This window comes from Nesterenkonia sedimenti (genome assembly GCF_012641515.1).
GTDB classification, from domain to species: domain Bacteria; phylum Actinomycetota; class Actinomycetes; order Actinomycetales; family Micrococcaceae; genus Nesterenkonia; species Nesterenkonia sedimenti.
In genome coordinates this window covers 1-55,491 of the sequence record NZ_JABAHY010000012.1, presented here as the reverse complement: position 1 = coordinate 55,491, position 55,491 = coordinate 1, and the positions used below count along the sequence as shown (strand labels likewise).

General features: G+C 63.3%; 60 protein-coding genes and 2 tRNA genes (1 of these 62 only partly in view). 45 read left to right on the top strand and 17 right to left on the bottom strand.

The window, feature by feature from the left end:
• The 5 genes from typA to HGQ17_RS11770 all read left to right on the top strand — a co-directional run.
• Positions 1-733 carry the end of a translational GTPase TypA gene (gene typA / locus HGQ17_RS11790; protein WP_168888137.1) on the top strand. It extends 1,190 nt beyond the left edge of the window, so the window shows 733 of its 1,923 coding nt (coding positions 1,191-1,923); its start codon lies beyond the left edge, outside the window; it ends in the stop codon at positions 731-733.
• A gap of 12 nt (positions 734-745) precedes the next feature.
• The gene (locus HGQ17_RS11785) at positions 746-1,210 is read left to right on the top strand and encodes a hypothetical protein (protein ID WP_168888136.1); all 465 of its coding nucleotides are present in this window, start codon (positions 746-748) and stop codon (positions 1,208-1,210) included.
• On the top strand, positions 1,207-1,536 hold the full coding sequence (gene fdxA, locus HGQ17_RS11780; protein WP_168888135.1) for a ferredoxin: 330 nt from the start codon (positions 1,207-1,209) through the stop codon (positions 1,534-1,536). Before HGQ17_RS11785 ends, fdxA begins: the two co-directional genes overlap by 4 nt.
• 31 nt (positions 1,537-1,567) lie before the next feature.
• On the top strand, positions 1,568-2,671 hold the full coding sequence (gene dapC, locus HGQ17_RS11775) for a succinyldiaminopimelate transaminase (protein ID WP_168888134.1): 1,104 nt from the start codon (positions 1,568-1,570) through the stop codon (positions 2,669-2,671).
• A gap of 104 nt (positions 2,672-2,775) precedes the next feature.
• The gene (locus HGQ17_RS11770) at positions 2,776-4,056 is read left to right on the top strand and encodes a citrate synthase (protein WP_168888133.1); all 1,281 of its coding nucleotides are present in this window, start codon (positions 2,776-2,778) and stop codon (positions 4,054-4,056) included.
• Between the two features lie 82 nt (positions 4,057-4,138).
• On the opposite strand, the gene HGQ17_RS11765 is transcribed toward HGQ17_RS11770, so the two are convergent.
• Positions 4,139-5,233 (bottom strand): hypothetical protein, encoded by a 1,095-nt coding sequence (locus HGQ17_RS11765; protein WP_168888132.1) that lies wholly within the window; start codon positions 5,231-5,233, stop codon positions 4,139-4,141.
• Positions 5,234-5,259: 26 nt separating this feature from the next.
• On the bottom strand, positions 5,260-6,210 hold the full coding sequence (gene dapD / locus HGQ17_RS11760; protein WP_168888131.1) for a 2,3,4,5-tetrahydropyridine-2,6-dicarboxylate N-succinyltransferase: 951 nt from the start codon (positions 6,208-6,210) through the stop codon (positions 5,260-5,262).
• A gap of 164 nt (positions 6,211-6,374) precedes the next feature.
• On the opposite strand from dapD, the gene HGQ17_RS11755 reads away from it, so the two are divergent.
• The gene (locus tag HGQ17_RS11755) at positions 6,375-7,418 is read left to right on the top strand and encodes a TAXI family TRAP transporter solute-binding subunit (protein WP_168888130.1); all 1,044 of its coding nucleotides are present in this window, start codon (positions 6,375-6,377) and stop codon (positions 7,416-7,418) included.
• Complete coding sequence (locus tag HGQ17_RS11750) at positions 7,415-9,520, top strand: TRAP transporter permease (protein WP_324615274.1); 2,106 nt, start codon at positions 7,415-7,417, stop codon at positions 9,518-9,520. Before HGQ17_RS11755 ends, HGQ17_RS11750 begins: the two co-directional genes overlap by 4 nt.
• On the opposite strand, the gene HGQ17_RS11745 is transcribed toward HGQ17_RS11750, so the two are convergent.
• The 3 genes from HGQ17_RS11745 to HGQ17_RS11735 all read right to left on the bottom strand — a co-directional run bounded on the left by HGQ17_RS11745 (position 9,521) and on the right by HGQ17_RS11735 (position 12,857).
• Complete coding sequence (locus HGQ17_RS11745; RefSeq protein ID WP_229503517.1) at positions 9,521-10,903, bottom strand: short-chain fatty acid transporter; 1,383 nt, start codon at positions 10,901-10,903, stop codon at positions 9,521-9,523. It lies immediately after the preceding gene.
• Positions 10,904-10,973: 70 nt separating this feature from the next.
• Positions 10,974-12,089, bottom strand: a complete 1,116-nt coding sequence (gene menC, locus HGQ17_RS11740) for an o-succinylbenzoate synthase (protein WP_168888129.1) — start codon at positions 12,087-12,089, stop codon at positions 10,974-10,976.
• Positions 12,090-12,098: 9 nt separating this feature from the next.
• Entirely contained in the window at positions 12,099-12,857 is a 759-nt protein-coding gene (locus HGQ17_RS11735; protein WP_168888128.1) for a hypothetical protein, read from the bottom strand.
• Positions 12,858-12,991: 134 nt separating this feature from the next.
• On the opposite strand from HGQ17_RS11735, the gene HGQ17_RS11730 reads away from it, so the two are divergent.
• Together HGQ17_RS11730 and HGQ17_RS11725 are read left to right on the top strand one after the other, a co-directional pair.
• A complete protein-coding gene (locus tag HGQ17_RS11730) occupies positions 12,992-13,681 on the top strand; it encodes an SDR family oxidoreductase (RefSeq protein ID WP_229503516.1) in 690 nt (229 codons plus the stop codon).
• Positions 13,678-14,118, top strand: coding sequence for a GNAT family acetyltransferase (locus HGQ17_RS11725; RefSeq protein WP_324615273.1), 441 nt, complete (start codon positions 13,678-13,680; stop codon positions 14,116-14,118). Before HGQ17_RS11730 ends, HGQ17_RS11725 begins: the two co-directional genes overlap by 4 nt.
• Positions 14,119-14,130: 12 nt before the next feature.
• On the opposite strand, the gene purU is transcribed toward HGQ17_RS11725, so the two are convergent.
• Positions 14,131-15,000: a formyltetrahydrofolate deformylase gene (gene purU, locus HGQ17_RS11720; RefSeq protein ID WP_168888127.1), complete on the bottom strand. Its 870-nt coding sequence runs from the start codon at positions 14,998-15,000 to the stop codon at positions 14,131-14,133.
• Positions 15,001-15,088: 88 nt separating this feature from the next.
• Positions 15,089-15,160 (bottom strand) — tRNA-Asn (locus HGQ17_RS11715).
• 79 nt (positions 15,161-15,239) lie between these two features.
• On the opposite strand from HGQ17_RS11715, the gene HGQ17_RS11710 reads away from it, so the two are divergent.
• Both HGQ17_RS11710 and HGQ17_RS11705 read left to right on the top strand, forming a co-directional pair.
• Positions 15,240-15,812, top strand: a complete 573-nt coding sequence (locus HGQ17_RS11710) for an LOG family protein (protein WP_324615272.1) — start codon at positions 15,240-15,242, stop codon at positions 15,810-15,812.
• Between the two features lie 44 nt (positions 15,813-15,856).
• Complete coding sequence (locus HGQ17_RS11705) at positions 15,857-16,711, top strand: siderophore-interacting protein (RefSeq protein WP_168888126.1); 855 nt, start codon at positions 15,857-15,859, stop codon at positions 16,709-16,711.
• Position 16,712: 1 nt separating this feature from the next.
• Here HGQ17_RS11705 and HGQ17_RS11700 read toward each other — a convergent pair whose 3' ends face one another.
• Entirely contained in the window at positions 16,713-17,171 is a 459-nt protein-coding gene (locus tag HGQ17_RS11700; protein ID WP_168888125.1) for an NINE protein, read from the bottom strand.
• Between the two features lie 149 nt (positions 17,172-17,320).
• Between HGQ17_RS11700 and HGQ17_RS11695 the strand changes: the two genes are divergently transcribed.
• The 4 genes from HGQ17_RS11695 to HGQ17_RS11680 all read left to right on the top strand — a co-directional run bounded on the left by HGQ17_RS11695 (position 17,321) and on the right by HGQ17_RS11680 (position 21,435).
• A complete protein-coding gene (locus HGQ17_RS11695) occupies positions 17,321-18,619 on the top strand; it encodes a YeeE/YedE family protein (protein ID WP_168888124.1) in 1,299 nt (432 codons plus the stop codon).
• Between the two features lie 75 nt (positions 18,620-18,694).
• Positions 18,695-19,522: a phage holin family protein gene (locus HGQ17_RS11690; protein WP_168888123.1), complete on the top strand. Its 828-nt coding sequence runs from the start codon at positions 18,695-18,697 to the stop codon at positions 19,520-19,522.
• A 10-nt stretch (positions 19,523-19,532) separates the two neighbouring features.
• Entirely contained in the window at positions 19,533-20,246 is a 714-nt protein-coding gene (locus HGQ17_RS11685; RefSeq protein WP_168888122.1) for a CDP-alcohol phosphatidyltransferase family protein, read from the top strand.
• A complete protein-coding gene (locus tag HGQ17_RS11680; RefSeq protein WP_168888121.1) occupies positions 20,239-21,435 on the top strand; it encodes a glycosyltransferase in 1,197 nt (398 codons plus the stop codon). The genes HGQ17_RS11685 and HGQ17_RS11680 overlap by 8 nt, the downstream gene beginning before the upstream one ends.
• Here HGQ17_RS11680 and HGQ17_RS11675 read toward each other — a convergent pair.
• Positions 21,417-22,496 (bottom strand): glycosyltransferase family 4 protein, encoded by a 1,080-nt coding sequence (locus tag HGQ17_RS11675; protein ID WP_168888120.1) that lies wholly within the window; start codon positions 22,494-22,496, stop codon positions 21,417-21,419. The two genes, HGQ17_RS11680 and HGQ17_RS11675, sit on opposite strands and share 19 nt — an antisense overlap.
• A gap of 58 nt (positions 22,497-22,554) precedes the next feature.
• On the opposite strand from HGQ17_RS11675, the gene HGQ17_RS11670 reads away from it, so the two are divergent.
• The 8 genes from HGQ17_RS11670 (at position 22,555) to HGQ17_RS11635 (ending at position 30,814) form a co-directional block, all read left to right on the top strand.
• Positions 22,555-23,538 carry a zinc-dependent alcohol dehydrogenase gene (locus tag HGQ17_RS11670; RefSeq protein ID WP_168888119.1) on the top strand — a complete coding sequence of 328 codons (984 nt, stop codon included), beginning with the start codon at positions 22,555-22,557 and terminating at the stop codon, positions 23,536-23,538.
• A gap of 23 nt (positions 23,539-23,561) precedes the next feature.
• Entirely contained in the window at positions 23,562-23,972 is a 411-nt protein-coding gene (locus tag HGQ17_RS11665) for a 6-pyruvoyl trahydropterin synthase family protein (protein ID WP_211090626.1), read from the top strand.
• Between the two features lie 14 nt (positions 23,973-23,986).
• Positions 23,987-25,027, top strand: coding sequence for a glycosyltransferase family 4 protein (locus tag HGQ17_RS11660; protein WP_168888118.1), 1,041 nt, complete (start codon positions 23,987-23,989; stop codon positions 25,025-25,027).
• Positions 25,028-25,057: 30 nt separating this feature from the next.
• Positions 25,058-25,131, top strand: a tRNA-Ile gene (locus HGQ17_RS11655).
• A 28-nt stretch (positions 25,132-25,159) separates the two neighbouring features.
• Positions 25,160-25,546, top strand: a complete 387-nt coding sequence (locus HGQ17_RS11650) for a hypothetical protein (protein ID WP_211090625.1) — start codon at positions 25,160-25,162, stop codon at positions 25,544-25,546.
• Complete coding sequence (locus tag HGQ17_RS11645; protein WP_168888117.1) at positions 25,543-26,010, top strand: cytochrome b5 domain-containing protein; 468 nt, start codon at positions 25,543-25,545, stop codon at positions 26,008-26,010. Before HGQ17_RS11650 ends, HGQ17_RS11645 begins: the two co-directional genes overlap by 4 nt.
• Complete coding sequence (locus HGQ17_RS11640) at positions 26,007-27,257, top strand: MFS transporter (protein WP_168888116.1); 1,251 nt, start codon at positions 26,007-26,009, stop codon at positions 27,255-27,257. Before HGQ17_RS11645 ends, HGQ17_RS11640 begins: the two co-directional genes overlap by 4 nt.
• 164 nt (positions 27,258-27,421) lie before the next feature.
• A complete protein-coding gene (locus tag HGQ17_RS11635; RefSeq protein WP_168888115.1) occupies positions 27,422-30,814 on the top strand; it encodes a glycerophosphodiester phosphodiesterase in 3,393 nt (1,130 codons plus the stop codon).
• Between the two features lie 68 nt (positions 30,815-30,882).
• Here the strand turns inward: HGQ17_RS11635 and HGQ17_RS11630 are convergent, their stop codons facing one another.
• Positions 30,883-32,088: an NAD(P)-binding domain-containing protein gene (locus HGQ17_RS11630; protein ID WP_168888114.1), complete on the bottom strand. Its 1,206-nt coding sequence runs from the start codon at positions 32,086-32,088 to the stop codon at positions 30,883-30,885.
• Between the two features lie 8 nt (positions 32,089-32,096).
• Positions 32,097-33,179 carry an ACR3 family arsenite efflux transporter gene (arsB, locus tag HGQ17_RS11625; protein WP_168888113.1) on the bottom strand — a complete coding sequence of 361 codons (1,083 nt, stop codon included), beginning with the start codon at positions 33,177-33,179 and terminating at the stop codon, positions 32,097-32,099.
• An 81-nt stretch (positions 33,180-33,260) separates the two neighbouring features.
• Here arsB and HGQ17_RS11620 point away from each other — a divergent pair, with 81 nt between their 5' ends.
• Genes HGQ17_RS11620 through HGQ17_RS11610 form a run of 3 tightly spaced genes read left to right on the top strand, consistent with a single transcriptional unit; the run spans position 33,261 to position 34,577 of the window.
• Positions 33,261-33,614: an ArsR/SmtB family transcription factor gene (locus tag HGQ17_RS11620; protein ID WP_324615271.1), complete on the top strand. Its 354-nt coding sequence runs from the start codon at positions 33,261-33,263 to the stop codon at positions 33,612-33,614.
• A complete protein-coding gene (locus HGQ17_RS11615) occupies positions 33,614-34,039 on the top strand; it encodes an arsenate-mycothiol transferase ArsC (RefSeq protein ID WP_168888111.1) in 426 nt (141 codons plus the stop codon). Before HGQ17_RS11620 ends, HGQ17_RS11615 begins: the two co-directional genes overlap by 1 nt.
• A gap of 34 nt (positions 34,040-34,073) precedes the next feature.
• Complete coding sequence (locus HGQ17_RS11610) at positions 34,074-34,577, top strand: preprotein translocase subunit SecD family protein (protein ID WP_168888110.1); 504 nt, start codon at positions 34,074-34,076, stop codon at positions 34,575-34,577.
• Here the strand turns inward: HGQ17_RS11610 and HGQ17_RS11605 are convergent.
• Both HGQ17_RS11605 and HGQ17_RS11600 read right to left on the bottom strand, forming a co-directional pair.
• Positions 34,567-34,743, bottom strand: coding sequence for a hypothetical protein (locus HGQ17_RS11605; RefSeq protein ID WP_168888109.1), 177 nt, complete (start codon positions 34,741-34,743; stop codon positions 34,567-34,569). The genes HGQ17_RS11610 and HGQ17_RS11605 overlap by 11 nt on opposite strands.
• A 16-nt stretch (positions 34,744-34,759) precedes the next feature.
• Positions 34,760-35,026 (bottom strand): hypothetical protein, encoded by a 267-nt coding sequence (locus HGQ17_RS11600; protein WP_168888108.1) that lies wholly within the window; start codon positions 35,024-35,026, stop codon positions 34,760-34,762.
• Here HGQ17_RS11600 and HGQ17_RS11595 point away from each other — a divergent pair.
• A complete protein-coding gene (locus HGQ17_RS11595; RefSeq protein WP_168888107.1) occupies positions 35,025-35,294 on the top strand; it encodes a hypothetical protein in 270 nt (89 codons plus the stop codon). The two genes, HGQ17_RS11600 and HGQ17_RS11595, sit on opposite strands and share 2 nt — an antisense overlap.
• Before the next feature lie 32 nt (positions 35,295-35,326).
• On the opposite strand, the gene HGQ17_RS11590 is transcribed toward HGQ17_RS11595, so the two are convergent.
• The gene (locus HGQ17_RS11590; RefSeq protein WP_168888106.1) at positions 35,327-35,854 is read right to left on the bottom strand and encodes a M23 family metallopeptidase; all 528 of its coding nucleotides are present in this window, start codon (positions 35,852-35,854) and stop codon (positions 35,327-35,329) included.
• A 452-nt stretch (positions 35,855-36,306) separates the two neighbouring features.
• Here HGQ17_RS11590 and rpsB point away from each other — a divergent pair, with 452 nt between their 5' ends.
• The 7 genes from rpsB (at position 36,307) to HGQ17_RS11555 (ending at position 41,279) form a co-directional block, all read left to right on the top strand.
• Positions 36,307-37,197, top strand: a complete 891-nt coding sequence (gene rpsB, locus HGQ17_RS11585) for a 30S ribosomal protein S2 (RefSeq protein ID WP_168888105.1) — start codon at positions 36,307-36,309, stop codon at positions 37,195-37,197.
• 34 nt (positions 37,198-37,231) lie between these two features.
• Complete coding sequence (gene tsf / locus HGQ17_RS11580; protein WP_168888104.1) at positions 37,232-38,074, top strand: translation elongation factor Ts; 843 nt, start codon at positions 37,232-37,234, stop codon at positions 38,072-38,074.
• Between the two features lie 108 nt (positions 38,075-38,182).
• On the top strand, positions 38,183-38,917 hold the full coding sequence (gene pyrH / locus HGQ17_RS11575) for a UMP kinase (protein ID WP_168888150.1): 735 nt from the start codon (positions 38,183-38,185) through the stop codon (positions 38,915-38,917).
• Positions 38,918-38,980: 63 nt separating this feature from the next.
• A complete protein-coding gene (gene frr / locus HGQ17_RS11570) occupies positions 38,981-39,538 on the top strand; it encodes a ribosome recycling factor (RefSeq protein WP_168888103.1) in 558 nt (185 codons plus the stop codon).
• 25 nt (positions 39,539-39,563) lie between these two features.
• On the top strand, positions 39,564-40,436 hold the full coding sequence (locus tag HGQ17_RS11565; protein ID WP_324615270.1) for a phosphatidate cytidylyltransferase: 873 nt from the start codon (positions 39,564-39,566) through the stop codon (positions 40,434-40,436).
• A 2-nt stretch (positions 40,437-40,438) separates the two neighbouring features.
• Positions 40,439-40,999 (top strand): DivIVA domain-containing protein, encoded by a 561-nt coding sequence (locus HGQ17_RS11560; protein ID WP_168888101.1) that lies wholly within the window; start codon positions 40,439-40,441, stop codon positions 40,997-40,999.
• Between the two features lie 7 nt (positions 41,000-41,006).
• Positions 41,007-41,279, top strand: a complete 273-nt coding sequence (locus HGQ17_RS11555; protein WP_168888100.1) for a hypothetical protein — start codon at positions 41,007-41,009, stop codon at positions 41,277-41,279.
• Positions 41,280-41,523: 244 nt separating this feature from the next.
• Here the strand turns inward: HGQ17_RS11555 and HGQ17_RS11550 are convergent, their stop codons facing one another.
• The gene (locus tag HGQ17_RS11550; protein ID WP_168888099.1) at positions 41,524-42,801 is read right to left on the bottom strand and encodes an MFS transporter; all 1,278 of its coding nucleotides are present in this window, start codon (positions 42,799-42,801) and stop codon (positions 41,524-41,526) included.
• A gap of 98 nt (positions 42,802-42,899) precedes the next feature.
• On the opposite strand from HGQ17_RS11550, the gene HGQ17_RS11545 reads away from it, so the two are divergent.
• The gene (locus HGQ17_RS11545; RefSeq protein ID WP_168888098.1) at positions 42,900-43,523 is read left to right on the top strand and encodes a winged helix-turn-helix domain-containing protein; all 624 of its coding nucleotides are present in this window, start codon (positions 42,900-42,902) and stop codon (positions 43,521-43,523) included.
• A 45-nt stretch (positions 43,524-43,568) separates the two neighbouring features.
• Positions 43,569-43,859: a hypothetical protein gene (locus HGQ17_RS11540; RefSeq protein WP_168888097.1), complete on the top strand. Its 291-nt coding sequence runs from the start codon at positions 43,569-43,571 to the stop codon at positions 43,857-43,859.
• Here the strand turns inward: HGQ17_RS11540 and HGQ17_RS11535 are convergent.
• Positions 43,831-44,316, bottom strand: coding sequence for a GNAT family N-acetyltransferase (locus tag HGQ17_RS11535; RefSeq protein ID WP_168888096.1), 486 nt, complete (start codon positions 44,314-44,316; stop codon positions 43,831-43,833). The genes HGQ17_RS11540 and HGQ17_RS11535 overlap by 29 nt on opposite strands.
• A 71-nt stretch (positions 44,317-44,387) precedes the next feature.
• Between HGQ17_RS11535 and dxr the strand changes: the two genes are divergently transcribed.
• From dxr to HGQ17_RS11510, 6 genes are all read left to right on the top strand, one after another.
• Complete coding sequence (gene dxr / locus HGQ17_RS11530; protein WP_168888095.1) at positions 44,388-45,626, top strand: 1-deoxy-D-xylulose-5-phosphate reductoisomerase; 1,239 nt, start codon at positions 44,388-44,390, stop codon at positions 45,624-45,626.
• An 8-nt stretch (positions 45,627-45,634) separates the two neighbouring features.
• A complete protein-coding gene (locus HGQ17_RS11525) occupies positions 45,635-47,116 on the top strand; it encodes a M50 family metallopeptidase (protein ID WP_168888149.1) in 1,482 nt (493 codons plus the stop codon).
• A 47-nt stretch (positions 47,117-47,163) separates the two neighbouring features.
• A complete protein-coding gene (gene ispG, locus HGQ17_RS11520) occupies positions 47,164-48,339 on the top strand; it encodes a flavodoxin-dependent (E)-4-hydroxy-3-methylbut-2-enyl-diphosphate synthase (RefSeq protein WP_168888094.1) in 1,176 nt (391 codons plus the stop codon).
• Positions 48,314-49,219 (top strand): GNAT family N-acetyltransferase, encoded by a 906-nt coding sequence (locus HGQ17_RS11515; protein ID WP_168888093.1) that lies wholly within the window; start codon positions 48,314-48,316, stop codon positions 49,217-49,219. The genes ispG and HGQ17_RS11515 overlap by 26 nt, the downstream gene beginning before the upstream one ends.
• A 564-nt stretch (positions 49,220-49,783) precedes the next feature.
• On the top strand, positions 49,784-49,906 hold the full coding sequence (locus HGQ17_RS15580; RefSeq protein WP_267873198.1) for a hypothetical protein: 123 nt from the start codon (positions 49,784-49,786) through the stop codon (positions 49,904-49,906).
• A gap of 73 nt (positions 49,907-49,979) precedes the next feature.
• A complete protein-coding gene (locus tag HGQ17_RS11510; protein ID WP_168888092.1) occupies positions 49,980-50,321 on the top strand; it encodes a hypothetical protein in 342 nt (113 codons plus the stop codon).
• A gap of 159 nt (positions 50,322-50,480) precedes the next feature.
• Here HGQ17_RS11510 and HGQ17_RS11505 read toward each other — a convergent pair whose 3' ends face one another.
• Positions 50,481-51,866, bottom strand: a complete 1,386-nt coding sequence (locus HGQ17_RS11505) for an HNH endonuclease (RefSeq protein ID WP_168888091.1) — start codon at positions 51,864-51,866, stop codon at positions 50,481-50,483.
• 295 nt (positions 51,867-52,161) lie between these two features.
• Between HGQ17_RS11505 and HGQ17_RS11500 the strand changes: the two genes are divergently transcribed.
• The 3 genes from HGQ17_RS11500 to HGQ17_RS11490 all read left to right on the top strand — a co-directional run bounded on the left by HGQ17_RS11500 (position 52,162) and on the right by HGQ17_RS11490 (position 55,398).
• Positions 52,162-52,788, top strand: a complete 627-nt coding sequence (locus HGQ17_RS11500; protein ID WP_168888090.1) for an RNA polymerase sigma factor — start codon at positions 52,162-52,164, stop codon at positions 52,786-52,788.
• Positions 52,788-54,014: a serine/threonine-protein kinase gene (locus HGQ17_RS11495; RefSeq protein WP_168888089.1), complete on the top strand. Its 1,227-nt coding sequence runs from the start codon at positions 52,788-52,790 to the stop codon at positions 54,012-54,014. The genes HGQ17_RS11500 and HGQ17_RS11495 overlap by 1 nt, the downstream gene beginning before the upstream one ends.
• 85 nt (positions 54,015-54,099) lie before the next feature.
• Entirely contained in the window at positions 54,100-55,398 is a 1,299-nt protein-coding gene (locus HGQ17_RS11490; protein ID WP_168888088.1) for a hypothetical protein, read from the top strand.
• Positions 55,399-55,491 lie beyond the last annotated feature (93 nt).

Sequence of the window (55,491 nt, the reverse complement as noted above, 5' to 3'; positions counted from 1 at the left end):
GGCCATCCTGGTCGAGCAGATGCGCCGCGAGGGCTTCGAGCTCACCGTGGGCAAACCCCAGGTGGTCACCCAGGAGATCGACGGTGCGATCCATGAGCCCATGGAAGCCATGACCATCGACGCACCCGAGGAGTACATGGGTGCCATCACCCAGCTGATGGCTGCCCGCAAGGGCACCATGAACACCATGTCCAACTCCGGCTCCGGCTGGATCCGGATGGAGTTCAATGTCCCCGCCCGCGGACTCATCGCCTTCCGCACCACCTTCCTGACCATCACCCGCGGTGCCGGTATCGCCTCCAGCTACGCGGCCGGCTTCGAGCCCTGGAAGGGCGCGATCGAATACCGCACCTCCGGCTCCCTGGTCGCCGACCGGGCCGGCAGTGCTACCCCCTTCGCGATGATCAACCTCCAGGAGCGCGGCACCTTCTTCGTCGAGCCCCAGTCCGAGGTGTACGAGGGCCAGGTTGTCGGCGAGAACTCCCGCGCCGACGATATGGAAGTCAACATCACCAAGGAGAAGAAGCTCACCAATATGCGAGCCGCCTCCGCCGACAGCTTCGAGGGGCTGACCCCGCCCACCAAGCTGACCCTGGAGGAGTCCCTGGAGTTCGCCAACGACGACGAATGCGTGGAGGTCACCCCGGAGGCCATCCGCATCCGCAAGGTCATCCTGGACGCCTCCGAGCGGCTGAAGGCCTCCCGCAAGAAGAAGCAGGGCGCTGCGGTCTAGAGGTCTGCGCTGATGCCTCGCTCGGTCCTGCTGGGAATCTGTTTTGCCTCCGGGGCGATGCTGGGAATCCTCGGCACCGCCCTGCACGGCAGCATCTGGATGCTGGGCAGCGATCCCACCTCCGCTGCCATGCTGCCCTGGGGAGCCGCCCTAGCCCTGCTGATCCAACTGCTGGCCCTGCTCTGGGCCGGTACCACCGGACGCAGTCTCGTGGAGCCCATGCTGCTGGGCAGCACCACTTTCACTGTGGCCACTATCGCCTACCTCTGGCCGGGCCCCGACCAGCTGGTGGTGCCCTTTGCCTCCCAGACCTGGGAGGCATTGCCTGGTTCCGTGCTGGCCTCGCTGATCTGGTGGCTCGGTACGGCAGTGATCACCCTGATCGGCATGTTGGTGGTCAAATGGGTGCTGGTGGCCGACGTCGCCGAGGAGGCAACTGAGCAGCCGCTGAGACAGGTAGACTGGGAGGCACTATGACCTATGTGATCGCCCTGCCCTGCGTAGACCTCAAGGACAAGGCCTGCATTGATGAATGCCCGGTCGACTGCATCTACGAAGGCGAACGCTCCCTCTACATCCACCCTGACGAATGCGTGGACTGCGGCGCCTGTGAGCCGGTCTGCCCAGTGGAGGCCATCTATTACGAAGATGACCTCCCCGAGGAGTGGAATGAGTACTACCGAGCCAATGTCGAGTTCTTCGACGACATCGGGTCCCCCGGTGGTGCCGCCAAGATGGGCATGATCGAAAAGGACCACGAGGTCATCGAGGCCCTGCCGCCCCAGGAACACGACGAGCACTGACCACTAAGCACTAGGGCAGGAGGCCGCACCCGTGCTGAACCTTCCGGAATACCCCTGGGAGGCCATGGCCCCCTACCGGCAGCTGGCCGCAGAACACCCTGATGGGACCGTGGACCTCTCCATCGGTACTCCGGTGGACCCCACCCCCCAGGTGATCCAGCAGGCCCTGGCTGCCGCCGCCGACGCCCCCGGGTACCCCACCACCTACGGCACTCTCGCGCTGCGCGAGGCAATCAGTGACTGGTTCGCCCGGCGCAGGGGAGTGCAGGGCCTGGATCCCGCCGCCGTGCTGCCGACGATCGGCTCCAAGGAGTTCGTCGCCTGGCTGCCGACCCTGCTGGGGCTGGGCAGCGATGATGTGGTGCTGCGCCCCGAGATCGCCTATCCGACCTATGACATGGGCGCAATCATCGCAGGGGCGAAACCGGTGGCCACAGCCGACCCCCTGGCACTCGATGAGGAAACCCTCAGCCGGGTGAAACTGATCTGGCTGAACTCACCGGGCAACCCCACCGGAAGTGTGGACTCCGCCGAATGGATGGCGCAGGTTGTTGCCCTGGCACGCCGGATCGGGGCCGTGGTGGCCTCTGATGAGTGCTATGCGGAACTGCCCTGGGAGATCGACCGGGTGCCCTCCATCCTGGACCCCGAGGTCTGCGCCGGCAGCCACGAGAACCTGCTTGCCGTCTACTCAGTGTCCAAACAGTCCAATCTGGCCGGCTACCGGGCCGCCTTCGCCGCCGGTGACCCCGAGCTGGTGAAGAACCTCGTCAACGCGCGCAAGCATGCCGGAATGATCATGCCCGCACCGATCCAGGCCGCCCTGCAGGCAGCAGTCAGCGATGACGCCCATGTCGATGAGCAGCGGGAACTGTACCGGCATCGTCGTCGTACCCTGATCACCGCTGTGGAGGCCGCAGGCTTCCGGATCGAGCACTCCAAGGCGGGCCTCTATCTTTGGGTCACCGATGGGTCCTCGGACACCTGGTCACAGGTTCAGCGGATGGCGGAAAAAGGCATCGTCGTCGGGCCTGGAATTTTCTACGGAGAAGCCGGCGAAGGCTATATCCGCCTGGGCCTGACTGCAGCCCAGGAGCGCATCGAAGCCGCAGCCCAGCGGCTGCAAAAGGGCTGACCACAGCCGCCATCAGGCGCAGCATATTTCCGTGTGTGCGCGCCGACACGGTAGGTTACATGGTGTTGTCACCTTCGTGTGTCTAAAAGAGCTAAGGAGAGCCAGTGAGCGAGCAGACCCCAGCGCGCCTGGAATACCAGGGCCAGGAACTTGAGCTACCGGTGGAGGCCGCCGTCGAAGGAAACGACGGGCTGAGCATCGCTCCGCTGCTGAAGAATACCGGCGCAGTCACCTACGACCCCGGTTTCATGAACACCGCCAACACCAAATCGGCGATCACCTACATCGATGGCGCCGAGGGGATCCTGCGTTACCGCGGCTACCCCATTGAGCAGCTGGCGGAGAAGTCCAACTTCCTGGAAGTCAGCTACCTGCTGATCTACGGCGAGCTGCCCACTGCCGAGCAGCTCTCCGACTTCGATAATCTGACCCGGCGGCACACCCTGCTGCATGAGGAGCTGAAGAACTTCTTCTCCGGCTTCCCCCGGGATGCCCACCCGATGCCTGTGCTGTCCTCGGCAGTATCGGCCCTGTCCACCTACTACCCGGACTCCCTGGATCCCTTCGATCCGGCCCAGGTGGAGCGTTCGACCTACCGGCTGCTGGCCAAGCTGCCGACAATCGCCGCCTACGCCTTTAAGAAGTCCGTTGGCCAGCCGATGCTCTACCCGGACAACAGCCTGAACCTGGTGGAGAACTTCCTGCGTGGCTGCTTCGGCGTTCCCGCCGAGCCCTATGAGGTTGACCCCGATGTGGCCAAGGCCCTGGACGTCCTGCTGATCCTGCACGCAGATCACGAGCAGAACTGCTCCACCTCCACCGTGCGGCTGGTCGGCTCCTCGCAGGCCAATATGTTCGCCTCGGTCTCCGCCGGCGTCAACGCTCTCTACGGTCCCGCCCACGGCGGCGCCAACGAGGCCGTGCTGAAGATGCTCAATGAGCTCAAGGAATCGGATATGAGCCCCGAAGAGTTCATGACCAAGGTCAAGAACAAGGAAGCCGGCATCCGCCTGATGGGCTTCGGTCACCGCGTGTACAAGAACTACGACCCGCGTGCCCGGATCGTCAAGGGCCTGGCCGACGACCTGCTGGCCAAGCTCGGCGGCGACGACGAACTCTTCGACATCGCCCAGCGCCTGGAGGCTGTGGCCCTGGAAGACGACTACTTCGTCGAGCGCAAGCTCTACCCGAATGTGGACTTCTACACCGGGCTGATCTACAAGGCCATGGGCTTCCCGGAGAAGATGTTCACCGTCCTCTTCGCTCTGGGCCGCCTGCCCGGCTGGATCGCCCAGTGGCGGGAGATGATGGAGGACCGCGGCACCAAGATCGGCCGTCCCCGTCAGATCTACACCGGCTACGGCGAGCGGAACTACCCCGCCTGATCGTCGGTCAGCTTAACGGACTGTGCCCCCGGACCATCCGGACCGGGGGCACAGCTGTATCCGCCTGGATCGGCGGTGGGGTCTAATCCTGCTCGAAGCCGATGGTGACTGTACCGGACTCGGCGGTGATCTCATCATCCACCGTTTCCCAGTCTCCTGAGCTGCGGTCCCACTGATAGGGATCTGAGGTCACGGTCTGGATGCCGTAGGTATCGGCCACCGCTACTGCCCAGTGGGCCACCATCCACTGATAATCGGTGGCATCCTCGCCCTCGGGCACACTGATCAGGATCTCTGATTCCTCACCGGAGCCGGAGAGCTCCACGATCCCGTCGAGAATCGGTTCTGGCTCCGACTCAGCTTCCTCGGAGTCGGCATCCTCCGCCTCGGCGTCCTCCTCCGCTTCAGGGAAGGGGATCTCCAATGCATTGGGCATAACCGCGGCCAGCTCCTCGACAACCCCTTCGGGGTCAGGGCCAGGGGCCTCCAACTGGGAGAGGTGACAGGTGAGATCCGCCGGCTGCTGACCGGTCAGCGCCTCAGCATATGCTTCAGCCATCGTCCCGTGCTGCGGGTAGAACTGAGGGTTATGCGGCCGCTCCAGGATCTCAGCGACCTCATCGAGCTCCAGACCAGGCTCCCAGTTGCGCTGCTCGTCCTCCTCAGAGTCCTCCCCGTCGCCCTCGGCCTCGCCGTCATCGTCCTCTTGGCCGGCCTCCAGGCTGTCCTCCAACACTGAGTAGAAGCCCTCAATGGAGGTCTCCACGGGTTCACCATCAGAGCCTTCGGACCAGTCCGGCACCCCGCGGGCGAAGAGCACCCGGGAGTCCCGGTCATCCTCCGTCTCGCGGATCTGCAGCTCGGACTCCTGCATGGAGATGGCCAGGGCGTCCACGGCAGCTCCCGCTGGCAGCCCGCGGTCGATAGCGGTGACCGCCAGGGTTGCAGCATTATGGGTCTGCTCCGGGGAGAGCTCCACCGTCTGATCATCGACGCCCACTTCGCAGCGAACCTCGAGGAGATACTCGTTCTCTTCGATATACCGCCAGGTGCCATAAGCAGTCCCGGCGATCAGTGCGCTGGTGACACCGAGGGCAACAATTGCCCGACGGCGGCGCTTCCGCCGAGCCATCGGTCGGGTGGTCACCGTGCTACGAGGTGTGCGGAGAGGACTCATCAGTTTTCCCTGGGCTCCTGCCGGGGTCAGTTCTTATGCAGTGCGGCGTTGAGCTCGGTCTTCTGGCCCTTCCTTGGGCGGGCCTGGACCTGGCCTGTCACCGAGTCCCGAAGCAGCAGCAGACCGGTGGAGCCGGAGAGCTCGCTGCCCTTGGCGGTGCCAGCAATATTGCCCTCATCATCCAGAACGGTCACCTTGGTCCCGGCGGTGACATAGAGGCCGGCCTCGACCACGCAGTCATCACCGAGGCTGATACCCACACCGGAGTTCGCACCCAGCAGCACGCGCTCACCCAGGGTGATCTTCTCCTTACCTCCGCCGGAGAGAGTGCCCATGATGGAGGCGCCACCGCCGACATCGGTGCCGTCGCCGACGACGACCCCGGCCGAGATCCGGCCCTCAACCATGGAGGTGCCCAGGGTGCCGGCGTTGAAGTTCACGAAGCCCTCGTGCATCACAGTGGTGCCCTCGGCCAGATGCGCACCCAGGCGGACCCGGTCGGCGTCGCCGACCCGAACACCCTTCGGGGTCACATAGTCCACCAGGCGGGGGAACTTATCGATGGAGTGGACGGTGACATGGCCGCGGGCGCGCAGCTTCAGCCGGGTGGTCTCGAAGTCCTCGACCGCACAGGGGCCGAAATTGGTCCACACCACATTGGTGAGGTGACCGAAGATGCCGTCGAGATTGATGGTGTTGGGCTGGACCAGCCGGTGGGAGAGCAGATGCAGGCGCAGCCACACATCGGCGGTGCTGGCGGCCTCCTGGTCCAGGTTCGCCTCCACGGAGGTGACCTTGACGGTGACGCCACGTTCGGCGTCCTCGAGCTCCCCGGCCTTGAGGTCCCCGGCGCTGGGGCCGGTGTACTGGTCGAGGGGGCCCAGCTGAGGGGCGGGGAACCATGCATCCAGCACGGTTCCGTCATGGGTAACAGTGGTCAGTGCATAACCGGAAGCGATGCGATCGGTAGAAGTCATGAACTCCATCCTACGTACCCCACTGCAGTGCTGGTGAGCATCAGTTTCAGGCCGCGACACGAAGATTACGGTTGTGTTTCAGGCCACGGTTAAGCTGGTCGCGGGGCGCTGAGCTCAATTAGGGTAAGCACCACGCACCTGAATCATTCCACTGAGGAGGAATTATGAATATCCGCCGAACAGCTGCTGCCGTCACGGCAGTAGCAGCGATGACTGCCCTGGCCGCCTGCGGCAATGGCGACGACAACGGTGGCGAAGACGCCGACGACGATGCCAATGGCGAAGCCGGCGGTCCCGTCGAGCTGCGGATTGGCGAGGAGGGGGACTTCACTGAGGAACTCGAAATGGCCACCGGTGGTACCGGCGGTGTCTACTACCCCCTGGGTGGCGGTATCGCTGACATCATCGAGAACAACACCGACGCCTTGGTGAATTACCAGGAGTCCGGCGGTTCAGTGGATAACCTCGGCCAGCTCTTCGGCGGCGATGCCCAGCTGGGTCTGACCCAGAACGACACCGCCAATGACGCGGTCCACGGTCAGCTTGAGGGCCTGGAGGACATTCCGCTGGACAATATCGGCTGGATCGCCCACCTCTACCCGGAGGCCATGCATATCGTGGTCCGGGCTGACTCCGGTATTGAGTCCATCGAAGATCTCGAGGGCCAGACCATCGCTGTCGGTGACACCGGATCCGGAACCCGTGCGATCTCCGATGCCATCCTGGAGGCCCACGGTCTGGAGGAAGGCGATTACGACGCGGAGATCGCAGAGTTCGCCGACACCACCGACATGCTCTCCGACGGCACGATCGATGCCTCCATGTTCGTGGTCGGCGTCCCGGTGGCCTCCCTGACTCAGCTGGCTGCCAGCACTGATGTCACCCTGCTGTCCATTGAGGACGACGTCGCCGCCGAGATCGCCGAGGGCGGTTACTACGAGGCCTATGACATCGACGCCGACTCCTATGACTTCCTGGATGAGGATGTCACCACGATCTCGGTCTTCGCTGCCCTGGCAGCCTCCAGCACCGAGGTCAGCGAGGATCTGGCCTATGACATCACCGCAGCCTTCTGGGAGAACAAGGACTCCATCACCGTGGATGTGGATCTCGTCGACATCGACGAGGCTCTGCTGGGCATCGGTGACATCCCGATCCACCCGGGTGCCGAGCGGTACTACGAAGAAGAAGGCATTGACATTCCGTGACCCACAGGAGTGACAACGGCCAGTCCCCGGCTGCTGAAGACCTTCAGCAGCCGGGGACTGTTGCTGAGGACAAGGCCGAGGAGATCCTCCGCGAACACGACACCTCCAGTCGGTTCCGCACCGACCTCGGGTGGTGGGCCTGGATCGTCGGGGGCATCTCGGTGGTCTTCACCCTCTACCACCTCTGGTACGCCCTGGGTCGCCCGGCCAGTGAGACCATCCTCTTCGCCTATGAGGGGCCCTGGACTGTCTGGATGCACCTGGCCCTGCACCTCGGCGGGGCCACTACCCTGGTCTTCCTGCTGTATCCGGCCAGCCGTCGCCTGCTGCAGACACCGGCCACCTCCAATCGCGTACTGGACCTCGCCCTGGGACGGGGCAGGGGAGTGGCCTGGTACGACGTCGTGCTGGCGGGTCTTGCGCTGTACTGCAACCTCTATGTCTTCTACCAGTACGAATGGCTGACCTCGAACCAGTTCCGTGTGCTCAGCGGACACCCCGACTTCGGTCTGGAGGGACAGGACCAGTTCGTTGCCCTGGTCGGTGTCTTCCTGGTCCTGGAGGCCACCCGCCGATGTGTGGGACTGCCGATTGTGGTCATCGCCGGATTGGCGATCTGCTACGGCATCTGGGGCAATCACCTCCCGGCCTTCTCGCATTCCGGAAACACTGTCGACGGTTTTGCCGCCGATATCTACCTCAGCCGCGAGGGCATCTTCGGCACCCCGATCTTCGTCTCGGGAACCTTCATCTTCCTGTTCCTGTTCTTCGCCGTGGTTCTGCTGCGGACGAATATCGGACAGTTCTTCAACGATCTCGCCTTCCGGGCAGCCGGGCGCTACAGCGGCGGTCCCGCCAAGGCAGCGGTGGCCGCCTCGGGTCTGCAGGGTATGGTCTCCGGTTCCTCTGTGGCCAATACTGTGGCCTCGGGTTCCTTCACCATCCCGATTATGAAGAAGGCCGGCTTCAAACCGCATACTGCTGCGGCCACCGAAGCCACCGCCTCCACCGGTGGTCAGCTGATGCCGCCAATTATGGGCGCGGCCGCTTTCATCATGGCCCAGAACGTCGAGGGCCTGGAGTACAACGAGCTGATCGTCATCGCTGTCATCCCAGCACTGCTGTACTTCCTGGGGGCTTTCCTCTCCATTCACTTCGAGGCCAAACGGCGTGAGATCCGGGGCCTGCCCCCGGAGGAGCTGCCCAGCTGGAAATCGCTGTTGACCCGGGCTGACCTCCTGCTGCCCCTGGTGGTCATCATCGGCACACTGCTCTCCGGGATGACCCCGCACCGAGCAGCCCTGATGGGTATTGCCACGGCCTTCCTGCTGAGCTTCCTGCGCGCCTCGACCCGCTTGGGATTCCGGGGAATCATTGAGCTCTTCGTCGCTGGTGCCCGGACTGCACTGCCGGTGATCATGGCCTGTGCCTCCGCCGGAATCGTGGCCGGCACTGTGACCACCACCGGTCTGGGCGGCCAGCTCGGCCGGCGTCTGGTCGACGTCGCCGGCGGCAGCTTCCTGCTGGTGCTGGTGATGGTGATGATTGCCTGCATCATCCTCGGAATGGGGCTGCCCACCACAGCGAACTACGTGGTCACCGCGACAGTGGCGGCACCGATTCTCTACGAGAACTTCGATGTTCCGCTGATCGCAGCCCACCTGTTCGTGTTCTTCTTCGGCATCCTGGCCGATATCACGCCACCAGTGTGTCTGGCTGCCTATGCCGGTGCCGGTATCGCCAATGCGAACCCCATGCGGGCCGGTGCCACAGCGCTGAAGATTGCCTTCGCAGGCTTCCTCATACCCTATGCCTTCATCCTGGAGCCAGCACTGCTGCTGCAGGGCACGGCGGGAGAGCTGCTGTTGGCGCTGAGCACGGTGATCCTCGGTCTGGTGGCGGTGGCTGCCGGCTTCGCCGGCTACCTCATCGCCCGCGGCCAGATTCCTGACCGGATCGCGCTGGTGGCCGGCGGTGCACTGCTGATCTACCCGGATCTGATGGTCTCGGGTATCGGTCTGGCCATTGTGGCCGCCGGAGTGGCCCGTCAGGCGATGCTGCGGGCCTCCGGCCGGAAGACGGCCGCCGAGGCGACCGCCTGATCACATCGAGACGATCAGCAGGGTGCCGGCGAAGACCAGCCCGGAGGCGATCAGCACGATCGTGGTGTAGCTGAGGATGTCCCGCATCTTCAGCCCGGCGATCGCCAACAGTGGCAGGGCCCAGAACGGCTGGATCATATTGGTCCACTGGTCACCATAGGCCACTGCCATCACGGCGATCGCCGGATCGGTGCCCAGGGCTTCGGCAGCATCGAGCAGGATCGGGGCCTGGACCGCGATCTGGCCACCACCGGAGGGCACGAAGAAGTTCACCAGGCCCGCCGAGAGGAAGGCGAAGAGCGCGAAGGTCTCGGTGGTGGAGATGGCCACGAAGGCCTCGGAGATCACTGTCATCAGCCCGGTGCCGGCCATCATGCCCAGGATCCCTGCGTAGAGCGGGAACTGCAGCAGGATCTCACCGACATTCGAGGCCGCCTGCTTGGTCAGAGCGATCAGCTCGAAGGGGCTGCGCACCAGCAGCATGATCAGCGCCAGGAAGCTCCAGTTGACAATATCCAGGGTCAGGCTCCCGCCGCCGGCGAAGTGGATGACCAGATAGGTCACCAGCATCAGCCCGATCAGCAGGGTCGGAATACGGGAGGCATCTACCCGGTCGGCGGGGGTGACGACCTCGTCGTCGACCTCCACATCGGACTCCCGGGCATCGACGGTCAGCGGGATCAGGGCATCCTCATTCCGCGGGGCGATCAGATACAGCGCACCCAGGACCACCACGACGGTCACCACCGCGGCGATGATGTTCCAGGTGGAGAAGATGGTCTCCGAGATCGGAATGGTCTCACCCAGCTGGGCGTCGATGAAGGAATCCGGGGTGGCAGCGGTCAGCGGACCAGAGGCGGAGTAGCCCATATGCCAGACCACGAAGCCGGAGAACCCGGCGGCCACCAGCATCGGGAAGTGCACCACGATTCCGCGTTCCCGCAAGACATGGGCCACCTCCCGGGCCAGCAGGCCACCGACCACCAGACCCAGACCCCAGGTGATCAGTGAGGCGCAGGCCGCCACGAAGAACACAAAGAGATAGGCCTGCATGGCGGTCTTGGGCACTTTCGCCAGGAACCGCAGCAGCCGGCGTACCGGCCGGGTATTGGCCAGAATGTAGCCCAGGAACAGGATCAGGGCCATCTGGGTGATGAACTCCAAGAGGCCGGCCAGCCCGATGCCCCACTCCTCAACCACCTCGAGAGGACCGGCGTCAGTGAAGATCAGGGCTAGACCGGCGACGATGAAGGTCAGCACAATGGCGAAGACCAGGGCCGAGGGAATGAGCTTCTCGACCAGGGTGTTCAGCGGGCGCATCACTGCCCCCAGCAGAGCCCCGGAGGACTTATTGGGCGCGGCAGGCTCACCAGAGGTGGACATGGAAACTCCTTGGGTTCACAAAATGACCTGTGTTTTGACTCACAGGAACATTACCCCACCTGAAGGAGGTTTAGGCGGTGAACTCCTGAGTCTGGGTGGCGTGCTGGGCGATCAGCCCGGTGCGCACCTCTGCGCCCAGCCCAGGGGAGGAGGGCACGACGACGACTCCGGCATCGGCGGTCACCGCAGGTTCGATGATGTCCTCGGCGTAGTACTTCTGGCTGGCCGAGACATCTGAGGGCAGGGTGAACCCGGGCAGGGAGCTGATCGCCACATTGGCCAGCCGTCCGATGCCGAACTCATGCATTCCGCCGCACCAGACCGGCCAGCCGGCCTCCTGGGCGAGGTCATGGGCCTTCCTGGCCGCAGTCAGCCCACCCATCCGGGAGACCTTGATATTAAGCACCCCGCCGGCCTTCAGCTCAAGGGCGGTGGCCAGATCATCGAGGGTCTCCACCGACTCATCGAGGCAGACCGGGGTCTGAAGCTGCTGCTGCAGCCGCGCGGAGTCCAGGAAGTTCCGTGGTGCGAAGGGCTGCTCGATCATCGTCAGCCCGTAGGGGTCCAGGGCCCGTAAGATCTCGAAGGCCTCGGCATCCCCGGGGTAGGCGCCATTGGCGTCCACATGCACATCCAGCTCGGGATAGGCCTCACGGACAGCCTTCACCGGCTCCACATCCCAGCCCGGGGCGATCTTCAACTTCACCCGGGGGTAGCCGGAGGACACATGCTTCTCCACCTGGGTCAGCAGTTCATCAATACTGGGTTCGATGCCTAGGGAGACACCGGCGATCACACTCTGCCGGGTACCGCCCAGGGCCTTACCCAGAGCCTGGGCGGTGCTGGCGGCATAGAGCGTCCAGGCAGCCATCTCCACACCCGCCTTGGCGAACCAGTGGCCGCGGATCTTGCCGAAGAGGTCCGAGACCTCATCGGGGTGCTCCCATTCGGCGCCCAGCACCGCGGGGATGAGGTATTCAGAGGCGCTGTGCCAGGCGATGGTGGTGGTCTCAGATGCGTAATAGGGCCCGGCCGGAGAAGCGATCTCACCCCAGCCGGTGGTCCCGTCCTCACCGGTGACCTCCACCAGCAGATGCCGCAGGCTGGACTTGCGGTGGCTGGAGGTCTCGAAGGAATGAACCAGGGGCAGTTCAACATCATGGAGAGTGGCTCGGACAATACGCATCGTGGAGAATCAGCCCTTCAGATAGGTGTAGACAGCGGTATGGGGGTCAGTGCGAAGGCAGGAGGTGGCCACATAGCCGGCCTCGAAAAGTTCACGGATCTGCTGGCGTAGAGAGGCAGCCAGATCGGGGTCCACAGGTTTGGCCGCCGGCAGACCGAGATAGGCGATCTCACCCTCCTGCTGCAGCTGGGAGACCGCAAGCTGCGGGGATTGCTGCACCGGTTCGGCCTGCGGATCAGCGAAGTTCCAGTCCACAGTGATCCGGTCGGTGCCGGGCAGCCCCTGGGCATCGGGGGTGTACCACCGGCCGGTGGCACCGAGAACATCGAGGTTGAAATGCCCATTGCGGGCCAGCAGGGGGTCATAGGTCCAGCGCATGCGCTGACTGCCTGCCCGGGCGGCAACTGCGGCCTGGACCTGCTTCAGTGACCGGCCCACCCCCTGGCCCTGCAGTGTCGAGGAGACCACTGCCGCCTGCGAGAAGTGGTAGATATGGGCGTCATCGGGCTCTGTGCTCACCGCAGTCCAGCCATAGGCGAAGGCCAGGACGGTCCCCGAGGTGTCCACCGCGCCCACCACGGAACCGGAGTGGGTCAGCAGAGAGGAGAGCAGCCGGGGGTTCAGCGACTCGTCCTCACCGGTGTAGCCGAAGACCCCGCGGTAGAGCTGGCAGGCCTGTTTCAGCTCCCCGTAATTGGTCAGCTCACGGACGGTCAGGCCGCTGCTGAGGGTCAGCTTCTCCACAGGGGCGTTGGGTGCATCAGGCATATATCAACCCTATCGGCTCGTTCCCAGCAGCCTGGGTCCGGCCCGTGGAAGGGCGTTGCTTCATGCAATATGACACGGAACTCTTGGTGTGGGTGCCGGGGGAGATGGCTCAGCGGTATGGAATATTAGAACTCATGGAGAAAACTGCACTGATCACAGGCGCCTCCCGGGGTATCGGGCGGGCGATCGCTGAGGAGCTCGGCCGCGACCACCATGTGCTGGTCGGCGGCACCAATCCGGACCGGGTGCAGGAGGTGGTCTCCGCGCTGCCGAGTGCCGAACCGTTCCTGGCGGATCTGGGAGATGCCGATGCGGTGGCCGCAGCCTGGGAGAACACCGGGCTGAAGACTCTTGAAGTGCTGGTGCACTCTGCGGGACTTGCCTGGATGCGCCCAGTTGCCGAGGCGCCGCTGCAGGAATGGCGCGAAATGTTCGAGATCAATGTCTTTGCGGTGGCGGAACTGACCCGACTGACCCTGCCGGCCCTGCGTGCCGGTAGTGGTCATGTGCTGGCGATCAACTCCGGTTCCGGCTACCGGTCCCGCGGCGGCAGCGCCCTGTACTCAGGCACCAAATTCGCCCTGCGTGCTTTCACCGATGCGCTGCGTGAGGAGGAGCGCGGCACAGTCCGGGTGACCTCTCTGCATCCGGGTCAGGTGGATACGGATATGCAGGTGGCCCTGCAGGCCTCCTATGGCAATACCGACTACCAGGGCTCGCGATACATCTCACCGGAGGCAGTGGCCAAAACCGCGCGGCTGGCGGTGGACAATGAGGCCGCCTCCAGTCTTGATGAGCTGAGTATCCGGCCTGTGAACCCGTGAGCTTCAGCGAACCCCGTGTGCTGAGTGCCTCCGCTGCGAATGAGGCTGTCGCCCTCTGGGAGCAGGCGGGCCTGACCAGGCCCTGGAATGACCCCCATGCAGACTTCCGGCGGGCTTTGGAGTCACCGGCTGCTGAGGTTCTGGGAATCCACGACGACGCCGGGGCACTGGCTGCCACTGTCATGGTCGGCGTCGATGGTCACCGCGGCTGGATCTATTACCTTGCCGCCGCTGAAGAGCACCGTGGCCAGGGTCTGGGCCAGCGGCTGATCAGCGCGGCTGAGGACTGGGTGAGGTCTCAGGGGATCGCGAAACTGATGCTGATGGTGCGGACAGAGAATTCCGGGCTGGCTGAATACTATGAGCAGCTTGGCTATCAGCGGCAGGAGACCACGGTCTACGGCCGCCGGCTGATCCAGGACAGCCCGAGCACATAGTCGCTGCGGGGCTCAGAAGACGATAGTGGTGTTCCCGTGCCGGATGACCCGGTCCTCGCAGTGCCATTTGACCGCCCGGGAGAGTACGGCGCGTTCAACATCTGCGCCATAGCGGGTCAGCTGGGCGACGTCATCGGCATGGGAGACCCGGATGACGTCCTGTTCGATAATCGGGCCCTCATCGAGGTCTTCGGTGACATAGTGCGCGGTGGCACCGATGAGCTTGACCCCACGGTCCTTGGCCTTCTGGTAAGGGCCGGCGCCGATGAATGCCGGCAGGAAGCTGTGGTGGATATTGATGATCGGTACCCCAGCTGAGGTCAGGAACTCGGGGGAGAGGATCTGCATGTAGCGGGCCAGGACCACGAGGTCCACCTTGCCCTCCAGCAGTCGGAGGTGCTCAGCCTCAGCGGCTGTCTTATCGGTTTTGTCCACCGGCACATGGTGGAACTCGATGCCGAAACGTTCGACATCCGCGGCCAGATCCGGGTGATTGGAAATCACCATCGGAATCTCCACCGGCAGTTCCCCGCGGCGGTGGCGCCAGAGCAGATCCAACAGGCAGTGATCGGTTTTCGATGCGAAGATCGCCACCCGTTTGGGCACCGAAGCGTCGGTGAGCTGGAAATCCATGGAGAAGGGCCCAGCCAGCCGGTGGGCCACAGCTTCCTCGATCTCGGTGCGGCGATGAGCGAAACCGGGCAGGTGGAAGACCGTGCGCTGGAAGAACTGTCCGTCCTCGACTCCGGTGGAGTACTGATCCAGGGCGATGATATTGCCGCCGAGCTCGGCGATGAGATCAGAGACCGCAGCCACAATCCCGTGCTGATCGGGACAGGAGATGATCAAGCGGGCGATATCGGGGCGCTGCTCAGTGTTCAATGTGGATCCTTGGATTCATGCCCACTCGGTATGTTTCTGCGAGAAAGACTAAGGCCCCTGCCAGGGGCAGGGGCCGCCGTCTTTCGAGCTCCCCCGGCTGGACTCGAACCAGCAACCACTCGATTAACAGTCGAGTGCTCTGCCATTGAGCTACGGAGGAATGGACCTAGAAATTCTAGCAGGCGGATGGCTCAGGTCAAAAATCGTGCCCAGTGCCCCCTCATTCTAGGATATTCAGCGTGACTGAACTGACTCGCCTGACCATCTACACGGGCTCGGCAACCGGCCATGATCTGACCTACCAGCAGGAGGTTCGCAGCCTCGGGGTGACCCTGGCAGAGGAAGGGATCGGAGTGGTCTTCGGTGGCGGAAAAGTGGGGCTCATGGGCCAACTCGCCGATGCCACCCTCGAAGCTGGTGGGGAGGTCACCGGCATCATTCCCGAGGTCCTCGTGGAGCGGGAGGCCGCTCACCTGGGGTTGACCTCTTTGGAGGTGGTGGCCGATATGCACCAGCGCAAAGCTCGCATGGGTGAGCTCGGTGACGCCTTCCTGGCCCTGCCCGGAGGTATGGGGACCCTCGAGGAACTCTTCGAGGTCTGGACCTGGCAGTACCTGGGGATCCACAGCAAGCCTGTGGCGCTCTACAACACCAAGGGATTCTGGGACCCCCTGCTGGCGATGATCGACCACCAGGTGGCTGAAGGATTCATCGCTGGCTGGCGCCGTGATGCCCTCGTAGTCGCTGACACGCCTGACTCCCTGGTCGTTCAGCTGCGTGACTGGCAGCTTGACCACTACGAGAAGGCCTGACTCAGGAAATGAACTTAGGTCCACCTTTCTAGTACGGTGAAGCTATGTCATCAGAGACCCCCGCTCCGGCGCAGAAGCCCGCAAAACCCCGCCAGCCCCGAGTGCAGCGGATGCTCACCGTGGTCGAAACTCACCGCATCACCCCACATATGGTCCGGGTGATCCTGGGCGGGGAACAGTTCGATGACATCGAATTCAAAACGGATACCGACCAGTACATCAAGCTGCTCTTCGCGGATCCGGACCTTGGACTTCAGCGCCCCTATGACCTCGAGGCCCTCCGCGAGCAGCTCCCAGCTGAGCAGATGCCGGTGACCAGGACCTACACCATCCGTTATATCGACTGGAAGAAGAAGCAGATCTGGGTGGACTTTGTCGTCCACGGGGACGAAGGAATCGCCGGCCCTTGGGCCGCCAATGCCCAGCCGGGAGACCTCCTGAGCTTCTTCGGCCCCGGATCCGGCTACTCACCGCGGGAAGAGGCGGACTTCCATCTCATCGCCGGAGACGAGTCCGCGCTTCCTGCCATCGCCGCAGGGCTGGAAGGAATGTCCCCGACAGCCAAGGGCATCGCCCTGGTGGAGGTCAGGGATGCCGACGAGGAGCAGCAGTTCGATGTGCCTGCCGGTATTGAACTGCGCTGGCTGCACCGCGGTGCTGATTTCAGCCCCGACACCACGCAGCTGGCCGAAGAGCTGAAATCCGTGGACCTGCCCAAAGGAGATGTGCAGGTCTTCATCCACGGAGAGCGTGAACAGATGAAGGCAATCCGCCGTGACCTGGTCCAGGAGCGTGGACTCGAGCGCCGCGGAATGTCCCTATCGGCCTACTGGGCCCACGGCCGGCGCGAAGACGCATTCCAGGCAGAGAAGAAACTCCCCATCGGGAAAATAGATTGAGTTAGCCCAGGGAGACGCCGGTGCTGGTGCCGATGACCAGGGCGGCCACCATCATGCCCACCAGTACCAGGACAGTGAGCCCCGCGCAGATCCCAGCGAAACGGGTGAAACCTGAGAGTCGGTGATCATGCTTATCCTGCATCGTGCCCGAGAGCAGCAGGAAGAGGTCAATGATTGTCCAGGCGCCCACCACACCAATCAGCGCCAGACCCAGATTCGCGAGGTCAAAGACCACCAGTAGGACCACACCAGCGATGAACAGGCAGGTCTTCAGGAGAGCAGTGGGGTAATAGCCCAGGTAATACCGCTGGGCGCCGATCGGCCCCAGGAACAGCGCCAGGGCCCAGGCTAAGAGAAACTTCTTCTGCGAGATCGGCTGCGTCTCGAAGGCCTCACGGTCTTCCTCGGTGAAGGTATTGGCGTAGAAGTCGTCGTCGACGTCGAAGCTGTGGGTGGACACCTCACTATGCTACGCCTGATCACCCAGGGCCTGTGACGTTATGTGACAACCTGGGCATTGGCGCCCAGACTGCGGCCGTACCATGCTGGGGTCCAAATTTTCTCCCCTGCTTTTCCTTGCGGAACCTGCTCCGAAGGAGCCGCTGAACTATGGCGACACACCGTACAAAAATCGACTCATCAGTCTTCGCGCCAGCACCGACCTGTGTAGCCCCGCCGGTACCCGATGCGGCCGGGCCGGTGCAGCGCAATAAGATCAGCATCTTCCTGCTGCTGGCAGCAGGGCTGCTGACCCTGATTTTCTTCTTCAACTCCCTCAGCGCAGGTGCGGAGCAGGGACTCTACTTCGGCCTGCTCTTCGTCATCGGCTTGGGCCTGGGCCTGGCCCTGTTCCACTCCCGGTTCGGATTTACCTCCGCCTGGCGCCAACTGGTGGCTGTGGGCAACGGCAAAGGCCTGCGTAACCACGCCCTGCTGCTGGGTACTACCGCCACTATCTTCATGCTGCTCTTCACCACCGGGTGGGGCGGCTTCGGCAATGAGCCCACTCCCTCCTCCGGGACGATCGGAGTCGGGCTTTTCCTCGGTGCCTTCATCTTCGGCATCGGCATGCAGTTGGGCGGCGGCTGCGCCTCCGGGACCCTCTTCGCCGTCGGCTCCGGACAGTCCACGGTGATCCCCACCCTGATCGGTTTCATCGCCGGTTCGGTCATCTACACCTCCCCACTGTTCTTCCCCCTGGTCTCAGACCTCCCCGGCATCGAACCGGTGCTGCTCTCCGATCACTTCGGTTATGTGGGCGGCTGGGGTGTGACCATCACCGCACTTCTTGTCATCGTGGCCATCTCCCGGGTGATCCAGGCCCGCCGCAACCCGCCACCAACCGGTGTTCCACCGACAGCTCGCGGTCTGGCACGGGCCTTCCGCGGATCCTGGCCGATGTGGGCCGGGGCGCTGGTGCTGGCCCTGCTCGGCGGGGCCGTGATGTGGGTTTCCGGTGGCATCTGGGGTGTGACCAATGCCTTCGCACTCTGGGGGGTGAAGTTCCTGGAGCTCTTCGGCTTCCAGCCTGAGACCTGGGAGTTCTGGCAGCAGGAGAACTGGGCCCAGATGCTGGAAGGCTCGGTGCTCTCCCACCAGAACTCGCTGACGAACTTCGGCATCATCATCGGCGCGGCCATCGCCGCTGCGGCCGGTGGAACCTGGGCCTTCGCCCGCAATATCAACTGGAAACAGGCCGGTATCGCCGTCTTCGGCGGCATCCTCATGGGTATCGGTGCCCGCCTTGCCGAGGGCTGCAATATTGGTGCCTACCTCGGCGGCATCGCCTCAGGCTCCGTCTCCGGCTGGCTGTGGGCCGTGGCCGCATTGGCCGGCACCTGGGCCGGTCTGAAAGCCAGGGCACTGTTCGGGATGGCCAACCCCAAGCCCACCGACTCCGTCTGCTGAGCAGTGGCTACAGCGGCGGGGGTGATAGTTTGGACATGATAGTCCGCTTCACAACCTAAGGATGGAGGCGCTGTCTTGGCGCAGCAGCACACCAAGAGCACGGCACCGAAGCCTTCCCTCTTCAAGATCCTGAAGGTCTTGATCCGCTTGGGGCCCAAACAGATCAATGATGAGATCGCCCTGGCCATCGGCCAGCTGAAGGCCAAAGGGATCGCCGCCGCCGTCGCGGCTGCCCTGATGGTGGTCGGACTGGTGTTCATCAGCTTCCTGGTGGTCGCCCTGATCGTGGCCGCCGTCGCCGCCTTCTACGCCATGGGCTTTCAGCTGTGGGCCGCAGCCCTGATTGTGGCTGGCATTTTCCTGCTGATCGCCCTGATCTTTGCGCTGATCGGACTCTCCAAACTCAAGAAGGCCATGCCGCTGAGTCCCGAGGACGCCATCCGCGGACTGCGCCTGGACCTCGGGGTGGCCAAGGAAGGCTCCAGCTTCGATCCGAAGTCCCTGGACCGCGCCGATGAAGCTAAACGCAAGGCCAAGGCCGAGGCCAAGCGTCAGGCCGCCGAGGAGAAGAAGCGTGCGGCCAAGACCCCCGGCGAGGGCCAGCCGAAGAAACCCACCTATTCGGAACTGCTCCGCCGCACCGCCCTGCGCCGCGATCACATCGCCGGCCTGCAGGACCAGGTCAGCTCCAAGTTCAAGAAGAAGAAAAAGGCCGACGACGAACTCGCCAGCTCACCCATCGCACAGGAGGCGCCGGCCACTCAGCCCGCCCCTGAGACTGCTGATGGTGAGCAGGCCGCGGGCGCCAAGGGCTTCATGGCCAAGCGCTGGAAGCCGCTGAGCGTTGCTGCCGGATCCACCGCTGCGGCTGGAGTGTTCCTGCGCGAACTCATCAAGAAATAGACTGGCACCTGTGAAGATCATTGGTGCCGGGGCCCGTCCAGGTTTCGAGTACACCGTCCATGAAACGTTCTGGACTGTGCCGAACGTCATCACGACCCTGCGTTTTCTACTCGTTCCGGTATTCCTGCTGTTCCTCCACCAGGAGGAATTCCTCCGCGCCTTCTGGGTCCTGGCGGTCCTGGGTGCCACCGACTGGGTCGATGGATTCATCGCCCGCTATTTCAACCAGCTCTCCACGGTGGGCCGCTGGCTGGATCCGCTGGCCGACCGCTTGGCCATGCTCATCGTCACCGTGGCGCTGGTCTACTACGAGATCGCACCGGGCTGGCTGGTATGGCTGATTTTGGTTCCCGACGTCGTACTGTTCGTCAACTCCGCAGTACTGTTCCTGGGCACCCCGCATCTGCCGGTCTCCGGGATGGGCAAGGTGCGCACCGCATGTCTGATGATCAGCCTGCCGATGCTGCTGCTGGCCCAGCTGGAGCAGTTCGCCGATATGTGGGGCGGGCTCTTCCCGCTGGTGGCAGAATCACTTTTGGTGGCCGGAGCAGTCATGCACCTGATCGCCTCGTTAGACTATCTACTGCAAGCATGGGGGAAGTTCCACCGGCTGCGCGGTCAGGGCATCAGGTCCTGGGACCGCAAAGCATGGGCCGGCAGAGCTTCATGGGACGCACCGAAGACACCGCCGCGGCAGAAACAAGGAACGGGAACGGGTGACTGAACGACCGCTACGCATCCTCATCGCAGCCGATACCTACCCGCCTGACGTCAACGGCGCATCGGTGTTCGGCTATCGCCTTGCGCAGCATATGACCGCCCGGGGCCATGATGTGCATATCGCCGCCGCCCGGCCCGGGCCCGGTCCCAATACTGTGGAGTACCAGGATGAGGCCACCATCCACCGGTTCCGCTCTTTCAAAGCACCCACCCATGAGTACTACCGGCTGTGCCTGCCCTGGATGATCGAACCCGGAATGCGCCGCCTGGTGGAGGAGCTGAAACCGGATGTGGTGCATGTGCAGTGCCACTACATGGTCGGCAAGGCCGCAATCCTGGCGGCCGAGGCAGCCCGTGTGCGGCTGATTGCCACCAACCACTTCATGCCCGAGAACCTCGATCCCTTCCTGCCTTTCCCCCGATGGTTCAAGAACGTCCTCTCCCGGAACTCCTGGCGGGATATGGGCCGGCTGATGGGTAAGGCCTCGGTGGTCACCACCCCGACCCCGCTGGCGGCGGCGACAATGAAGTCCAAGGGCGGTTTCGACCATGTGCTGCCGCTGTCCAACGGCATCGATATCGACTACTACAGCCCCCGCCCCGGCGAAAACGTGCCCACCCGGCAGAACCCCACAGTCCTCTTCGTGGGGCGGCTGGCCGTGGAGAAAAACGTCGAAGTGCTTATCGACGCGGTGGCCAAAACCAACCCCGATCTGCAGATCAGCGCAGAGATCGTCGGCGATGGTGAACAGCGTGACCGGCTCCGGGACCAAGTGGCAGAACTGGGGATTGAGGACCGGATCACTTTCCGCGGACATATCGACGACGACGATCTCCGCGAGGCCTATCTCGCCGCAGATGTCTTCTGCCAGCCCGGTACCGCCGAACTGCAGTCCCTGGTCTCCCTTGAGGCAATGAGTGCTGGTAAACCGGTGGTTCTCGCCGATGCCCTGGCCCTGCCGCATCTGGTGACCCAAGGGGAGAACGGTTACCTCTTTGAACCCAATAACAGTGACGATCTCGCTGAACAGCTGAATACGATCTTCACTCAGTCACATCAGGAGCGGACACGGATGGGCCAGGCCAGCCGGGCCAAGGCAGCCCAGCACGCCATCGACCAGACGATGTCCGCCTTCGAGGAGCTCTACCAGGGCTCTGACTGGGTGCATACCGGTCAATTCGACAACTGGTGAGCCAGGGCCAGCAGACGGTCGGCGGAATCGCCCCAGGAATAAGCCGCACTGCGGTCCCGGGCGGATTCCGAGGCCTGAGCGAAACGGGAGGGTTCCTCCAGCCGGTGCACTGCTGAGGCGAGAGCTTCAGAGTCCTCCGATCCAATCAGCTGCGCACCGCCGGCTGCGGCCGCCTCCCCGGTGACCTCGGCGAAGATCGGCAGCTGTGAGGTGATCACCGGGGTGCCATGACTCATCGCCTCCACCACCGGAAGACAGAACCCCTCAGCGCGGGAAAGCGTGACCAGGGCAGTGGCCCGGTGCAGCAGTCGGTGGTAGTCGGTCTCAGAGATCCCATTGTGGAAGACCAGCTGACCGGGGCGCTGGGCCAGTCCACTCAGCTGGGCTCTGCGCCCGGGGTCGATGGGCGAACACAGATGCAGTCGGTACTCAGGGAGCCGGTTCAGCCCGGCAATCACGGCCTCCACATTCTTGTACTGCATGAAGGAGCCCATATAGACCAGCTCCTTGGTCGGGGCAGCATACGGGTCCCGGGGCTGCTCGGCCTGCTGGGCAGCATTGGGGATCAGATGCACCGGTCGCTTAGTCAACCGGTGATCGGCCATCAGGGAGGCGGTGGTCTGTGAAACTGTGGCCACCGCATCGGCCCGGTTCAGAGCAAACCGCTGCGGGGCATAGCTGAGGTGGTAGAGCCGCCAGCCCAACCGGACCGGGGCCGGCAGATTCTGCGGGGGCCTCCGGTGCTGGTAGTAGATCAGATCATGCAGGGTCAGGATCAGTGGATACCGCCTGCCGGCACTGCCCATGGTCTGCATAGGGGAGAAGACCACATCTGGCTTATGCGGGTTCAGCTGCTGGGCCACGAAGGGCTCCCGTGGCCCGGTGGGGGAGGAGATCCGCACCGTCGGCAGACTGGGAAGCAGATTCAACTGCTCAGGGTCGTGGATGATCATGGTGACATCGCTTCTCTCCGCCGCAGCCTCCACCAATGAGGCGGTGTACCTGCTGATCCCGTCGTGAACCCGGGTGCGCACATAGCGGCAGTCAATGAAGAGCCTCATAGACCCCAGTCTGTCATTACCCTGGCCTAACCGGCGCTGACCTGGGATGATGACAGGGATGGCGAATCAATCACACCAGTTCTGGATCGAGGCGCCGTATACCGGGCGCCTGCGTGAGGTCCCGGTGCCCGAACCCGGCCCGGACCAGGTGCTGATCCGCTCGGAGTTCTCCGGCATCTCCGCGGGCACCGAGACACTGGTCTACCGCGGGGAGATCCCACCGGCGGTTGCCGCTCTGATGGCTGCACCTCAGCAATTGGGCGAGCTTCCCTATCCGGTCTCCCACGGCTACCTCAACGTCGGCACAGTCGAAGAAGGGCCTGAGGAACTGCTCGGCCGCCGCGTCTTCACCCTCTCCGGACACCGCAGCCATCTGGTGGTGCCCACTGCCGACTGTCATCTGCTCGATGAGCAGATGCCCAGCAGCCGGGCATTGCTGGGCGGTATCGCCGAGGTGGGGCTCAATGCGACCTGGGAGTCAGAGGTCAGCCTCGGCGACCGGGTCGCGGTCATCGGGGCAGGCCTGGTGGGGCTTGTCACTGGACTGCTGCTGCAGAAACTCAGCCCCGCCAGGCTCGAACTGGTGGAACTGGATCCGGTTCGGCGTCGTCGTGCCGCAGACCTCGGGCTCAAAGCGGTCACCCCCGAGGAGGCATCCGGGGATAACGACGCCGTCCTGCACACCTCGGCCACCGCCGGCGGACTGAACCGGGCACTGGAGCTGACCGGGGACGATGGCGTCGTCGTCGAAATGTCCTGGTACGGCACCGCCGAACCGCAGATCGCCTTAGGCGCGGATTTCCACGCCCGCCGACTGCGTCTGGCCTCTACCCAGGTCGGTGAGGTTGCCGCCCCGAAACGGCTTCGCCGGAGCCGAAGGCAGCGCCTGGCCACCGCTCTTGAACTGCTCGATGAGCGGTTCGACGCTCTGATCACCGGCTCCAGCCCCTTGGTAGAACTGCCGCGGGTGATGGATGACTTCGCCCGCAGGGCAGACTGGACCAACAATGAGATCCTGCACATAGTGACCTACGACCACTGAGCCGACGCTGCGAGGAGCCCGATATGTTGACCGAACACACCGCCATCTTCCGACTGAGGGTGGACGACCACGTGATGATCGCCCACTCCCTAGCAGGGGAGTTCTTCGGCCCCGCCCAGAACCTGCATGGGGCCACCCTGGCGATCACTGCCACCTTCGAACGTCAGGGACTGGATGAGCATGGGGTCGTGATGGATATCGGTGTGGCCACCCAGCTGCTCTCCGAGGTGCTGGAGCCGCTGCGCTACCAGAACCTGGATGAGCATCCGGACTTCGCTGAGAAGATCTCCACCACTGAGGTGATCTGTCAGCACATCGCGCTGCAGCTGGCCTCTGCGCTGCCGGAGGGCCACGGGCTGCAGGCCCTGGAGGTCGCCGCCGAGGAACACCCCCGGGCCCGCGGCATGGTGCGGATCGAACTCAGCCCGGCCTGAACCGATCCCCGCCCATGACTCGGATTCTCTGGGCTGAGCCCCAGCTGCCCGCGGTCAGCGGGGGTCTGCGCTATAACCAACAGCTGCGCAGTGCACTCACTGCTGCCGGTGCCCAGGTGGAGGTCTTAGCCCTGCCCGAGGAGGTATTCGCCCAGCCGACGGGCACCCAAGCTCTGACTGAAGCCCGGGCGAAGATGGCCACGGATCTGGTGGTCATCGACGGGCTCATCGGCTCGGCAAACCTCCAACTGTTCACCACCCCCACTCCAGATGACGACGACGCCGCCACTGTTCTGCTGGTCCACCTTCCCGCTGCTGCAGCCCTGGCTGCCCAGGGTGAGATGGACCCCGAGGTGGTCCGCCTGGAGAAATGGGCAGTCCTCGAGGCTGACCACGTGGTCACCGCCAGCCACTGGGCCGCAGGTGAGCTGCGCCGCCGCTACCGCCGCCAGGACATCGAGGTCGCACAGCCGGGGGTCGAACAGCCGCAGGATCTCCTCACCCCAGCCGGGAGCGAATCAGCGGACGGAGTTCTCACCTTGGCCGCAGTGGCAGCGTTGAACCCGCTGAAGAACCATCTGCTGCTGGGACAGGCGCTGCAGCCGCTGATGGACATGCCGCATTGGCAGTTAGTACTTGCAGGACCCGGGGCGGAGACCGAGTACGGGCAGGAAGTCCTGGCAATACTGAACCGGCAGCTGCCGGACCGCGTGGAGTACCTCGGGGTGCTCTCACCCCTGGAGGTCTCCCAGCTGTGGTCCCGCACCGATCTGTTGCTGCTTCCTTCCCTGGTGGAGACCTACGGGATGGTCGTCGCCGAGGCCTGCGCCCACGGGGTGCCCGCTCTGGTCGCCTCCGGCACTGGAGCCGAGGAGGCTGCCGGCGGGGCTGGTCTGATCGCCGATACTGGCCATCCCGAGACCTGGACCCAGCAGCTGCGGGCCTTCCTCACAGACGCCGATCACCGCCGAGATCTGGGCGCCCGCGCGATGCAGCGGCGCTCGCAACTGCCGACCTGGGGCCAGGCTGCCGATCAGTTCCTGAACCTCCGATAGGATGGATCAGGCGCGCTCAGCCGCCCTCAACCGGGGTTAGCTCAGTTGGTCAGAGCAGACGACTCATAATCGTTTGGTCGCGGGTTCAAGTCCCGCACCCCGGACTCTTCGACTCAGTCATAGGATGGTCATGTGAGTCATGCACAGAAACTCCTGATTGCCGCCCGTATCACCGCCGTCTTGAGTGTGGCTGCCGTCGTCGTGCTCTTCGCCACCGGAGGCCAGCTGGTTCAGAACTACTCCGGCATCGACATCCACGGCGCCGCAGCCATCGGACTGCATATCACCACCGGCCTGCTGGCACTGACTCTGGTGCTGCGCGCAGTACTGACCCGCACCGGTATCTGGGCCGCTGCAGCTGCCATGGTGCTCTTCGGCATCAGCTTCGTCCAGGCCGAGCTCGGGGACTACTCCACCCTGGCCAATCATGTGCTCGGCTCGGTGATCACCACCGTGCTGTGCACCTGGCTGACCGCGTGGAGCTTTGCTCGGCGCAACAGCCCAGCCATAGACTCATGACCGGAGAACTCCCGCACCCGATCCGTACAGGAGAGACCATCGCCATGACCGCCATTGCTGAATCCACCCGCCTGCGCCGCCTGCTGATCGCACCCCTGGCAGTGGCTGGCCTCCTGGCCGTCTCCGCCTGCGGGGATGACGAGGCCGATACTGATAACGGTGAGGAGACCGACCAGGCCGAAACTGACGGCGGCGACGAGGCCAATGGCGAGGAGGGCGCCGAGGATGAGGCCCTGACCATGGACGAGGTCAGCGCCAATGACTCCGCAGAATCCTGCTGGGCCGTGATCGACGATACCGTCTACGACCTCACCGGCTGGATCGAGGAGCACCCCGGTGGCGAGGGCGCTATTGAACAGCTCTGCGGCACCGATGCCACCGAGGCCTTCGAGGGTCAGCACGCCGGCTCTGACGGTCCCGAGCAGCAGCTGGCTGAGATGGAGCTCGGTGATCTCGAAGGGTGACCGACCCCAGTAGACGGGTACAGCGGCGCACCCTCGCCGTCGTCGTCATCTCCCAAACCCTTGGGGGAGCAGGACTTGCAGCGGGGGTGGCCGTCGGGGCCCTATTGGCCCAGCAGATGCTGGGCTCGGAGGGGCTCGCCGGTCTCCCCACCGCCCTCTTCACCCTCGGCTCGGCCGTAGCCGCCTTCCTGGTCGGCAGATTCACCCAACGCTGGGGTCGTCGAACAGGTCTCGCCCTGGGCTTCGGCGCCGGTGGGCTCGGCGCCCTCGGTGTGGTCGCAGCCGCTGTGGCCGATTCCCCACTGCTGCTGTTCCTCTCCCTGTTCATCTACGGCTCGGGTGCCGCCACCAATCTCCAAGCCCGCTACGCCGGCACCGACCTCGCCCCGGAGGCCCGCCGCGGCACCGCGATCTCGGTGGCCATGGTCGCCACCACCGCCGGGGCAGTGGCTGGCCCCAATCTCGTCGATCCCCTGGGGAGGCTCGCTCTCTGGCTGGGTATCCCCGAATTGGCCGGCCCTTTCCTGCTGGCAGCAGTGGCCTATTCTGCGGCGGGACTCGTGCTCTTCCTCCTGCTTCGGCCTGATCCCTATCTGCTGGCCAGGGAACTCAGAGCCCAGGGGCAGCCCACCCCGGATGAGCAGGCTGAGCAGGCCCCAACTGCCACTGAGCCCAGGGTCGGACCCAGCGCCTATATCGGTGCCAGCATCATGGTCCTGGTGCAGATCTCCATGGTCGCGATTATGACCATGACCCCGGTCCATATGCGCGCCCACGACCACGAGATGGCCGCGGTCGGACTGGTCATCGGCCTGCATCTGGGAGCGATGTGGCTGCCCTCGCTGATCACCGGATACCTGGTCGATCTCCTGGGCCGGATCCCCATGGCTCTTGCCGCCGGGGCAACACTTCTGGCCTCGGGAGTGCTGGCCGCATTGGCCCCCGGAGATTCCTTGGGCCTGCTGATCCTGGCCCTGGTGCTGCTGGGAGTGGGCTGGAACTTCGGCCTCATCGCCGGCACCGCCCTGGTGGTGGATGGAACCGTGCCGGAGAACCGCCCCCGAACCCAGGGCAGTATCGATGTCCTGGTGGCCTTGGCCGGGGCAGGCGGAGGCGCGATGTCCGGAATTGTCATGCACCATACAAGCTTCGCGGTGCTCTCCCTGGCCGGGGGACTGCTGGCTCTGCTGTTCATCCCCGCGGTGTTCCTGGCGCGCAGGTCACGTAACAGTGGAGTAGATCACTAAACCGTTCTTGTAGTTGTAACTACTGGTGAGAGTGTCCGCCAATCCCAGACTGTCGACTCCCGGTCATGCAGTATTTCCAGCTGGTTCACCTCAGTTCTATGAGCTGGGACATGGCGCCGTCTGCCTCGGCGCCATCTGACGGTTAGAACCTGGAAGGACCAGACGTGACCAGCAAATATGAATCCACGCGGCGAGGCTGCGCGGCATTGGCGGGAGCAGCGTTGCTCGTCTCTGCCCTGCAGCCGGTAGCCGCATCTGCTGAGGGGGATGAGACGCCGGCGTCTCCTGAGCCCACGCAGACCACTACGGAGTCTGCCAGTCCCACAGCGGAGAGCACCGAGAACGAGGGAAATGACGAGGGGACCGAGGAAGACGCGGAGGCCGGTGATCCCGAAGACGATCCCGAGGCTGACGCACAAAACGACGACGACGCCGTCGATGACTCCCTCAGCAGCGAGCAGCTGAACGAGGAAGAGGACGAGGCCGGTACTGAGGACGAGGCCGGTACTGAGGAAGAGGCCGAGCAGGCCGAAACCCAGAACGAGATCGATGTCCCGGAGGACGCCCTGTTCTTCGAGGACTTCAGCGAGATCGCCGACGGCGAGCTCCCCGAGGGCTGGAACGCCGTCGAGGGTGAATGGCATGTTGAGGACGGCCGCCTGCTGGGCACCTCCGAGGACACCAATCAGCAGTCGCGGATTGTCTTCGGCGAGCACCACGAGCATTACCGCATGGAAACCATCCTGCGGTTTGACCAGGCGAATAACGATGCCCGCTGGACTGCCCTGGGCCTGGATATGACCCCTGACGGTTCCGTGCCCTGGTGGCATGCCGCCATGCGGGTGAACTCCTCGGCCCATAACGGCATCGAGTTCGCCGAGCGGACTGCCGCAGACGGCTGGAATGTCACCAACACGGCATCGGCACCCCGTGATGCCGGAACCGGCGAAGATGTCCATATCGCCGTCGAGGTCAGCGGAAACCGCGCCCACTGGTATTTCGACGGTGAGCGGGTCCTGGAGACCAACAGCCTCCGGCGCAGCCCCGAGGGCATCCTCGGACTTGTGGTCAACGGCTCTACGGTCTCCTTCGACCACGTGCTGGTCACCGAGATCGCGCCATTCCCCACCTTTGAGCTCAACGAACCTGGCGACCCCGCTGCAGTGGTCGGCCACCGCGGCGACTCCGCAGTGGCGCCGGAGAACACGATGCCGGCCATCGTCTCCTCTGTTGAGGGTGGAGCCGAGTTCTTCGAGATCGATATTGACTTCACCGCCGATGGTGAGATTGTGGCGATCCACGATGACACAGTCGACCGCACCACCGACGGTACAGGTGCGATCCGGGAGCTGACCTACGCCGAGGTCAGCGAGCTGGATGCCGGTTCCTGGTTCGATCCCGCCTACTCCTACGCCGGAGTGCCGACCCTGGATGAGGTGCTGGAGTACATGGCTGACTCCGGTGCCCATCTGCTCCTGGAGTACAAGAGCGAATGGGATGCTGAGATGGTCGCCGCCAGTGCCCAGCTGATCGAAGAGCACGGTGTTGAGGACCAGATCATCACCCAGAGCTTCGATCTGACCACTATGGCGAACCTTCAGCAGGAGCTGCCCGAGGTTCCCCGAATGGTGCTGGGCGGAATCAACGATGACGCCATCTCCACCGCTCATGACCTCGAGGCCGTGGGCTACAACCCGCCGGTCAGCCACGTGCTGGAGAACCCCGAGTGGGTTCAGGAGGCCAATGAGGCAGGCCTGGCCACCTTTGTCTGGACCGTCAATGAGGCCGACGATTGGGCGACCCTGACCAACCTGGGTGTCGAAGGCATCATCACCGACCACCCCGGCCAGCTGATGGGCTGGAACGATCGGTACACCGCAGGTGATCCCGAGGACGGTGTGGTCCCGGCGATCGTGGCCCACCGCGGAAACTCGGGTGTGGCGCCGGAGAACACCATGCCGGCTGTGGCCTCCGCGGCTTATACCGGGGTGGAGTACTTCGAGATCGACATCTTCATGACCCGGGACAATGTCCCAGTGGCCCTGCACGACACCACCCTGAGCCGGACAACTGATGGCTTCGGATTCATCTCCTCCCACACCTATGAGGAGATTCAGGATCTCGATGCGGGTTCCTGGTTCGCCGGCGGCTACGGCTATGGCGGAACCCATATCCCGACCCTGGATGAGGTCCTCGAGCATATGGGTGACACCGGTGCCCATATGCTCCTGGAGTACAAGGGTGACTGGAACGCCGAGGAAGCTGCCATCACAGGAGACCTCATCGAGGAACATGGGATGAGCGACCAGGTTGTGGTGCAGAGCTTCAGCATGACGACCATGCGCAGCCTCCAGCAGGAGCTGCCGGATATCGACCGCATGCTGCTGGGTGGGTCCACCACCCTGCACCGGGATCGTGCCCTGGAGGTCGAAGCCATCGGCTGGAACCCCAGCGCCAGCACCGTGCTGGGCAATCCGCGTCTCCTGGAGGCAGCACATGAGGCTGATCTCTATATGTTCGTCTACACCGTCAACAGCGCCGGCCAGTGGGCAGAGCTCACCGATCTCGGCGTCGACGGCATCATCACCGACTACCCCGATCGGCTGAAGGGCTGGCGGGCCCGCTACGACCAGGTCGTCGAGCAGCCCGACCCCACCTTCCCCCTCAATCCGGTGGAAGATGACGACGACGAGGACGACAACGGCACCGAGCCGGATCCAACGGAGACACCGGACCCAACCGGAACCCCGGATCCCACAGAGACTCCCGATCCCACGGGGTCCCCGGAGCCGACCGAGGAGCCGACCGGTACTACTGACCCGACGGAGACCCCGGAACCCACAGGTACCCCGGAGCCGACGGAGGATCCCACCACGGATCCCACTGAATCACCAGATCCGAGCGAAACTCAGGAGCCAACTGCGGATCCTGATGAGACGGAGCAGCCGACGGACTCGCCGAGTCCCACGGACCCCACCGATTCTCCGGACCCCACGTCGGACCCCACCGAGACTGAATCACCCTCTCCCTCTCCTGAAGAGGACGAGGAAGGCACTGACGAGGACCAGCTAGAGACTGTCGGCACTGTCACCCTGACCCCCGGAACTGTTGAGGCTGGAGGCACAGTCACCGTTGAGGCCGACGGCTTCGAGCCCGGTGAGGACGTCGAGATTGCCATCAACCCAGTTCTGGCCACTGTCGAGGCCGATGAGGACGGCGCACTGAGCGTTGAGGTCACCATTCCGGAGGATCTCGAGCCCGGTGAGTACGACCTCACAGTCACCGGTCTGACCAGCGAGAACTTCGGTTCCGCTGCGCTGACGGTGCTGCCTGCGGCAGCTGAGGCCGGCCAGGAGGACGAGGGCACTGAGGAGGAACCGGCAACGGATGACTCCACAGATGAGCCTGAGGTCTCCACCGGTGAGGTCAAGGGCGAACTGGCGCAGACCGGCGCTGGTACTATCGCCATCCTGGCAGCGGGATCCATCCTGCTGCTGGCCCTGGGCGCCCTGCTGCTGCTCGGTATGCGCCGTCGCAGCTCCGCAGTCCAGAGCTGATTTCCGCAGATAACTGAATAAGCGTATTGGCGGCGCTTTCTCGTTGAGGGGGAGTGCCGCCAACGCTTTTAACCAGCAGAGCAGACTCCGGTTGCCGGCAGGTTGAGATCGCGTGGGCTGGCATCAGCCCCAGCCAGATACGCAGCCACTGAACGGACCTGCTCGTAGCCGGTGGCCATCAGGAATGTCGGCGCCCGACCATAGGACTTCATACCGACGATGAAGAAACCCTCCTCAGGGTGGGCCAACTCCGCAGCCCCATGAGCCCGAACAGTGCCGCAGGAGTGCACTGCGGGATCAATCAGCGGAGCCAGCCGAACTGGCGCTTCCACTGTGGGATCCAGCTCCAGGCGCAGCCCACGAAGTATTTCGAGATCGGGCCGGAACCCCGTGGCCGCAGCCAGCGCATCCACCCGGAGACCCCGACCGTCTTGGAAGCTGGCCTCCAAATCCCCGTCGACTGACTCAAGAGCCTGGACCTCGGCCGAGGTCAGCAGCTCGATCTGCCCAGCCTCCACGCTCTGTCGCAGCTGCGTCCCCAGGGCCCCTCGCTCAGGGAGCCCATCGCGGTCCTCACCCCCATAGCTGCGCTGGGGGTCGGCGCTGCGGATCGCCCACTGAATGCTGGTGCTGGGAACTTCGCGCCGCAGGGCCACGAGGTTCAGCAGAGTATTGACCGCCGAATGCCCGGATCCGACCACCAAGGCTCGGCGTCCGGCCACCCGATGGCGATCGGCGCCCAGCACATCAGGCAATGGTCCCAACAGATGAGGGGCGAGAGCGTCGTCGTTCTCTCCTGCTGCGGGAAGCCCACCCGCGCCGAGGGGATTCGGTGTGTGCCAGGTTCCGGAGGCATCAATCACCGCACTGGCTTGGAAATCGAGTACCTCACCGTCAGTCTCGGTACGAACCAGGAACGAATCCTGCCGCCGGAGAACACTCACCACCCGCGTCCGGTACCTGATGCGCGGGTCCAAGGTGTTCGCAGCGGCAATCGGCTTCAGATACTCCTCCACCAATTGCGCACCGGTGGGTAGGATGCCCGGGTTCGGTTCCTGCCAGTCGGTCTCCTCCAGCAGCCGCCGGCAGGCAGCATCAATGTTGTACCGCCAGGGGGAGAACAGCTGGATATGCCCCCACTGGCTGATTGCGGCTCCAGCATGCTCCCCGGATTCCAGAACCAGAGGCTCCAGCCCGTATTCGAGCATATGCGCTGCAGCGGCGAGGCCGATCGGCCCGGCGCCGATGACGATAACGGGCTGCTGGCTGGTCATATCGACTCCTAGGTGTGGGGAACTGAAGGGGTGAAGAATTTGCGGGCCCACAGCGCCACGTAGACGAGACCGACCAGTACCGGCACCTCGATCAACGGTCCGACGACGCCGGCCAGGGCCTGGCCGCTGGTGGCACCGAAGGTAGCGATGGCCACGGCGATAGCCAGTTCGAAGTTATTGCCGGCCGCAGTGAAGGACAGGGTGGTGGTGCGCTCATAGTCCATACCCAGCAACCGGCCGATGACCATTGAGGCGCAGAAGGTGACCACAAAGTAGATCAGCAGTGGCACTGCAATTCGGGCGACATCCAGGGGTTGGCTCATGACCTGCTCGCCCTGCAGGGCAAAGAGCACCACGATGGTGAACAGCAGCCCGTAGAGGGCCCAGGGGCCGAGTTTGGGCAGCAGTCGCTCCTCATACCAGGTGCGGCCGCGAGTGCGCTCGCCGATGAGCCGGGTCAGGAACCCGGCAGCCAGTGGGATCCCGAGGAAGACCAGGACTGAGAAGGTGATCGCCCAGAAGGAGAACTCTGCGGTGGTGGTCTCCAGGCCCAGCCAGCCGGGCAGAACTTGGAGGTAGAACCAGCCCAGGATGCCGAACATGAAGACCTGGAAGACGGAATTGATCGCCACCAGCACCGCAGCGGCCTCCCGGTGGCCGCAGGCGAGATCATTCCAGATCAGCACCATGGCGATGCAGCGGGCCAGCCCCACGATGATCAGCCCGGTGCGGTATTCGGGAAGATCCGGCAGGAAGATCCAGGCCAGTGCGAACATGAATGCCGGTGCCAACAGCCAGTTGATGGCCAATGAGGTGATCAGCAGTTTCTTGTCCCGCATCACCAAGTGGGTCTCGGCGTAGCGGACCTTTGCCAGCACGGGGTACATCATCAGCAGTAGGCCAAGGGCGATCGGCACCGAGACTCCGGCAACTTCCACAGCGTGCAGCAGCTGGCCCACTCCGGGAGCGAGGAGAGCGATCAGCAGGCCCAGCCCCATGGCGGCCAGAATCCACACCGGCAGGAACTTATCCAAGAGGGAGAGTCGGGATGTGACTGCGGCGGTGTCCGGGGTGAGAGTTGGCGAGGACATGAAACCCTTCGGCAGAATATTGACGTCTATCGATGTATGAGTATGCTCGTTTATATCGACAAACGTCAATGGAGGGTTTCTGTGAACGCAATCGACCCTGAGCACGCATCGGACCTCGCGGTTCGGTTCAAAGCCCTCGGCGACCCCAACCGGATCGCCCTGCTCTCGCTGATCGCCGCCGGTGAGAATGCCGAGGCCTGCGTCTGTGACCTCACTGAGCCGCTGGGCCTGGGGCAGCCGACGGTCTCCCATCACCTGCGGATTCTGACTGACGCGGGTTTCCTCAACCGGCAGAAGCGGGGAACCTGGTCGTATTACTCGATAGTTCCCGGAGCCCTGCAGTCGCTGTGCTCTGACCTCTGTGATGAATCCGGCCTGGGCGCGATGCTGCAGGTCGGATCGGTGTCCCCACGAAATGGAGGAGATTGCTGCTGATGACCGAAACCAAACCCGGAGTGCTGTTCGTCTGCGTGAAGAACGGCGGAAAGTCTCAGATGGCAGCGGGGCTCATGCAGAAGGCACTCGCCGACCGAGGGAAGCCCGCAGCGGTGCGCATCAGCTCTGCCGGGACCAAGGCGGGGGAGAAGGTCAACGCGCTTTCTGCTGAGGTGCTTCAGGACGTGGGAGTCGACATCACGGACCAGAAGCCGACCCAGCTGACCGAGGAGGCCATGCGAGAAGCAGGCCGGGTCATCGTCCTAGGTGCTGAGGCTGAGGTGCCCGAGGTCGAGGGCGTCACCATTGAGCGTTGGGAGACCGACGAGCCCTCCCAGCGCGGCATCGAAGGCCGCGAACGCATGGAGCTGGTCCGCGATGACATCCGACGTCGAGTCGTAGAACTCACCGAGAAACTGGTCTGACCTGCTATTTTTATTCTGAACTGAGGGGGTTCAGATGAAAATTCAGGCAGTAAGTGCTGCGCTTGGGGTCACCGTTCTGGTGGTCGGATGTTCCAATGAGCCGGAGATGGCTCCGCTGGCGGCAGATATGGTTATCTACCCGGTACTCGCGGTTGAGAACCCGGAATGCCCTCCGGGCGAGACCCAGGAGGATTACGAAGAGGCTGTTGAAGAGATCTTCGTCGAGAAAGAGTTGACCTGCTATGTGGTCGCCACAGATCGCCGGATTGAGGTCACCGATGCTGAAGTCGGCATCACCGAAGTGGAGAACAGCACTCAAGATGCTCTGCTCCTGCACTTGGGGGAGGAAGAAGCTGAGGCGTACTCGGACCTCTCGGCGGAGCTCTCAGAGGTGCCGTACCCCGATAATCTGACGCTGGTGACTGTCGACGGACAGTTTTTCCTTGCACCTACCGTCAATGCGCATATCACTGACGGTCAGATGGAGATCACTGGCAATGACGACCCCGAAGATCTCCACCGCACCCTCACGGAGTAGCGGATTCACATGAGCGTTCGAGTAGCAGGCTCATGACCACTCCAAGGAGCAGGAAGCTTCCTGCTTGAGCGATGACATCAAACGTTAGTCCCTCGGTTGCCAGGGCGAGCGTCATCCAGGTGAGCACGCTGACAATGAAGATCCCGTAGACGGCTTTCTCAAACATCGCAGCTACTAGCAGCTCAAACCCGGTCGCGGTACTTCTGACTGACTGCCTGGGGTGTAACACCGAGGGCAAGGGCGATCTCCAGCCAGGTGACTCCGCGGCGTCGAGCGTCGACGATGTTCTCTTCGAGAAGGCTCTCTGCGTAATCGAGCATCTTTGCAGCAGCGCGGATATCAGCGGTGGCTTCTGGGCCCCGACGAGTTGCGGGGTCCGGCTCGATGCCTTCCTCGAACCGCTGAACCGCATCCTCCACGCTGAGCTTCTTATGAGACTTGGTTGCCATGGGACGGGTCTCCTTACTGGGGCCAGTACTTTCGACGGGCTTTCATGGCGTGCACTATGAGGTGTTCGTCATCGGTGGTGAGGACTCCGACTTCCAGCATGGTGCCGTTGAACGCGGGCCCGATGAGAATTGTCAGTCGGTGATCTCCCTGCTCCTTGAAGTGACCGATATGATTGCGCAAGGCGTGAAGGATGTCATCGTCGCTAAACCCATGTTTCCTTGCTGGAGTCACCACTCGGAGGTTTTTCCTATATTCCAGGCTAGATGAGGCCAAGGCTGAGAACAAGAGTTCTTTTCTTGTCACTGCCCCTCCTCGGAGCTCAACGGCAGCAGGATTGAGGGTTCGAGCTCGCCGATGAGGAGCATGGGGTTGATGTATTCCCCGTGCAGGCGCACGCCCCAGTGCAGGCAGGGTTGTCCCTCGCAGTGAGTGCTGCCGTCCTCGTAGCTTCCCAGACTGGCAACGACCTCGCCCTCGCTGACCCCATCGCCTTCGGCCAGTTCTGACTCCACTGGTTCGAAGGAGCTCACGTAGCCGCCTCCATGATCGATGCTGAGCACCTCGCGGTTGACCACTACCCCGGAGAAGCTGACCACCCCGTCTGCCGGAGCGTGGATCTCACCACCAGAAGACACAGCAAGATCCACACCCCGGTGGCCGGCCGCCCACGGGGCCGGGGGAGCGGCGAACTCCTCCACCACTTCACCGGAAACAGGTGCCTGCCAGCGCGGATGGCCATCCCCGGCCGTGGCCGGTGGCATGCCCACCAGAATCAGCACACAGAAGACCACCGCCACGACCTGATGCGGCCGGGGCGCGAAAAACAACGGCCGTCCGCTAGCAGGAAACGGAAGCGGCGTCGTCGCCGATGCCTGTGTGCCCATGGCACCAGAGTGGGTTCTGCCTGCCGCACAATGCGGAGAAAGCCGCCATACTGTGGAGAGCCCGGTGTGTCCTGAAAGGCCCGCGACAGTTGGGGAAAACGCCGCCGACAGGCTAGACTAGGCTTCCGCAGTTGACTGTGCGCGCCCGCGGTGTGCCCAATCAGCTGACTACGCGCGTGAACTGCCGCCTGGATCACTCCAGGCGGGGCGATCCCTTCGGTCCATATAATCCGCTCCTGACCAGGAGCTTTTTGTGTGTTCAGGGAACGGGTGGGCAACAGCCTCAGCTCACGCTAGGAACCGGGGAGAACCCGGAACTACCAAGTAACCGATAAACAAAAAGCCGGTGCTGCATGGTCCGCCATGTTCTAAGCCCGGCACCGAAAGGAATGACAATGCCTGTCGTCACTATGCGCCAGCTGCTCGACTCCGGTGTCCACTTCGGCCACCAGACCCGCCGCTGGAACCCCAAGATGAAGCGCTACATCTTCACCGAGCGCAACGGCATCTACATCGTCGACCTCCAGCAGTCGCTGAGCTACATCGACCGGGCCTACGAGTTCATCAAGCAGACCGTCGCCCACGGTGGCTCCATCCTCTTCGTCGGCACCAAGAAGCAGGCCCAGGAGGCCATTGCCGAGCAGGCCACCCGCGTTGGCCAGCCCTACGTCAACCACCGTTGGCTCGGCGGTATGCTCACCAACTTCCAGACCGTCTCCAAGCGTGTGCAGCGGATGAAGGAACTCGAAGAGATCGACTTCGACGACGTCGCCGGCTCCCAGTACACCAAGAAGGAACTGCTGCTGCTCTCCCGCGAGCTGGAGAAGCTGCAGTCCAACCTCGGCGGTATCCGCAACATGAACAAGACCCCCTCCGCCATCTGGGTTGTGGACACCAACAAGGAGCACCTGGCCGTGGACGAGGCCCGCAAGCTGGGCATCCCGGTCATCGCCATCCTGGACACCAACTGCGATCCCGATGAGGTCAACTACCCGATCCCGGGCAACGACGACGCCATCCGCTCCGTGGACCTGCTCACCCGCGTGGTGGCAGACGCCGCAGCAGAGGGCCTGATCGCCCGCGACGAGAAGCGCGGCGGCGGTTCCGCCCCGGCTGAGCCGATGGCTGAGTGGGAGCGCGAGCTGCTCGAGCAGCACGCTGCAGAGCAGCAGGCAGCTGAGTCCACCGAGGCTAAGGCCGAGGAGACCCCCGAGCAGGCTGCTGCCGAGGCTGAGGAGACCCCCAACGCTGAGGCCGCTGAAGCTGCTGAGAAGACCGAAGGCTGATCACTTTCCTTAACTGAGAGGACACCCGAAACTCATGGCGAACTACACTGCTGCCGACATCAAGGCCCTGCGCGAGCGGACCGGCGCCGGCATGATGGACGTCAAGAAGGCCCTGGACGAGGCCGACGGCGACATCGACAAGGCCATCGAAGCCATCCGCATCAAGGGCCTGAAGGGCGCGGCGAAGCGTGAAGGCCGCTCCGCTGCAGAGGGCATCGTGCTGGCCAAGGTTGTAGACGGCACCGCCGGCTACCTCCTCGAGGTCAACGCCGAGACCGACTTCGTGGCGAAGTCCGATAAGTTCGTCGGCCTCGCCGAGAAGGTCCTGGACACTGCAGTGGCCAACGGCCTGGACAGCGTCGAGGCCCTGCTCGAGGCCGAGATCGAGGGCAAGAAGGTCTCCGACTACGTCACCGAAGAGGGCGGCGCCGTCCTCGGTGAGAAGATCGTGGTCCGCCGTCTGGCCAAGGTCACCGGCTCCTACGTCGATGCATACCTGCACAAGACCTCCAAGGATCTCCCCGCTCAGGTGGGTGTGCTGGTGGCTGTTGACGCCGACAGCGATGACGCCAAGACTGCCGCACACGATGTGGCCGTCCACGGCGCTGCACTGGCTCCGAGCTACCTCACCCGCGATGAGGTCCCCGAGGAGACTGTGGCCAATGAGCGCCGCATCGCCGAGGAGACCGCTCGGGCAGAGAACAAGCCCGAGCAGGCTATGCCGAAGATCATCGAAGGCCGCACCAACGCATACTTCAAGGAGCATGTGCTGGTGGACCAGCCCTTCGCCAAAGACCCCAAGGTCTCCGTGGCCAAGGTTCTGGAGCAGGCTGGCACCCAGGCAACCGGCTTCGCCCGGTTCCGCGTCGGCTCCTGACCGCTCGCGGTAAGATAGCCGAAAACGCGGGGACACCCCGCGACCCGAACTAACGCTGAGGGGGTGACCACCACATTCGGTGGTCACCCCTTTTGTGTGCCCGAACCGATGCTGAGGAGCCAGATGTCTGAGAACCCACCCAGCCGACGTCGAGTACTGCTGAAACTCTCCGGGGAGGTCTTCGGCGGCGGAGCCGTGGGCGTTGACCCCGCCACCGTGCGAGGGATCGCCGAACAGATTGCTGCCGTCCGAGACAAAGTCGAGGTCGCCGTCGTCGTCGGAGGTGGCAACTTCTTCCGCGGCGCTGAGCTCTCCGCAGCCGGAATGGACCGAGCCCGGGCCGATTACATCGGCATGCTCGGCACCGTGATGAACGCCCTGGCCCTGCAGGACTTCCTCGAACAGTCCGGGCAGCCCACCCGCGTGCAGACCGCCATCGGCATGGCCCAGGTGGCCGAACCCTATATCCCGCTGCGCGCTATCCGGCATATGGAGAAGGGCCGAGTTGTAGTCTTCGGTGCCGGCGCAGGTATGCCCTACTTCTCCACCGACACCGTATGCGCCCAGCGGGCTCTGGAAGTCGGTGCGCAGATGGTTCTGATGGGTAAATCAGGGGTCGATGGCGTCTACACCGCCGATCCCCGGAAGGACCCCACTGCTGAGAAGCTCGACCGCCTGACCTACACCGAGGCGCTGCGCCGTGACATCCGGGTGATGGACCAGACCGCGATGACCATGTGCAATGACAACGGCCTGGACATGCGAGTCTTCGGCATGGAGGGCGAAGGCGATGTCACCCGCGCCCTGCTGGGCGAGGAAATCGGCACCCTCGTCACCCCCTGAGGACCCTGCATCGTCTCCGACGATAGACTGTGACCCAGCACCCGTACCCACAAGGAGAGACCAGTGACTGACGAAACCCTGCTCGAGGCTGATGAGCAGATGCAACGGACCCTAGAGGCCACCAGTGAGGACTTCGCGACTGTGCGCACAGGCCGGGCCAACCCCGCTCTGTACTCCAAGGTCCTGGTGGACTACTACGGCGCCCCCACCCCGCTGCAGCAGCTGGCATCCTTCAACACACCGGACGCCCGGACCATCCTGATCACCCCTTACGATGCCGGCGCCATGCGCGATATCGAGAAGGCGCTCTCGGATTCCGAGATCGGCGCCAACCCCTCCAATGACGGCAAGCAGATCCGGATCACGATGCCGGAGCTGACCGAGGAACGCCGCAAGGAGTACGTGAAGCTGGTGAAGTCCAAGGCGGAGGATCACAAAGTCTCGGTCCGCAACGCCCGCCGCAAGGCCAAGGACACCATCGACAAGGCCGTCAAAGACGGTGACATCGGTGAAGACGACGGCGAGCGGGCTCTGAAGGAGCTCGACGGTCTGACCAAGCAGTACACCGAGCGCATCGACGATATGGCCAAGCGCAAAGAGGCCGAGCTCCTCGAGGTGTGAGCCCCCAGTGAGCCAAGCCGGCACGGTGGCTGAAAAGCCAAAACGTCAGATCAAAGCCGGACGGAACCTCCCGGCGGCGATCGCAACCGGTGCGGCACTGCTGATCCCAGGGGTTTTTGGAATCTTCTGGTTCCAACCCCTGCTGATCGCCATCTGGATCGTGGTGCTCTGCCTGGGCGTCTGGGAGGTGGCCCGGGCACTGGAGCACCACACCGCGGAAACCACCCAGCCCCTTCGCATCCCCAAGGCGCCGCTGTATTTGGGAGCCGCAGCCATGCCTGTGGCCGCCTATTGGGGTAGAGTCGAAGCCCTCACCCTGGGACTGATGATCACCGGGGTCGCCATTATGGTCGGAGCAGTACTCTGGCGAGTCACCGACCCCGGCCGCAGTATTGTGGCCTCACTGTTCGTCGCCTGCTGGGTGCCCTACCTCATCTCCTTCGCCCTGCTGCTGATTCAGATCCCGCAGGGGGAGTGGCGGCTGGTCGTCGTCGTGCTTCTTGTAGTCTCCAATGACACCTTCGGCTATATCGCTGGGGTCCTCTTCGGCAAACACCCCATGGCACCGAAGGTCTCACCGAAGAAGTCCTGGGAAGGGTTCGCCGGATCCCTGATCGGGGCAATGCTGGTCGGTGTGCTGGCCTCCTGGCTGATCTTCGATGAGCCTCTGCATATTGGCGCAGCCCTGGCAGTGGCAGTGGTCATCGCAGCAACTGCAGGGGACTTCAGCGAGTCAATGGTCAAACGAGAACTCGGGGTCAAGGATATGTCCCAGGCCCTGCCGGGGCACGGCGGAGTCATGGATCGGCTCGATTCCCTGGTCTTCGCGATGCCCACCGCCTACTTCGTGATCGTGGCGTTGACCCAGGATACGGCCGGTCTGCCGTTAGGCTTATAGCTATGGCTACCACTTCCGCACCGCTGTTCACGCTGCTGGACGATAACGAGCAGGGTTATGACCGCGCTGAGGTTGACCACTTCATGGCCCTGGCGCGTGACGCCTACGACTCCGGCCGTGGCATGCCGCTCTCCGAAATCCGGAAAGCCAGCTTCACCCTGGGGCCCGGCGGATACAACCCCGCCGAGGTCGACTCCGCCCTGGACCGGCTTGAGGACGCCTTTGCCGGTGCCGAGCGCGACCGCTACATCGAACAGTACGGCGAGGACGCCTGGTACGAACAGCTCCACCTGCGCTCCCAGCCCCTGCGGGCCCGAATGGAACGCCCCGATGGTCAGCGTTTCCGTGAGCCCACCGAGGAGAACAATGTGGGTTACCGCAAGGACGAGGTCGATCAGCTGTGCAAACAGCTCGAGGCATACCTCGACGGCGAGAACCCCATGAGCGTGGACGAGATCCGCACCATCACCTTCAAAACCGCCGCAGGCAACCAGGGTTACGACGAGGCGCAGGTCGACGCCTTCCTGGACCGGATGACCGAAATCATGGCCTCCGTGGGCTGATCCCAGGGTGTTCCCCACTACCGCCTGGCCCGAACTCGAAGTCATCCGGGAACTGCCAGGGGGTGCTCGCAACGAGGTCCACGGCCTCACCACCGGATGGCAACAGCGGCCGGGGTCCATCTCCGCTGCGGACCTCCTTGCCGGATATCGGCGCGGTGGTGATATCGATCTTGATGCGATGCCCGAGCAGGTCGTGGACTACATTCTTGAAGCCCTGGCCCAGGCGGAGCCGAGCAATGGCTGTGCGGTCCATGGGGACGCGGGAGTCGGAAACGGATGACGCCTTCTTCGATCTCACCCAGGTAGGTGATGGAACTCCGGCGCAAGGCCTGGCAGCCCATGCCTGGGAGATCGCCGTCTGCTGGCATGCCGAACCGGATTATGCCCGGTCCCTGCTGCCTGCCGGAGACCTCCTCAACTCCTGAGCAGGTACGGCCGAAGGGCCTCCTCGCGCTGGCGCTCGGCATGGGCGGCGCAGCCGGCCCGATCCCAGATCCAGCGCAGTAGAGTCTTCAACATTGTGATCACTCCTGAATCTCCAGCGCGTCAACATGGTGTTGGCGTACAACCAGTAAGGGGTAGGTCAGAGCAGCTGCCAGAACCCCGGCCACGGCCAGGTGCAGAATGGTGAATCCATAGACTTCGGCCACGAATCCGCCCAGCAGGGCGCCGGCCGGGGCGAGCCCCGAAGTGGCCGTCTGGGCGGTGCCGTTGAAGCGTCCCAGCATCCGGCCCGGCACGAGCTTCTGGGCCAGGGTCATGAAGATGACATTGCCGACAGTCAGCGAATAGCCCAGCAGCAGCATGGTGCCGACCATCACCCAAGGGGTTGGCCAGATGACCTGAATGATCAGCAGAACCGGCATCACCCAGAATCCAGCCATCATCAGCGGGAACTCATCGATCACCTTCAGTATCCGGCTGGTGGTCAAAGTCGCGGCCACCGCGCCCACGGCCATGATCGTGATGTAGAGCGGGAAGATCTCCGCCGGTACACCCACCGGGGCTTGGGGACCGACCATCCAGAGCACAAAGACCGCCATATAGGCCGCCGAGGCGAAGTTCGCCGCCAGGGCCATGGTGAAGATCGGTCGCAGCACCCGGTGTTGGAGGATGAAACGCAAACCTTCGCGGATATCGCGCAGTGCACCGGCCACCACCGGGGGAGTGGGCTCATCTGCAGGAGCCTCCTCCTGCGGTGCCCGGAAGCTGCGTCCGCGCAGCCCCCACCACAGCACCACGACGGCGAGCACGCCGAGCAGTCCCGGCACACCGAAGATCCATGAAGCACCAACCAGCACGAGCAGGGCGGCAATAGGTGCTCCGATAATGTCCTCAAAGATGAACATCGCGCCCTGGATCCGGCTGTTGGCCGCGGCCAGCTGGGACCGCGGCGCGACCTGCGGCACCATCGCTCCATTGGCCGATGCGATGAAGACCCCACCCAGGGCGTAGAGAAGCATGAGGCCTGCCAGTGCCCAGAGGGTGAGATTCCCAGTGAGGATGACGGCGACCATGCCGAAGACCAGGCCCACACGGGCGCCCATGGCGACCAGGCGGAGGCGGCGTCGGTCCGTGCGATCGACAATCAGCCCCACCAGAATCCCCAGCAGAGCAGGCAGTTGGATTGCCGCAGAGATGATCGAGATCTCCTGCGGGGACTGGGTGAGAGTGGCAGCCACCAGGGGTACTCCGGCGAAGAGAATGCCCCCAGCCAGCGCATTGAGCGCGACCGTGCCTAGGTGGACATTGAAATCCCGACCGAGTTTTTCGGTAGTTGCGGTGTCGGTGGTCTGTGACATCGTGACTGACTCCGTAGACTAGTACCAAGAAACAATTGCAGAGGTTTCTCTGCAAGATTATGTCTGCAACTATACGACTGCAAAGGTTTTTCTGCAATATGTCTGAGAAGCGCACCGCTGCCGAACGTTGGCCTGAGAACGCCCAAATCAAGGACGCCCAGTCCCTGAAGGCGTTCACACATCCCCTGCGGCGACGCATTCTGGACTATCTGAGTGAGGTCGAAGAGGCGACTTCAACTACCCTCGCCAAACACTTGGGGGAGTCCACGGGGCAGACCTCCTACCATCTGAGGCAGTTGGCCAAATACGGCTTCGTCCAGGAGGTCGAAGACAAGGGCACAGCCAGAGAGCGCTGGTGGAAATCCGGTGGGCTGAATATGGAAGCCGATGATCTGCAGTCCCTGACCCAAGAGAACCCGCAGCTGATGCAGACCCTCGCCGAACAGCAGGTCTCCTATAACGCCCGTAAGCTCTTGGAATACTTCCGCGGGATAGGGGATGAGGATCCCACCTGGGCGGAGGTGGGTCTGACCAGCACAACCACTACCACCATGACCAGTGATGAGCTTTTGGCGCTCCGGGAGGAGCTGTGGGATGTCATGGACCGGCACACTGATGCCGCCAAGGACCGCCGCGAGGATGAGGGGCAGGAGGGCGCCCGTCGCGTCCGCATCAATATGGCGGTGTTCCCCCTGCCCCCAGGGGATACAGAGGATGGCTGACCCACTAAGCGATTAACCACTGAGCTGAGTAGGGGAGAGAATCACGTGACCGCATCGCAGGCTGCCGACGACGACGTCGTCGTGTATCAGAGCATTCGGGAGCGGCCCAAGCCCACCCAATCGCTGGATGCACTGCACAGAATTCTGCGTTTCGCTGCGCTGATGGGCAGCCTGCTGCTGTGCGCCCTGACGGCGCTGCTGCAGCTGGCGATCATCTCAGGGGCTCATGAATGGCCCCTGTGGTGGCTGACCGGTGTGCCTTTGGTGGGGATTGTGATTGCCGCCGTGGCCGGGGCTATCCGAGTCTTCAGCGCAGCTCGAAGAGTTTCTCCGTAACCACTTCGGCCCGGGCGTTGGAGAAGACCTGCTCCTCGCCGATCTCCTCGAAGCCTCGAGAAGTCAGGATCTTCAGGGATCCGTGATTATCCACGACCACTCGTGCCCGCAGCGGTCGGGCGGAGAACTCCTCAAGGAAGAGGTCGATAGCTGTTGTGGTGACGCCTTTGCCCCAGAACTGCTTATCGGTCCAGAACATCACCTCGTGGCAGTCCTCATCGCGGAAGACGGCGATAGATCCCGCTGGTGCCCCATCCACGTCGATGGTGCGGACCAGGGAATTCTCATCTCCCAGCAGTTCACCCCAATGGTGGTCGAAGATCCCCCGGTCCTTGGGGTTGGTGGGGGCGAAGCCAGCCATATGGGCGGCGTCGGCATCCTGCTGAAAACGGAAGAATTCGTCCAGATCGCCCGACGCCACATCGCGCAGGGTGATCTTCATATTGGGCGTGCTCATGGCCCCAGCCTACCTGTTCTCATTGACCCCTGAATTCGCCGCCGTCGGCCCTTGCCGGGATAATGGGGCCCATGTCCGAACACCCCCGCCGCGTTGCCGTCCTGGGCTCCACCGGTTCCATCGGCACTCAGGCTCTCGAGGTGATCGCCGCCCACCCGCAGCGCTTTGAACTCGTGGCCCTCTGTGCAGGGGGCTCCAATACTGCCCTGTTGGCTCAACAGGCCCAACAGTTCCAGCCACGGCTGCTGGGTGTTTATAACGACGACGCCGCCAAGACCCTGTCCGATCAGCTCGGCGAGAGCTGCCCCAACACTCAGATCCTGGCGGGTCCAGAGGCAGCCGAGCAGATCGCAGCGGAGTCCGGGGCCGACGTCGTACTCAATGCCATCACCGGATCCATCGGACTGAAACCGACTCTCGCTGCTCTGAAGACGGGCGCGACCCTCGCACTGGCGAATAAGGAGTCCCTGGTTGTCGGCGGTGCCCTGGTGCAGCAGGCAGCCCAGCGCCCCGGCCAGGTGGTGCCGGTGGATTCGGAGCATTCCGCGCTGGCCCAGGCCCTGGCCTCCGGCCGCCATCAGAAGGGGCTCTGCGCGGTCCCCGAGGCCGGCCGCAGCGAGCTGAGCGGACACAGTGAGGTCAGCAAACTGGTGCTGACCGCATCCGGCGGCCCCTTCCGCGGGTGGGAGGCTCAGGCCCTGGCCTCGGTGACACCTCAGCAGGCGCTGAAACACCCCAATTTCGCCATGGGACTGATGGTCACCACGAATTCCGCGACCATGGTCAATAAGGCACTGGAGGTCATCGAGGCGCATCTGCTCTTCGACGTCCCGCTGCCGCAGGTGGAGACCGTTATCCACCCCCAGCAGTACATCCACTCCCTGGTGGAGTTTCAGGACGGCTCCACTATTGCGCAGGCCGGCCCACCGCGGATGCTGGTGCCCATCGCCCTGGGGCTCTCCTGGCCTGACCGGCTGGAGCGGGTGGATACCCCCATCGATTGGACCCACCCCATGAACTGGGAGTTCGAACCCCTGGACCACAATGCTTTCCCCGCCGTGCAGCTTGCCAAACAGGCAGCGGCCAGTTCGGCGACCCATATGGCGGTCTATAACGCGGCCAATGAGCAGGCGGTCACCGCTTTCCACGCCGGTCGGCTCAGCTTCACAGGGATCCTCGCCACCGTGGAGGAGGTCTTGGCCGCCCATACCGGTGTGCCGCAGGCAGATGCCGATCTCGAGGCTGTCCTGGGCGCTGAGACCTGGGCGCGTGCCCGGGCCGAGGAGCGCATCACGGAGGTGGGTGCGTGACTGGCCTCATGGCCCTGATCGGGATCCTGATCATTGTGGTGGGCATCATCCTGTCCATCGCCCTGCATGAGATCGGGCATCTGGTCCCGGCCAAACTGTTCAAGGTCAGGGTCACCCAGTACATGGTCGGATTCGGCCCCACCCTGTGGTCGAAGACCAAGGGGGAGACCGAGTACGGGGTCAAGGCCGTACCCCTGGGCGGATATGTCGCGATGATCGGCATGTACCCCCCACCTGAAGAGACCACAAAGAAAGACGACGCCGCCGAGGCCCCCGACTCCGAGGACTCTGGGCCTAAAGACCCATATCTGCAACACGTCGGCGCCCAGTACGCCGCGCCCCCCGTTGAACGCAGTGCGGCGGCCGAACATGTCCCCGATGAGCAGAAGCAGACGGTCACCTCGCATTCCACGGGGCTTTTTCAGCAGATGTCTCAGGACGCCCGGGAGGTCGCCGCCGAGGAGCTGAAACCGGGGGATGAGGACCGGATGTTCTACCGGCTCTCCACCTGGAAGAAGATCATCATCATGCTGGGTGGTCCCGCCATGAACGGGATTCTGGCCCTGCTGCTGACCGCCGGGACTATCTCAACCCATGGGATGAACACCACGACTACCCAGGTGGCCGACACCTTTGAGTGCATCACCACAGTTGAGGTTGAGGACGCCGCCGAGGGGGCCACACAGCGGGAGTGCGGTCCCGATGACCCACCGGGGCCAGCCCATGAGGCCGGCCTCGAACCCGGTGATGAGATCACATCCTTCGGCGGCCAGGAGGTTGAGGACTGGGAGCAGCTCACCGAGCTGATTCGCGACTCCGCCGGTGAGAGCTCCCAGCTGCAGTACCTGCGCGAGGGCGAGGAACACACCACTGAGATCACCCCGATTCTCACCGAACGGCCCGTTGAGGCGGCCCTGGGGCGTCCGGAGCGTGACAGCGATGGCAACCTCGTCACTGAGCCGGCGGGATTCATCGGTGTGGTCTCCCAGACTGAGGTCCAGCAGCAGCCCCCATGGGAGGCAGGTCCCATGGTGGTCGAACAGACCCAGGCCATCGGTGGGGTCATCCTGAATCTGCCCCAGCATGTCTATTCGGTGGCAGTCTCCACATTCACAGCCGAGGAGCGGGACCCCGATGGGCCGATGTCTGTGGTCGGAGTCGGCCGGATCGCCGGTGAGATTTCCGTTCAGGAGGACATCGCCTGGGAGACCCGGTTCGCCACGCTGATGTCGATGCTTGCTGCGGTGAACCTCGCGCTGATGGTGTTCAATCTCATCCCGCTGCTGCCGCTGGACGGCGGTCATGTCGCCGGTGCCCTCTATGAGTCTCTGCGCCGGATGCTGGCCAAACTCTTCCGCCGGCCTGATCCCGGTCCTTTCGATATCTCCAAGCTGCTGCCGTTGACCTATGTGGTGGCGATTCTGATCTTTGGCATGGGCGGCCTTTTCATATTGGCCGATATCGTCAACCCGATCAGACTCTTCGAATAGCGGGGCTCGACTCTGCACTCTGAGCAATCCGCCGTACCATGGAGTACATGACCGCTATCAATCTCGGTATGCCCACGGTCAAGGAGCCGCCGCCAGTTTTGGCACCGCGGCGCAAGACCCGCAACTTCCAGGTGGGCGACGTCGGCGTGGGCAGCGACCACCCCATTTCGGTGCAGTCCATGACCACCACCAAGACCCATGACATCAACGCGACCCTGCAGCAGATCGCGGAGCTGACAGCTTCCGGCTGTGACATCGTCCGGGTGGCCTGCCCCACCGATAAGGACGCCCAGGCGCTGCCGATCATCGCGCAGAAGTCGCAGATCCCGGTGATCGCCGATATCCACTTCCAGCCGAAGTATGTCTATGCCGCCATTGAGGCCGGCTGCGGTGCGGTTCGGGTCAATCCCGGCAATATCCGTAAATTCGACGACCAGGTCGGCGAGATCTCCAAGATGGCTAAGGACCACGGGGTCTCCCTGCGGATCGGCGTCAACGCCGGGTCCCTGGATAAGCGGCTGATGGACAAATACGGCAAGGCTACCCCGGAGGCCCTGGTGGAGTCCGCGGTCTGGGAGGCCAGCCTCTTTGAGGAGCATGACTTCCACGACTTCAAGATCTCGGTGAAGCACTCCGATCCGGTGATCATGGTCGAGGCCTATAAGCAGCTGGCGGAAGCTGGTGACTGGCCCCTGCATCTCGGTGTCACCGAGGCAGGTCCTGCCTTCCAGGGCACCATTAAGTCGGCTACTGCCTTCGGTGCGCTGCTGAGCGAGGGAATCGGAGACACCATCCGGGTCTCGCTCTCCGCTCCGCCGGCTGAGGAGGTCAAGGTCGGCAACCAGATCTTGGAGTCGCTGAACCTGCGGCCGCGCAAACTGGAGATTGTCTCCTGCCCCTCCTGCGGTCGTGCTCAGGTGGATGTCTACACTCTGGCCGATGAGGTCACCGCTGGCCTGGAGGGCATGGAAGTGCCTCTGCGTGTGGCAGTTATGGGCTGTGTGGTCAATGGTCCCGGTGAGGCTCGCGATGCGGACCTCGGTGTGGCCAGTGGCAACGGCAAGGGCCAGATTTTCGTCAAGGGCGAGGTCATCAAGACTGTGCCCGAGGACCAGATCGTCGAGACCCTGATCGAAGAGGCCAACCGGATCGCAGAGGAGATGGGCCTGGAGTCCGAATCAGAGGGAGCCGGCGCAGGTGCCCCTGTGGTCTCCGTCGGCTAGTGCCGATTCTCGTCTAGCCCGGGCCACTGACGGCGCCGTCCGGGTACTGACCGGTGCTGATACCCACGCCCTGCACCAGCTGCTGGAGAAGGATCTCGCTGCGAATGTCACCGTGACTGCTGCAGTCCGCCAGCGGGGCACGGCTGAGCGTGGCAAAGGCCGTGACGGTGCTCTGCTATTGGGTATAGATAACGACGGCGCCTCCACGGGTGGTCAGCTGGCCTCCGCTTGCTGGGTGGGTTCCAATATCATCCCGGTGGGTGCGGATGCCGAGTCCGCTGAGCTTTATGGGGCGGCTGCCAGAGCATTGCGCCGCCGGGTTTCGTCCATCTATGGCCGGGCTGATGCTGTACTGAGTCTCTTTGAGGCCACCGGCTGGGGGAATCACCGTGAGGTGCGGGCTGAGCAGCCTTTGATGACGATCACCGGGGGGCCGCAGATCACCCCGCTGCAGGGGGTCCGTCGTTCCCGGATCGAGGAGTTCCCCGCTGTGGAGCGGGCCTGTGCGGCGATGTTCGCTGAGGAGCTGGGATTCTCTCCCTATGATCACGGGGCGAGTCAGTATCGAGCGCGCATCCGCGGTCTGATCAAAGCAGGGCATTCGCTGGTTGCTGTGGATCCCGAGACCCGGCAGATCACGTTCAAGGCCGAGTTCGGGGCGGTCACCGATGAGGTCATCCAGATTCAGGGTGTGTGGGTGAACCCGGACTGGCGTGGCCAGGGGCTGGCGGCCCCGGGGATGGCCGCTGTTGTTGAACGGGGGCTCCAGCTGGCACCTATGGTCAGCCTCTACGTCAACAGTTGGAATACGGCAGCCATCCGCGCCTACGAACGTGTGGGCTTCCAGCGCGATGGCACCTACGCCACCGTGCTGTTCTGAACTTTCCTGAGTCTTTCTGCGACTAATGAGCACCAGTACACATTCGCGTCACCCTGGCGCTGCATATGAAGGGGATATTCGTGATCATCAATCAGGCCATCACTCGTTCCACGGGAGTAGCTACCCTTGCCATCCTGGCTTGACGAGAGTGCCTCAGAGGTCGAACTCGTCCTGGAGCTCAATGTAGTGCCGACCGGGAGGGACATCCGAGGCCGTGACTGGCAGTTCGAGGGTGACCAAACAGCTGCATTCGAGGGCTCCCTCGTTGTTGAGTTGTCACAGTGAGCCAAGCATTAATCAAGAGGGGGAGTAATGAACGCAGGTACTAGGTTATTCCGTGCAGCGGGGATTGTAACCGTCTCAGCCCTCACGCTGACCGCTTGTGGCGACGGGGGTGCCGATGATGAGTCTGCTGATAACGGGAATACCCCAGCGGAGAGGAAGGCGAAGGTTCAACGTCGGAGGACATCGCTGACCTGATTCTGCTGCAGGATAAGCTTCCTGAGGATTTGCTATCGGGGCAACCATCCAGCAGGTCCGGCGCAGGAACTTGTGTCCAACGATATGGCCATCACTCTCTACACCGGAAAGGATGAGGCCGCCGCGTTCGAGGATGTAGACGCTGAGGTTTCAGAGGCTGTCCTTGATGAAATGGCGGACAAAGTCCTCACCTACCGGGGTGAATGAGTGCCGCTATGGCGAATAACAACGACTACTACCGCAGCGCAAAGCAGAACGCTGACGGACGCAGCGACCGGCATTGGGCAGTAGCCAACGCGCCCGGATCAACAATCTCTATGGGGATGCTGAGCAGTGGTTCCATGAGAACCCGGACAAAACAGGGCGAAGTGGGCCCCTGCGGTCACCAGAACCCGAGGGATGGCCGAAGCTTATCCTTATCGGCCTCGTCGGGCTGATCTTCTTCGGTGGACTGTCCTGGCTCTTTATGGATGGCCTTTCCAACATGTTTGGCCTTGAAGCATGGTGGACCGTGTTGATTGCCATAGTGTTCTTTGTCGGAGCATTAGCTGCTGGTGGCACTGTCTTGGTGGGGTTGGTGATGACGCTGATCTGGTCGCCTACTTCCTGGGTCGGGGTCTGACGCGCCTTATCTCATTGCCGTTCCGGAGCGAGGCGGAGAAGCAGAAGGCTCGGGAGAAACGGCAGGCACGGCAGGAGCGGAAAGAGCGACTCAAGAAGCAGGATCAGGCTAGGCGGGACGCGAAGCGGCAGAAGCGTCGCAGCTTTAGGTGAGGCAGACTCAGGCAGCCCGGGGTCGGGAACCACAGGCGCGGCTGTCTTCAAGTGGTCCCCCATGAGGTGGGGGTAGGTAGCCGTGGGATTTGAGCCGGTGGTGCCGTCGGCAGAGTGCCCAGAGGTTTGATCCTGTGGTGGGGCCGGCTCGTTCGTAGGGGATCTGATGGTCCAGATCAGATCGTTCGGCAGGGATGGTGCAGCCAGTGGCTTGGCAGATTCCGTCGCGGAAAATGACCGCGTCACGTAGTCGTTCAGGGGCGAATCGGCCGTTGTAGACCACCGTGAGGATGTCCCGGTCGGCACGCCGCTGGTTTGTGCGGGTGCCGGCGGTGTACCACTCATGATCGGCCTCGGGGTCAGCTGCCATCTTCCGGATGTCTGCCGCCGGGATGACGCTAGCCCGGTCGGCACTGATGGCCGGCTCGTCTGATTCCCCGGTGAGTGTTTCTTCGGGGACCATCACGCAGATCTTGGCGGAGATGGGTGTGCTGTAGCAGTGGCCATCCCGGAGCCAGGCGCTGAGGAGGTCGGCCTCCCTCTGGCGGATGGTGCGGTCATCAACGACGTCAGTGGCCCCTTCGTCACCGGGGCATTCGGAGTCCGGGTGATGGGCGTGGTGACCCACACGGCCGGGATGAGGCCCCTCGATGCGTTGATGAGGCGCGACGGAGTCACTCTGCAGACCTGCAGCATCGATGGCAGGCGGCTGGTCGGCATCTTTCGGCTGCGCCCGGTTCATGCCTCGTGTGGCGGCGTTGACCTTCTTCTCGATGGCCTTGGCCTCAATAGTGGGGATGAACAGTTCGACGAGGCTCATGCCGTCTTCACCGTGGTGGAAGCTGACGTGGCGGCCTTCCTTGGCTTCTTCGGCAGCCTCATTGAACAGCTCAATGTCTAGGTTCGGGATCCTACGGATAATCCAAGACCGTAATTCGGTGGGCGTCTTCCCCGGTGCTACTTCAACGAGTTCTTCGTCGATGATCTCCAGGAGGTCCTCACGGTGAATGAGCGGTGTAGTCTCCACGGCGGTTTTGCGCAGTTTGGCGAGGTCGATGGCTCCGGATCGGAAGGTTTTCCAGAACTTCGGCAGATGCTCACGCACGTATTCAGCGGAATTGAGGATGGCGGTAGCGGTCTGCTCCGTGGTCTCCAGTAAGAGGGCTGCGTGCCGGTTGGCGTCTCGTGTGGTGGCTCCCCGGAAGTGGATGTGGTCCCCGGCCACCTCGCGCTCACGCTGATTCCTGTACTCCAGCAGCAGAGCGATCTGCTCAGCGGTATTCCTACGGGCGGTTACACCGCGGTGATGGGCAGCAGCCAGCCGCGGCTCATCCATCAGATGAGCCACACGCTCCGGTACCTCCGGGCGGGGGTAGCGCTGCTGATCGTTCATATCATCGACACTACTTCCGACCCCGGACATGCCGAGATACCGGGCAAATCCTCTGTCTGGGACCCAATTTCTTCTCCATAAAACCACTGTACGAGGGAGTCCGGACACGGCGAGGTGCCTGCCGCGCTACCCGTGCAAAGGAGCAGATCAGAGCCCTGAACTGCCATTTTTGACTCTATGCATTAACGCTATAAGGCACCCCGGACACGTCCTCATTCCAGGGGTGCCTATCCACATTACGGACGGCAATGTCATGCACGCTCTGAAGTGCGCTTTCTGGCATAGACTTTCAACCATGACACTGGGGCAGGCGCTGGAAACAGGGGACATCTCCGCAGCTCGGCGCAGTCTGCGTGCCCTGACAACCACCGAGGAACATGACGAGGCCCTGGCAGCCCTTGCCCAGCATGCATCGGGGTCCTCTGAGGTCACCGAGCTCTTCATCGAGACCCTCGACGGCACCGGGGTAGTCCACCGCTTCGCCTCTGCGGCACTGCTGGACAAAGCCTCTGTGGACGACGTCGTCCAGGACTCCCTGATCTCCATTGCCGAGTCCATCGGCTCCTATAACGGTCGCGGCAAAGTCACCACATGGGTGCACAGCATTGTCCGCCGCCGGGTGGTCGATCACCTGCGCAGGCAGCGGGAGACCGCGCCGCTGCGCGAGGACAACGCCCCGGCTGCTCGGATGAGCTCCATGATCGCCACCCGCCGCACGGTGCAGGACGCGCTGGCCGCACTGCCGGAGATCTACCGGGTCCCGGTGACCATGCGCGATATTGACGGGGTGCCCTACGCGGAGATCGCCGAACAGCTCGACCGCTCAATAGGAACAGTGAAGTCCCAGGTCAGCCGTGGTCGCGCCATGGTGGCCGCGAGTCTTCAGGAGAACAACCCTGCTAATTGGGGCAAGGACACCTGATGGCCCAACAGCTCGACCACTACCGACTTGAAGAGATCATCGGGGTCGGTTCCTTCGCCTCGGTCTACCGTGCAGTGGATGAGCGTCTGGACTCCACAGTGGTGGTCAAGATGCTGGCCGAGAACCACAGCTTCAACCCTGAAATCCGGGAACGGTTCATCGCCGAAGGCCGCAGCCTGCGCCGGGTGGAGGGCTCCCATGTGGTCGCCATCCACGACATCGGCCAATCTGAACGCCAGCAGCCCTACCTCGTACTGGAATACGCCGACCGCGGGACCCTGCAGCAGCGAGTGGCTGACCTCTGGCGCACCGGTTGGCGGGCCACCCGGGAGGACATCCTCGCCTTTGCCCGTTCCCTGGCCGCGGCAGTGGACTCCGTGCACCGGGCCCAGTTGGTCCACCGTGATCTCAGCCCCGGCAATATCTTGCTGACCTCAAAGCCCTCCGAGCTGATCGGCAATGAGGCAAGCGGCCTGGAGGATGTGCAGATCCTGCGTGAGGATGAACGGCTGGTCATCGCCGATCTCGGCATGTGCAAGGACCTCGCCATGAACTCCGGACTCACCGTCTCAGGCGGCACCGCCGGATTCCGACCCCCGGAACAGGACGGCCCCGGCGTCGTCGATATCCGTGCCGATATCTGGGCGATCTCCGGTGTGGTGAAGTGGCTCGCCCAGGAAGCCGACCTCCCGAAGGAGTTCCATAAGGTCATCAAGCGCGGTATGGAGCCGAAACCCGCGCGCCGTCAGCGTGATGCAGCCGCCTGGCTGGCCGAAATCGAAGAGGCCCTGCCCCTGCCGGAGCCCGAACCTCAGGCGGTCACTTCCGCTGAGGTCGCACCGGCGCCTCAGCGGCGCTCCCTGGGAGTGATGGGCAAGGCCGTGATCGGGGTGCTGCTGATCGCAGCTCTAGCCCTCGGAGCAGGCCTGGGTTATCTGTTCAGTCCCGATGACGAGGAACAATGGCCGGCGACCTCCGAAGAAGGGGCCTCCCTGAGCATCTCCGGACCCGAGGAAGTTGAAGTCGGTGAAGAGGCAGTCTTCACCGCCGATGTGGAGGACCTCGAGTCCTGGGTCTGGTGGCTTCCAACCGGGGAACATGTGGCCGAGGAAGACGAGGTCTCCATGGTGCCCACCAGCCCTGGATCAGCCGAAGTCATCCTGCGGGCACGTCTGACCAACGGTGAAGAACTCGAGACCCGACATACCGTCCGCGTCACCGAATAAATAAGTTTTGAAATCGCCTGCAACCAATCGCCACCGGTCTGCGACTCATGGGCAGCACATCACCACGCAATGAAGGGGAAATCTCATGACACGCACAGTTAGCACTCCACTCCGCACTACACTCAGCGTCGCCGCTCTGGCTGCCCTGACACTGACCGCATGCGGGGATGACAACGACGACGCCGCTGAGTTCGAGGCTGCCGGCGGCGACGCCAGCGCAGGTCCCCAGGCCGAAGGCACAGAGGAAGAGGTCGACGAAGGGCCCGAGCTGCCGCAGGTGGATTCCGGGTTCACCTACGAGGATCTCTCCCAGAACGTCACCGTCACCGATACCCAGCGGCCGGAGAGGGATGAGGTCATCACCCCCACCGGCACCCTGAGCATCGATGAGGTCGAGACCATTGAATTCGTGGCCCCTGAGGAGGTCGGCCTCGACCCCCAGTATGAAGATGAGGACGAGGATGACTTCGACGCTGAGCCGCTGGACTATGCCCCTGCCGAGGGTGAAGAGTTCCGGGTCCTGAACCTCAGTTTCAGCCCCGATGACGAGGCCGATCACGGCACATCGACGTCAGTGGCCATCTCGGACGGTGGCGCCCAGGATCACCTCTTTGACCTCGGAAGCGAACAGCAGCACCGGGTGCTGGTTTCTGCCAGTGATGATGCCCAACTGGTGATCTCTTCGGACGGTCACGACCAGTACGTCGATATCTACACCGGCGAACGTGAAGAAGAAGAGATTGCCGCGGGATATTACCGGGAGATCACCCAGCAGGACCCCAGCCACACCTTCCCCATCGAAGACGGCTCTCTGCCCCTGCTCGACCGGAATGATGAGGCCGCTGATCCCTTTGAGGCTGAATACGACTTCCACATCTCTTCCGTTCGGCTGGTCGGCTGGGATGAAGAGAACGGTTGGGCGAGTGAGGGAGAGGCCTGGCTTCAGGTGGACTACGTCTTTGAGGTCGATGCCCGGGGTCCCAACTGGGGATCGGGGATCGAGGAAATCGACTGGACACTCCGAGCTGAGTCCGAGGGCGAAGAATTTACCTATGACTACGGTGAGCGAATCGGAGGCCCTCGCGACAGTTATGGAGATGAGGGCACCGCGAGCTTTGCTGTGCCCATCGAGACAGTCGACCTCGACCTCAGCTTTGACGGCACCGTGGGTGTCACCACCACCGACAGCTATACGCTGAGCGAAGGTAGCGCCTTCTCCTTCGAAAGTGAGCTCCTGGAGGTCTCCTTCCCCGATGAGCGTTTCGGCAGCGATGCCAGCGAGGTCGATGAAGCTGACGAGGAGAACGACGAGGACTCCGAAGACGATGCAGAAGACGCCGACGGCGCCGAGGATATCGACGAGGACGACTCCGATGAGGACTAAGAAACTCGCTCAGCCTCTGGGCTGAAGCATCTGTGAGTCTGAAGGTGGCTGGTCTGGGACTGGCTGGTCAGGATGGATGTCGGTCGTACCGAC

What these genes read in the sequence shown, in the direction of transcription:
- dxr (WP_168888095.1), top strand. Translation starts at nt 44,388, where the DNA reads ATGTCCGAACACCCCCGCCGCGTTGCCGTCCTGGGCTCCACCGGTTCC.
- HGQ17_RS11675 (WP_168888120.1), bottom strand. Translation starts at nt 22,496, where the DNA reads ATGAGGCTCTTCATTGACTGCCGCTATGTGCGCACCCGGGTTCACGAC.
- HGQ17_RS11525 (WP_168888149.1), top strand. Translation starts at nt 45,635, where the DNA reads ATGGCCCTGATCGGGATCCTGATCATTGTGGTGGGCATCATCCTGTCC.
- menC (WP_168888129.1), bottom strand. Translation starts at nt 12,089, where the DNA reads ATGCGTATTGTCCGAGCCACTCTCCATGATGTTGAACTGCCCCTGGTT.
- HGQ17_RS11505 (WP_168888091.1), bottom strand. Translation starts at nt 51,866, where the DNA reads ATGAACGATCAGCAGCGCTACCCCCGCCCGGAGGTACCGGAGCGTGTG.
- arsB (WP_168888113.1), bottom strand. Translation starts at nt 33,179, where the DNA reads ATGTCCTCGCCAACTCTCACCCCGGACACCGCCGCAGTCACATCCCGA.
- ispG (WP_168888094.1), top strand. Translation starts at nt 47,164, where the DNA reads ATGACCGCTATCAATCTCGGTATGCCCACGGTCAAGGAGCCGCCGCCA.
- HGQ17_RS11755 (WP_168888130.1), top strand. Translation starts at nt 6,375, where the DNA reads ATGAATATCCGCCGAACAGCTGCTGCCGTCACGGCAGTAGCAGCGATG.
- HGQ17_RS11665 (WP_211090626.1), top strand. Translation starts at nt 23,562, where the DNA reads ATGTTGACCGAACACACCGCCATCTTCCGACTGAGGGTGGACGACCAC.
- HGQ17_RS11785 (WP_168888136.1), top strand. Translation starts at nt 746, where the DNA reads ATGCCTCGCTCGGTCCTGCTGGGAATCTGTTTTGCCTCCGGGGCGATG.
- HGQ17_RS11705 (WP_168888126.1), top strand. Translation starts at nt 15,857, where the DNA reads ATGTCATCAGAGACCCCCGCTCCGGCGCAGAAGCCCGCAAAACCCCGC.
- HGQ17_RS11545 (WP_168888098.1), top strand. Translation starts at nt 42,900, where the DNA reads ATGTCTGAGAAGCGCACCGCTGCCGAACGTTGGCCTGAGAACGCCCAA.
- HGQ17_RS11560 (WP_168888101.1), top strand. Translation starts at nt 40,439, where the DNA reads ATGGCTACCACTTCCGCACCGCTGTTCACGCTGCTGGACGATAACGAG.
- HGQ17_RS11550 (WP_168888099.1), bottom strand. Translation starts at nt 42,801, where the DNA reads ATGTCACAGACCACCGACACCGCAACTACCGAAAAACTCGGTCGGGAT.
- HGQ17_RS11645 (WP_168888117.1), top strand. Translation starts at nt 25,543, where the DNA reads ATGACCGGAGAACTCCCGCACCCGATCCGTACAGGAGAGACCATCGCC.
- HGQ17_RS11535 (WP_168888096.1), bottom strand. Translation starts at nt 44,316, where the DNA reads ATGAGCACGCCCAATATGAAGATCACCCTGCGCGATGTGGCGTCGGGC.
- fdxA (WP_168888135.1), top strand. Translation starts at nt 1,207, where the DNA reads ATGACCTATGTGATCGCCCTGCCCTGCGTAGACCTCAAGGACAAGGCC.
- HGQ17_RS11500 (WP_168888090.1), top strand. Translation starts at nt 52,162, where the DNA reads ATGACACTGGGGCAGGCGCTGGAAACAGGGGACATCTCCGCAGCTCGG.
- HGQ17_RS11730 (WP_229503516.1), top strand. Translation starts at nt 12,992, where the DNA reads ATGGAGAAAACTGCACTGATCACAGGCGCCTCCCGGGGTATCGGGCGG.
- HGQ17_RS11670 (WP_168888119.1), top strand. Translation starts at nt 22,555, where the DNA reads ATGGCGAATCAATCACACCAGTTCTGGATCGAGGCGCCGTATACCGGG.
- dapD (WP_168888131.1), bottom strand. Translation starts at nt 6,210, where the DNA reads ATGACTTCTACCGATCGCATCGCTTCCGGTTATGCACTGACCACTGTT.
- HGQ17_RS11615 (WP_168888111.1), top strand. Translation starts at nt 33,614, where the DNA reads ATGACCGAAACCAAACCCGGAGTGCTGTTCGTCTGCGTGAAGAACGGC.
- HGQ17_RS11745 (WP_229503517.1), bottom strand. Translation starts at nt 10,903, where the DNA reads ATGTCCACCTCTGGTGAGCCTGCCGCGCCCAATAAGTCCTCCGGGGCT.
- tsf (WP_168888104.1), top strand. Translation starts at nt 37,232, where the DNA reads ATGGCGAACTACACTGCTGCCGACATCAAGGCCCTGCGCGAGCGGACC.
- HGQ17_RS11605 (WP_168888109.1), bottom strand. Translation starts at nt 34,743, where the DNA reads ATGTTTGAGAAAGCCGTCTACGGGATCTTCATTGTCAGCGTGCTCACC.
- HGQ17_RS11490 (WP_168888088.1), top strand. Translation starts at nt 54,100, where the DNA reads ATGACACGCACAGTTAGCACTCCACTCCGCACTACACTCAGCGTCGCC.
- HGQ17_RS11495 (WP_168888089.1), top strand. Translation starts at nt 52,788, where the DNA reads ATGGCCCAACAGCTCGACCACTACCGACTTGAAGAGATCATCGGGGTC.
- HGQ17_RS15580 (WP_267873198.1), top strand. Translation starts at nt 49,784, where the DNA reads ATGGCCATCACTCTCTACACCGGAAAGGATGAGGCCGCCGCGTTCGAG.
- HGQ17_RS11695 (WP_168888124.1), top strand. Translation starts at nt 17,321, where the DNA reads ATGGCGACACACCGTACAAAAATCGACTCATCAGTCTTCGCGCCAGCA.
- HGQ17_RS11630 (WP_168888114.1), bottom strand. Translation starts at nt 32,088, where the DNA reads ATGACCAGCCAGCAGCCCGTTATCGTCATCGGCGCCGGGCCGATCGGC.
- pyrH (WP_168888150.1), top strand. Translation starts at nt 38,183, where the DNA reads ATGCTGAGGAGCCAGATGTCTGAGAACCCACCCAGCCGACGTCGAGTA.
- HGQ17_RS11595 (WP_168888107.1), top strand. Translation starts at nt 35,025, where the DNA reads ATGGGACGGGTCTCCTTACTGGGGCCAGTACTTTCGACGGGCTTTCAT.
- HGQ17_RS11610 (WP_168888110.1), top strand. Translation starts at nt 34,074, where the DNA reads ATGAAAATTCAGGCAGTAAGTGCTGCGCTTGGGGTCACCGTTCTGGTG.
- HGQ17_RS11600 (WP_168888108.1), bottom strand. Translation starts at nt 35,026, where the DNA reads ATGGCAACCAAGTCTCATAAGAAGCTCAGCGTGGAGGATGCGGTTCAG.
- HGQ17_RS11660 (WP_168888118.1), top strand. Translation starts at nt 23,987, where the DNA reads ATGACTCGGATTCTCTGGGCTGAGCCCCAGCTGCCCGCGGTCAGCGGG.
- HGQ17_RS11765 (WP_168888132.1), bottom strand. Translation starts at nt 5,233, where the DNA reads ATGAGTCCTCTCCGCACACCTCGTAGCACGGTGACCACCCGACCGATG.
- rpsB (WP_168888105.1), top strand. Translation starts at nt 36,307, where the DNA reads ATGCCTGTCGTCACTATGCGCCAGCTGCTCGACTCCGGTGTCCACTTC.
- HGQ17_RS11735 (WP_168888128.1), bottom strand. Translation starts at nt 12,857, where the DNA reads ATGCCTGATGCACCCAACGCCCCTGTGGAGAAGCTGACCCTCAGCAGC.